Consider the following 57671-nt stretch of genomic DNA (forward strand, 5'->3'; position numbering starts at 1 on the left):
GGGAACATATCAACCGTTTTTTATAGTTTACAAGGTTTTAGGGAACATATCCACTAATTAAAATGATGATACGTATTATGATAGAAATTAATCTGCTCAGGAGAAGGAACAAGATACCCATCCTCAACTCCCAGCATATCACCGGCAATTAGTGTTTTTGCTCTGCTTATGATAAATAGCACCAAAATGAGAAATTAAACTCGTGATTGTCATATTAAATTCTTATATTTTGGGGTGAAAATACATAGAAAAAGGATTAGATTTCTCTAATCCTTTGAAATGATTTTTATAAGGAATATATTACTTAACTAAGCACAGACTCCTTCCAATCGATCTTCGCTGTCACTCGCCTTCTCGGGAAGTCCTTGCATAAGTGGAACATATGCTTCTTTGGTCGCTTTGTTTCCTCACGAGCTTCACAACATTTTCGATCTTTATTTATAGCTCGCAAGCACAAGCAATTTTTATATATTATTTTTCATCTAACCATGTCTCAAAATTTGAGGCTAATTCCTGTACCTCATTAAAAAATCTGCTTGTATGGTAACCATCGCAAACCGCATGATGCACCTGTACAGACATGGGTAATATAATTTTATTGTCCTGCTGAAAATACTTACCAAAAGTAAAAATAGGGATTAGATATGTTGCATCATTGTATATATTCAAGTTGAATCCGGTAAAATTCACCCAAGGAATGCTGGACACATTAATTGTATTAGCAGGTTCACCTGCCTTAGGCATGAAATTCAAAACGTCGCTATAGTTTCTGATATCCTCAAGGTAATTATAGTAGAAACGTGGGAAGTTCTCGTCATACTCTGTCCAAATACTTGAAAAAGTTTCGTTATCCTTATGAAAGATAGTATAACTTGGGTTCATACTATCCCAGTATCCTAACTTACCGTTTTGATCAAAACAGGTGCGGAACTCCTTGTGACGATTAACCACAGTTGTGATGATATAAATAAGCGTAGGGTACAGTTTCAGGCCCTTAAGTTTAATTTCACGTAGTAAACTTGTTATCTCTAAATTTGCAGTCATACTGTAAGTGCACCTTACCGCATTTAAATAATGCTCAAAGTATGGCTTTCTATTCCAATCCTCTATATCTATCAAATTAAATTTCATAAATTAGCCTCCTAAAATTTTATTATTTAATTTTAGAAGGCTAATTTAACTGCCATCATCATCTTGCAACCTCCTGCTATCCAAGCATCTATATATATAAGCAAGTCCATTATACCATTTAGAATCATGTAAATCAAATAGGGTCATAGAATATAAAACAAATACACTTGCTACTACAAATATATCCTTTGTTAATTCGTGTTATTCTACCAATACGAATCGTCATGATATGTAATAGTTAGTTATACGGATTATCCTCAACTGCTTCTTGCAATCCTTTGAGAATAACCTCCTAACAGACAGTTTGCCACCATCGCAAAGCATCCTTTTCTAGGTGCTTTACAAATGCATCCTTACCAGCGCAATAGCCTTCAATATCCTCCGGGAATCGATTAGCCAGCTCCAACTTTAATTCACCATACTCTAAAGCGATGTCAGGATGTGTACGCAGAAAATCCCTTACTGCTATATGCCTATTAATATCTTTGTGATTGCTTTGCTCAAAAATATGAATCTGGTGTGTTCTATTATCGCCACCCTTGCGGAAATATCTCCGTCCTTCAATACCAAACTCACCCATACACTCATATCCAATGGCTACAAATTCCTCATTATACTTATCAACCAAACTAATATTTGTCACTACGGGCATTATATCAATGATTGATTTAGCATGTAACCCTTTAACTGCTGTACTGCCAATATGGTAAATATCCACCAATACGTCCTTCAAAATACCACTTATCTTCTGTGATTCATTTTCATACTCTACTTCCCAAAAGGGGTCATACGGAACTACTCGTATAAACAATATTAAACCTCCAATCTCGTTCTCAACGAATAATATTTACGACATTTTTACGAGGGGCAGCCTGTTTCGGCTCCTCTGCAGCATAACCCATAACGACAGTTCCGTAAACAATATGATTTACGGGAACATCAAGATCTGATAAAAGCTCACGGATTAAGGGCATGTGTGTGAGTCCTGGCAGCTGATTTAGCCAGCAGGAACCAATACCGAGTGAGTGTGCTGCCAGCATCATATTCTCGATGGCTAATGCTGAATCCGGCATAGAGTTTCCGTTGTCCTTTAAGTTAGAAACAATAATAAAGGTGGGGGCATGATACAGGAAATTTGAACTCTCGTCTTTCGCTTTTTTAACAAGGCTCACAACATAAGGATGCGTTTCTGCTACAACAGGTATAGATATAAGGGTTAGGCGAATAGCCTCATTCACTTTTGCAAGTACACTGGTTTTTTGAATGGCTGTAAACTTCCAGCTCTGTGTTCCCATCCCGTTAGGCGCATAGCTTCCCGCTGTTAGAATGGTATTTAAATCCTCCTCCGATATCTGAGTCTCTCTAAAAGTTCGTATGCTTCTTCTTGTTAATATGTTTTCTATTATACTATTCATTGGTAGTCTCCTTCTTTAAAAAAATTATTCTCGTATTTATCGCTATCTCTATTTTTTACAAGCTGCATATAGAAATCGTCCATAACCTATTTCGGCTACATTTTTCATCAATTCTCCATTTAACCATAATGCAGTATCAGCAAAGCTTCTACCCTCAAGTGGCCATTTTGCATACTGCTGTGATTGATATTCTGCATCCGACATATTGATTAATTTTTCAACCCATTTATCATGAAGAGTTTTTATTTCTTCTTTTGCTTTTTCAACACTTCCAGGCCAAGTAATGTCTTCCTTTTTCAAGGTACCATCTCCAAAATTGTAATCTAACGTAGTGCGCCACCAATATATAATATGCCACATAATCCATGCAATACTGGACGGTCCAATCTCGTAACTTTCGATTTCAGGCCAATCTATACTCCATCCATCGTCTTGCCTTCGTATCTGCAGACCCATGGGACTGAATGTCCAAAGTGCCTCTGTCTCCTTTAGATTCTCTGTGTGATAAAGATAAAGTTGCCAGCACATGTCTATCTGAAATAGTATATTCTCTTTTATTTCGATATCTCTCATTGATTTTAATACTCCTTATTAAAATTATTTTAGTATACATTAATTCTTGTCAAAGAAAAAAAGTCTTTATACTTTTTAACAATGGAGCCGCCAGCCAGTATAGACTACATTGACCGGCGACTACCTTAAATTTAATGTTTCAGATTTATTTTCTTATCACTAATTTCATAAACCACATCAGCCACATTGTCGAGTAGCCGTTTGTCATGGGTGATAAACACTATAGTTCCAGTATACTCCTTCATTAATATTTCCAAAGCCTCTAAGCTTGGTATGTCAAGGAAGTTACTCGGTTCATCCATTAGCAGGATGTTATATCTACCCATAAGCATTTTAGCCAGCAACAATTTAATAATTTCTCCGCCGCTTAAAGCAGATAAGCTTTTTCCAATATCGTTTTGTTTAAGCCCCATTGATGCTAGAACCGAACGAATTTCTGAAACATTGTATTCACAATCCTCCTGCATAAACTCCATGACTTTCTGATTACCGTTGTACTTGTAACTATTTTGTGCAAAGTAACCTATTTTTGCCTTAGGTGAAATAGAAATTCCATCTTCATGGTTTATGATCATTTGGATTAAAGTTGTTTTTCCTGTTCCATTGCCACCAGTTAGCGCCACTTTTGCTCCTAGCGGAATTTGAAAAGATGCTTTTTCAAATAGTACCTTATCCCCAAATATTTTAGAAATTTCCGTACCGACGATTGGATATGGATAGTAGAGTGCCAATGCATCACTTTGCCTAAAACGAATCCTGCTAATATTTTCTGGAGCTTCTATATTTCCTAAGGCCGCAATCCTATGGTCTAGGGATTTAGCGGCATTATGCAACTTTTTTTCCTTACTTCCTATTGATTTTTGATGAGCTAAACGCCCTCCGCCTTCAGTACTTTTTTTCTTTGAAGCACCTTTTGCCTTCTGTTCTATTTTACGAGCCTGTTTTCGCTTTTCCTCCGCAGCCCTTTCCAAACGGCTACGTTCCGCAACAAATTGTTCGTATTCTGCAGCCTGGCTCTTGCGTTCTTCCTCTTTCTGGCGAAGAAAATCAGAATAGTTTCCCCAATACTCAGTGATTTTTCCATCTTTCAGTTCCCATATTTTATCTACTACCTCATCAAGAAAATATCGGTCATGGCTAATAACTAACAGTGCACCTGTAAAATATTTTAGTTGTCCAATTAGAAAATCAATTCCTTCACGGTCTAAATGACTGGTAGGTTCATCGGCTAAAATACCATGCACTTGTGCTGATAAAGCCTGTGCTATTTTAAGTCTTGTTTCTTCACCACCGCTCATGGTCTGTATATCTAATTGCTCAACACCCAGCTTGCCTACAAGTGCAAAATCTTTTTCCTCCTGCAAACTTACTTCGTCCAACTGAGGGATATAAGCAAGTTCACCCAGACGATTCATTTTACATCCTGCTGGAGTTAATTCCCCTAAAAGCACCCTGAGTAAAGTGCTTTTCCCTGCACCATTTGCTCCTACTAAACCAATACGGTCATAATTATATACTTCTAATTCATCTATATCTAAAACATCTCGCCCTGTGAATTCCACACGAATATCTTTAGCTTTTAATATCAATTCCATCTTATTTCCTCCTGTCTATAATCGCATGCTTTCATTTGCTTGGACGCAGGGAAAACCCTACGATTTTAGCAGGAAGATTACATGAAAATAAGATACATAAATACCCCTCCAATATTATTTTAAATCTAATTTTCTAACCTCTGTTATCATGGGGCAAACTATAGCAATGCCAATAATTAAAACACCTGATAGTAAAAACCAATGATTTACACCGATTCTATCAGCAAAGAACCCAGAAAGAATTAATCCAATTGGCATAGCAAATGACATAATACTTCCGGTCAAAGAAAATACACGTCCTAAATATTCAGGCTTAATTTTCTCCTGAAAAAGAGCTGTTTGCACACCGCTATAAAATGGCACCGAAAGCCCCATTACTGCACAGCAAGCTATAAATATAACAAATCCACTTGGAGGAAGTAATCCTGAAACGACTAAACTGGCCCCCATTATAAAGAATGAACCAGTTATTAGTAATACACGCTTTTCAAAATTACCCAACCTTCCTAATATTAGACCGCCTACTAGCATTCCAGATGCAAAAGCGATTTCGGTAATTGAAATATGCACAGGTTTTCCATTAAAGTATTCCATGCTAATTAAAGGAAACAGTGCATTAATTGGCATATACACAAACGTATATAGCGTTCCTAAGAGTAATAAGGCAAATAATCCTTTATTTTGTCTCAGTGCGACGATTCCTTCTTTCATTTCTCTTAAGAAATTTGGTTTCAAACTTTGCACTTGTTCTCCCAGCTTAGGAATACTTACAATGGCTACCGTAATAGATGCAATCACAGCGCCTAATACATCGATAGCAATAATTGCATTTAATTCCCAAACGGAGTATAACAATGCTGCAGCCGCCGGACTAATAATATAGCTTATTGACTGCACAGACTGACTATAACCTGCACATTTCGTAAGCTGTTCTTCTGGTACTAAAAGTGGCGTAACCGCATTGAGAGCCGGAGAATGAAAAGCCGTTCCAATGCTACGGATAAACAATACTACCATAACCATCCATACGGGTAATTCCATATACAATGCAACAATAGCTAGCATTGCCCCAGCTGCTGCAATAATTAAATCAGCACCTATCATTATCTTTTTCCTGTCATGACGATCCACTAATACACCAATGGCAGGTCCAAAGACTGCATAGGGCAAAAAACCTACTAGTGAAGCCATAGACAAGACCATAGCAGATCCTGTTTTTTCTGTAAGGTAAAAAATAATCGCCATTTGCAGGATGGCACTAGTGATTAAAGATACTGCCTGTCCTGCCCATATTGTAAAAAACTTAAGTTTCCAGTTGTTGTATTTTTCCATTTATATTTTCTCCTGCATATTATTTTGCTTGAATTTCTACTTTGGATATCATTCTAGGCAATAAAAATGCAGGCCTAAATCCACAATGTGGCTTTTGGTCTGCTTACATACAATTAGAAGCATTCATATTTAGACATAGTTAAATTAAGGTATAGTTAAATAATCTATATCCTCACCGTAACTAACGAATGCTCAATATCGTATAAATAAGTACAACAAAAAAGCCTATCATCGGGGATAGATTCTGCCTTTTTTATTGCCAGCTTATCTTAAACGCATTGAGGCTGTCATAGTTTCGGTTCCTCCTAAATCCTTATTTGTATCAATTATTATAACACAACGAAATGATATAATCAACGTTTAAAAATGGAAAAACCGCCAAAGGGTGTTGTGATATGGTTCCCTCTATTGGCGGTCAGCTCAATATTCTATACCTCTTTGTCTATTTGTATTTCAATGCCTGATTTAAATTCAACAATGATGTGATCATCGTAAACTGTAATCCTTTCCAAGAGTGTCCTCACATATTCTTCTTCGTAATCAGTAAGCTCGCAAGGCAGGTCATTAAGGAAACGCATCATCTCATCAATTCTAGTTTTCAGATCCTGTCTTAATGCCTGCTCATTTTGAAGGGCCTGCTTCTCATCACGCAGCCTTCTAATCTCCATACCTAGCTCATCACCGGTATTCTTTGAATTGACCGTTGCCAGTAGCTCCTGCTGCATTGATTTCATCTGATCATCAATTGTTGCAATCTGACTAAGGTTGATCTCCTCTAAGCTACTCTCGATATTCTCTCGCAAAAGCGGAAGGATTGTCTCCTTTTCGCGGAACGCTTCGTTTATGGCCTTGATAACCACCTCATGGATCAATTCTTCGTGAACTGTTCTTGCCGGGCAATCAGGACCATCTTTTTCAACCCTGCTAACGCAGCGCCAAACGGTGGACTTACACCCTCGATTGTTCCATTTAATCCTGCGGAAGATATCGCCGCAGTGTGCGCAGAATACCATACCGGATAAGGCGTATCGCCCGCTATAGATACGTTTGCGTTTTGTTGTCCCGTTAGTAAGATTTGCCCTTCTAGCAATTTCCTCCTGTACCTTTAAGAAGATATCTTTTGGAATAATAGCTTCATGACTGTCCTCTACATAATATTTAGGAACCTGACCCTTATTGACTTCTCGCTTCTTATCGAGTATATCCACCGTATAAGTCTTCTGAAGCAAGGCATCCCCGATGTACTTCTCGTTCGTAAGTATCTGCTTTATATTGCTTTCATGCCATTTTTTATTCCCTGCACCATTTCGTATTTCATCGGCCTCAAGTGATCTTTTTATCTGTAAGAAGCTCTTGCCTTCGAGATACTCTCTGTAAATGCGCTTTACTACTTTGGCTTGCTCCGGATCAATGATAAGGTGACCGTCTGCATCTTTGGTATATCCCAAGAACCAGTTGTGATTGACCTGAACTTTTCCTTGTTGGTATCGGAACTGCAAGCCCAGACGAACGTTGGCCGACAATGACTCACTTTCTTGCTGTGCAAGAGAAGCCATAATTGTCATAAGAACTTCACCCTTGGCATCGAGCGTATTGATGTTTTCTTTCTCGAAATAAACACCGATATTCTTGTTCTTAAGGGCTCTGGTATAATTTAAGCAATCAACCGTATTTCTTGCAAATCGGCTTATGGATTTGGTGATGATCATATCTATCTTGCCGTCGTTGCAATCGTTAATCATTCTCTGGAATTCATCACGCTTCTTCGTATTCATTCCGGAGATACCGTCATCGGCATAAATCCCCGCTAACGTCCACTCCGGGTGACTTTTAATATAGGTGGTATAATGCTCAATCTGTGTATCGTAGCTGCTTTCCTGTTCATCACTGTCAGTAGAAACTCGGCAATAAGCAGCTACTCGTGTCTTCTGAACTTTTTCGGTTGGTTTCTGAGTACCAATTATTTTCTTCGCTGGAATAACCGTAACATTTTTAGCTAAGGAAATCATTCATTCACCTCACTTTCTATCAGGCTGTATACGTATTCTGCCTGCATAAAAGGGTCCTCATATTTGACTTGTACCTTTGGCATTTTAAAGCCTGTAGCAACCTGACTCACTTTGTCTGGTTTCTTATCAAATATCCTTCCAAGCTTAGTCTGTCTTTTAACACGTTCGGCTTCTGCTGCATCAAAGGTCTCCTTATCTATTATCGCCGGATAATAATCGTCTCCAAGGTAATATTTGTTTTGCATCATTTTCTTAGCACTTGTGTGGTAAAGCTTAAGTCCAGCAGCTTCTGCGGCAGGCATGTAGGCAAGACCAGAAAGATATCCTTTGTAGAGTTTCCTTACTTGCTCTGATTTTTCTTTATCAATGACGGCTTTACCGTTTTCAATTCTGTATCCATATGGAATATGGCTCATTCTCTCACAACCTTTCCTTAAGATTTAATCCGCACTTGAGCATGAAGCCAATTTCACTTCTGCTGTAAACTACAATGTGGTCGACGTGTGCTTCAAATGCCTCTGCATCAAATTCTGCAAATCCTATACTATCGTTTATATGCTTTAGTAACCTGTTCACAGCTTCGGCATTCTCAAGCTCTCCATTTACTGAACGGTACAAGGTTTCCTTTTCTTTTCTCAACTCCTCAGCTTCAGCTAAAAGCTCGCTATTCTGCTTGGCATAAAGTGCGGGCTCAATGTATTGCTTTGAAAGAAGATTTGTAAGAGCCTGCCTTTGATCAAAGTTCTGTTCCAATGCTGCCTCAAGCTCGTTAATTCGAGCAAATGCACTTACCTGATTAATACTTTTCAGGCTATTAAGCAAGGGTTGTAAAAGAACCTTTTTACTAAAGATCAGCTTGTTCATCATATTAATAAAGGCAACCTCGAAATCCGTTTCTCTGATAAAAAGCTGACCGCATTTACTCTTGTCCTTCAGATGAGTTTTGCAGGTGTAAGTATAGTATTTATCCTTACTAGAGGTATGTGTTCTTCTTTTCCACGTGGCACCGCATTCAGCACATATTACTTTCCCTGAGAACGGGTAGCGGCTTAGGTACTTATCATCTTCCGTAACAATATTCTTTTCTTTTGATCGTTGATCAATAATTAACTGTGCTGCTTCATAATCCCCATCACTGATAATTGCCTCATGATGATCTTTGACATAGTACTGTGGCTTTTCGCCACGGTTGTAATGTCTGTTAAACTGCGAATCCGTGAATGTTTTTTGTAAGAGTACATCCCCTTTGTACTTCTCATTTTTCAGGATTTCTTTAACTCCGCTAGAGCTCCATTTCCCACCTTTCTTTGTAGGTACCTTTTTCTCTCTAAGTGCTTTTGCTATCATATAGCAGCCTTTTCCCGAAAGGCACTCCGCAAAAACAAATCTTACAATCTCTGCTTCCGCTTCATCGATAACCATCTTGCCATTCACATTCTTATATCCGTATGGCGGATATCCAATTTTAAAGGTACCGTTTTGGAACCTTTTCTGAATAGCCCATGTCTCATTCTCAGAAATAGAAACTGATTCACTTTCCGCAAGGCTACTGAAAATGGTAAGTAGTAACTCGCTTTCCATTTCACCAGTATTGATGCCTTCCTTCTCGAAATAAATAAAGACCTTAAGCTTAATTAACTTTCTGACTGCTTCAAGGCATTCTGTCGTATTTCTAGCAAAGCGGCTAATGGATTTAATAATGATAAAATCTATCAAGCCTTTCTCACAATCAGAAATCATCCTAAGAAGACCATCTCGTTTTGCCATGTTCGTACCGGATAAACCTTCATCATAATATAGGCCAATATACTCCCAGTCTGGGTTGTTTTTGATATAGACTTCATAGTGATTTTTTTGGGCTTCTAAGCTGGCGAGCTGTTCACGGCTATCTGTTGAAACACGAGCATAAGCAGCAACACGAAGTTTCTTATTTGTCATCTGCAACTTCTCATTTGCTTCAATCTTTGTTATCCGTTTCATTGTCTCAACCTCCTTTTCACAGTACTATTAATCACTCTAAAGGCCTTATTTATCAAGTCTTTTAGGCCATTATCTCCGCTAAAAACGGAGAGAAAGTTTCACGGTTTTTGGCCATAATCTTGTCAAATTCACTTTGATTAATAAAGCCCTTTTCTAAAAGTTTCTTTGTGAGATTTTTTGCAATTAAAAATTCGTACTCATTTTTAAGTGCATCCTCTGTAGGCTTTGCTACTTTAAATTTTACCGTTTCAACTGCTTCTAATTTTGTAACTTGCATTTTCTCGGCCTCTTTCCGAGGGAACATATCAATCTAACCCCTCTAACTACCTAAGGACAGAAAACATTGATTTGGACGGATATTTTAGAAAAAGAAACTTTCATAATACAGCAAAGGAAAGAAACAAGAAAAGTAAACCCACAAATAAAAATACTAACGAGTTCATTATAGAGGTGTATAAAGTAAAATCACTGTAGCTAGCGCAATGGTATTCACAGCAATTTTATGAGAAGTTATTAGTAAGTATTTGTTGCATATGATATTGTGTTAAACAAAACAATGTAGTTCCGTTATGAACATTATAAAAGGAGTAAATTAAGACTTAGTTAATGAATAAAATGTTATTGAATATCGATAGTATTAAAATTTACCAATCATTATTTAACGTTTTATTAATATAATCTATTATAGGACTTTTTGGAGAGGTAGAGTTGATGGAATTATATGTCGTACAAGAAGGAGACACTATTAATGATATAGCGAATTTATATGGGGTCCCTGTCGATAGAATTCTACTTGATAATGGGTATGAAGCTGAAGGTATATTACTCCCAGGACAGGTATTAGTAATAACTTTTCCCCAAAAAATTTATACCGTTCAGGATGGTGATACATTACAGGAAATTGCGAATAAAAATGATATAACTGTATTAGAATTACTTAGGAACAATCCATATCTTTCAGAAAGAGAGTATATCTATCCAGGTGAAACATTAATTATCAGTTATGGTGAAAAAATCAGGAGAATAACGACTAGTGGTTATGCAAGAGAATTCGTCGATAGAAATAACCTTAGAAAAACTTTGCCTTATTTAACGTACCTTAGTATATTTGGTTACAGAGTGATGGAAGGAGGTACTATTGAAGAAACTGATGATGAAGATATATTGCTAATGGCAAAGACTTATGGAGTAGCACCTATTCTTATTATTACTACATTATCAACTCTTGGACAGATCGATGTACAATCAGCGTATAACATATTAAATAACGAAGATCAAATGGATAAGCTTATTGATAATTTGATAGTCATATTAAAAAAGAAGGGTTATTACGGGATAAATATAGCTTATGAATTATTGTCAAATGTATCATTATCTGCATATGAGACCTTCAATACTAAAGCATATACTCGTTTTAAAGAAGAAGGGTTTATATTTTTCGTTACAATATCTCCTAGTATCATTTTTACAGCGACAGAGATTTCTTTTGAAAAAATTGATTATACAAAGATCGCACAACTATCGGATGGAGTAATTATCTTAACCTATCTCTGGGGCTCCTATCTGGGACCACCGGCGCCAATCGCATCAGTATCAAGAACAAATGAATTTCTGGATTTCATAGAGTCTCAGATAAGTCCCGAAAAAATAGTAACTGGTTTGCTTCTTATCGCCTATGATTGGGAACTTCCGTATATCATTGGTCTTTCAAATGCAAAATCACTTTCATTGGAAGCAGCTCTTGAGCAAGCCAGGCAATACCATGTTGTCATTCAATTTGATGAAGAATCCCAAACTCCTTTCTACAAATATAATACGGCACCATCTGGCATCCCGGTAAATCATGTCGTATGGTTTATTAATGGCATAAGCATAAATTCAATACTCAAGATTATTGTTGACAGAGGACTAAACGGAAGTGGTTTATGGAATGTTATGAGTTACGTTCCTCAACTTTGGTCAATAATAAATACGCAATTTGAAGTAGAAAAAATTCCGTTAGGTAGAGAAATGTAATTCATACATTAATATTGTAAATATAACTCTAAACGATATTTTATAAATAGATTACTTGCTGAAGTACCATCTAACGATATTTGGTTAGTAGACCTCATAAGGACAGAAATTATCAATTTGAACGAATATTTTCAAAAAAAATTCGCCGCCAAGTGAAATTAATCACCTAGCGGCCATAATAATTAATTATTCTTTTTTGATGTAAGCATCAGTAAATCCAGCGTTTTTGACCTTATCTAGAAAGTCTTCAGCATTAGATTTAGAAGTAAATGCACCGATTTGTACCCGATAATATTTCTTATCTTCTTTCTCTTCTTCTGCCTGCAGTCTTTCTTTCACAGCATTTCTAAAGGAGTCCATGGTCTCACCATGCCTTGGAAACCAGTGCATTACATCTGCATGATTACTGGCTATACCAAGTTTATATCCTTCACTGTGGCAGATGATATTGTTCTCATTTAGACCATATAACTTGCAAAGATATACGCAAAGGTCTATTGCTTCACTAAACACCTTGTGGAAGTATGATCTATCGGATAAATTATCCTCACAAATCTCAAAACTGATATGTGTGTCATTACCAGACCCTTTCCATCCGCTACTACAATGCCACCCACGATGATTCCAAGGTAATGTTTGGTAGGTGGCTATCGAGCCATCTGCTAATTTACCAATGAAGGCATGAACGCAAACTTGCTTTCCACCTGGTTTATCTTGATTCCAGTGGTTTTTGTATTGGTTCTTACCAAGGAGTCCATCATCAGGACCAACATAACGTTTAAGCCATGGGTTACTTGCTCCAGTGGAGTGAACCATAATCCCTTTTGGTGTTATGGTTTTACCTGCTTTATAACAGGCGTTTTTCGTAAGTATCAATTTATACAAATTCAATATTATCACCTCATAATTTTTAATTGGCTGGTAAAGTTACTGGGTACAGATGATAAGTAAATTTCAGATCACAGTACGCACTAGCCGATGTGCCATCACTTCCCATACTGATATACAACCCATAACCAGAAGGCACTCGACTTTGACGCAGTTGAATATCAATATGCAACCCAGCGTTTGAACTATCAGCACCAATAGGAGTGCTGCGTGATATTCTGGTAAAGTTCACTTCATCGTTTGATATATATAAGTCTAGTTCTTTTTCACTTGTATCCGATTGACGACAAAGAGTAACCAAATGACAATCATAAGCAGTCGGATAAAGCAATCCGTCCTGTCCTCCTATAACCACGCTTCCAATGGGCAATAATGTTTGCAAAGGTCCTCTGACACTATTTATACCGCCTGTTCCAGTAGCATTACCGCTAAGGACATATCTTAAATAGCTTGCTCTGGTGAATGCATTGATCGTGGCCGTTGCAGTAGAGGTAAGCGTCAATGGTGACGTCGCATTTTCTGCTCTTTCCAATAAGAATAGACTCTCACCAGAAGGAATGGTAATATCACCAATGGAAAAAATCCGACTCGTCCAATAAGCTGTGCAAGCCGGATTTGGTGATGCTCCTGATCCATAAACAATATTAGCTATATCTTGGATGCCCCTTATGGCTTCTGCAAGCTTCTTGACAGTATTTCGAATGTTCCCTTGTATAAGCACCTGCACATTGTTTGCAGCAGGGCTACCCAAAGCTGTAACAAAGGTATATGTTACCGTACCTATTACTAGATTGTTTCCGCTATTTATGCTCGTAAAAGTGATGGCACCTCTTCGGCTAACCATATCTGGTGCAGTAGCAGTTTCTATCGGATGCAAATGGTTGAGAATAATACCTGTTCGCATGTATAATGTATCACGCATATCCTCGATTAGATCGTGCGTTGTGTTTAGTAAATCATAGTTGTTAGTCAGCAGACCATAGATGAGGTTGAGTAGACTATTTATTTCTTTAACATCTAATTCGGCTAATACTGATAGTACATGATTTAGCCATTCTTGTGCCGGAGGTTCCGGTGGCTGGACAATCCCATCATCCAAGGCATCCTCTACTATGGTTAGAATACGAACGCTTTTTCCTACCACATCACAGTCTGTGACTCTTATTTCCAACCGCCCCACACCGACTTGTACTGTATCTGTTGCACTTGGTGACCACGTTAGGACACCATCAACGTAATTTGTAACCACCGGATACGCAATTCCATCTGGCCTTCTATAAATTGCATTTAAGGATGCGCCAGGGTATTTATCTTCTAATAAGCTAGAAACATCAAACTCAATATTACGGTAATGGTGCTCACCGCGTCGACCAATGAATACCGTTGCCACTTTAGTTAAATCTATCATGACTTACCCTCCTGTGACCCACCATCTTCCCTTCGGTGCAGTTGTTTTAGTATATCTTTAAGTTTTTCAGGGATAGGTAATCCGATGTGAGATGCATTTTCGAGGATAGATATTCCTTCATTACTTAGGTAAAAGAAAATCACTGCAGTACGAAGAACATTTGCATCTGTATTGCCTACAGCTCCTAGTACATTTGTATCTAGCACATGCGCCACACCTACCAATATAAAAATAAGCACCTTTTTAGAGATGCCCCTCGCTCCAATCTCACTGCACAAATCCTTATCAATAATTGCACATAACACGCCCGTTATATAATCAATTACAACTAAGGTTATTAGCGCATAGAGAAAACCATCAAAGCCACCGAGAAACCACCCAACAAACCCTCCAACGACTGTCAATGCGGCTTGTATCTTGTTCCACATCTTTTTCATTCTCAAATCCTCCACTCATATTTTTGAATAAGCGCCCTGGTTAACAAGAGCGCTATAACATTATAGTATCTGTATCAATTCCTGCAGTTGTATCATTACATCGGCCTTTGGTCTACCTACTCCAAAAGGTATCCATTCCACTGGTGGTATGTCAAAAGTGGATGTACCATCAAATTCATTAATCCTAGTAATAATTGGTTCAAGTGCTGCTCGTAGCTCTTGTATGTGTTGTGGCCACCTTTCTATTGTGGTTTTTAAAGAAATGATTTCTTCTCCCCATACAATCGGAGGCATACAGTGGAATTCACGAATGGTATTAACAGTAGTACGAAGAGTATTAATATGCGTTGCCTTAACCGTAGTTACATTTGCCGTAATTAACTGAAAAGGTGATGACTGTACATTGAATGTTTTTACAATCTCAGCACTTGAAGTCATTAAGTCACTATCCAAGCACCGAATGCTCACTTTATGACTTCCGTATGATAATGCCGGTGCTTTAAATACCGTTTTTGTGTTATCTCCGAGATAGCCATTTGTAGAGAACAACTCGGGATTATCAACACTGTTGAACCACTGACCCGCATTAAGCCTTACCTCAACAATCTGTGTCTGACCATCCGGCTCTATACCCGTTGTAATCATAAATCGTGGTGTTAAATTGTATGTTGATCTACCAGACATTGGACATTCGATTTTAGGTGCTGTGGGAGGACTATTTTTCGTAACTATATTACTAGTCACATAAGCAGAAACTGCATCGAGTGTATCTGTAACACTGATACGATATCTTGTTGATGTCCCAGGCAAATTTGATGCTTCCGCTACGTAAGTACCAGATGTTTCACTAGATACAATCGTTGCCAATGTTTCGTATGATGTCCATGGTGGATTACCCATAAATGACGTACTACGCTGAATTACATAATGTTTGATTGGACTGGTACCAGGTAGTGTTCCACTCCAAGCTATTGTTACAGTTGGAGTCTCGTACAAGGTTGGTGAAGCTATTAAAATGGAAGGTGGCGTTGGTAGAATATTTTTTCTGACACTACTTACAGACACCTTCCAATCAGAATAATAGCTACTTCCTGCTGTTCCAATCGTACGAATTCTAAATCTGCGGTAGTGCCCACGTATAGGTGTTGGAGATGCGCTAGTTGAGCCACTGGTTCCAGAAGTAATAACCGTTTTAAGTGGACTCCACATACCCCAGTTGCTATCATCATTAGAATCGCTGTATTCTATCTCATAACCTATAATTGCATTACCAGCTCCCGCAGTAGCCCCACTCCATGAAAGAGTAAGACTTCCCTCCGCTATTGTAGTACTTAAGGCAAATATGGTCGGTTCACCACAAGCTGTAATGTTGCATAAAATACTATTGCTAATTTTCTCTGATGAAATAGCACCAAGAACATCAATAGTCCTTATACTAAACTGTGTGTAGGTTCCTGATACATTAGTTACTACGGGATTATAACTACCACTATTGGCATTAAGATTAAGTGTAATGAGTTCATTCCATTCGCCCCAAGTATTATTATCCATAGATGTGCGGCTTGAAATTCGGTATCCTCTAATTGCACTTGTTCCTCCTGCCGCTCCTGACCAAGTTAATGTTATAGTTTCATTACTATAGATTTCCGGTGAAGCTATTGCTGTTGTAGGAGCAGCTGGTAGTGTATTTTTTCTTACAGTATTTGATGAGACCTTCCATCCTGAGTAATAGGCACTACCTGCCATACCACGTGTACGGATACGAAATCTTCGAAAATCTCCTCTTATGTTTGGTGGAGAGACTGACAAACTACCACTAGTAGCAGTAGAATTTATAACAGTAAGTGCTGTCCAACTTCCCCAGGTAGAGTTATTTGTAGAATCGCTGTACTGAATTTCATAGGCTGATATATCATTATTTGCTCCGGACTTTGCACCGCTCCAGGATAGGGTTACATTACCCTCGGCAAGTGTACTACTAAGTGAACATGACGTTGGTGCACTAGCTGCAGTCGTACGGCTTTCCCAGTTAACTGTTAGTACAATCTTTGTAAGGTCGTTTCTCCCCATAAAAGACATGTAATGAGTTGTGCTCGACCCTGCATCTATAAAAAGGCAATTACTAGCTCCACTTCCTATGGAATCAATCAATGCCGTTGAAATATTTATTATTTTATCACCCTGCCCTGCAGAGATATCATAATTGTAGGCAGAACTTACTTTGGTTGGACGAGGAGCATTTATATTCGTTGAAGAGCTCAAAGACGGGATACCAGTTTGGTTTCCAGCATAAAGCGTCATCGTTCGCTCGCTACCCCAGGCACCAGCTCCTGTTCGTGTAAGTGCAAGGGACGCACTTGTCGGGTAATAGTCCTGGTATTGATTTCGTATAGATGTCAGATTAAATATCATAACACCGACGCATTGACCTAAATCTTCAAATACCCCTTGCCTTATATCTTGCGTAGTGCCTGGAATATATCTCCCATCACGCCAAGTACATGCATTTGTAGCTTGGTAATTTGCCATGCTTACTCACCTCATTCATACACTGCTGTAACTAGAGAATTCACTGTTCCGCATAGAGTAGAATTCAACCTCGTATCTGTGATATTTCCTATAGTTATAGACGTAGCTGCCTGTGGAACCAATACCTCTGCAAGGCACAATTCATAGATATCCGAGTTTCTTGTTAAGGCCGGAGCACTTGGTGAGGCAGTTGCTGTACCCGTTAGAACTGTAATAATGATATTCCTTTCAAGAAAGCTCCATCGCATAACAATCCGATCAATCCTTGGAAATGAACCATTTGCAGTTTCTAGTGTCTTGCTAAGCACTGCAGTATTCTCATAATGATAACCGTTAATCCAACCACTTCCAACTGCTATATTTACTGCCATTCCTAAACCTGGAGTCACTTGCAGATTTGTAGTATCCTTATAAAATATGCCATTCGAAACTAAGCTGCCAAAATAGGTAGCAAAATCAGTGGCATCGTAAATCCGGTCACCGTTCGAAGAGTTAAAAAATCCACTCTTTTCCATAATAAAACCCTCCTTCATTAATATATGTTAGCTCGGATCAGCTAAAAAACATACGCTAAACGGAAGCCACTCATTACCTGTGATGTTCGAAGCATACTCGTTAGTGCCATAACGTGCTGCAGTACATTGTCCGTTTTCACCTACTACAAACAGCCACTTATTCGTACTTGACCCTTGACATAAGGTACGAAAATCATAATTTGGCCTGAACCCTACTGGCAATGTGAACATACTCGTCGCTGAAGCCGAGTTTATGGTAGCACCAGTAGGCGGAGAACATGCACCAAATAAATGCACCATCCGTCCAACTCTTCGGTATCTAGGCCGCTGTGCTGTTCCTCCTGTATAAGCTGTAAAACCATTCTGAAATTCTGCATCCTGTACAAACTGCCACCCAGTATCTCCACCATAAACAATACCTGTGTTAGCGTCTCCATTAACACAAACGGGACCTCCCTCTAGATTTAAATACATGGGCGATGACAATCCGTTATTTCGTGTCATAATCTCATTACCGTCAAAGACCATATTTACTCCACCAGATACACCGATCTGTAACGGATTATCGGACGACGTAAGACTTATATCTCGATTCGGTAACTGTATCGAATTAAACTCACCTTTCTCGCTATAAGTAGATGTTCTTACAACTCCATTATCAATAGCTGTTACCGTAAAATTCTCACCTTCATAAGTGAATGTACTTGATACAATAGGCAGGTTAGCCACAAGAAGTAGGTCTCCATTTCTGGGGTCAGCTAAAAGATTTCCTGATTCAGTAAGTGCATATAATCCATTTACATATGCCGTGCCATAGTCTGATAACCAAACATAGATATCCCATATTGTTTTAGTAGAACTTGCGGACTTAACTACTTTGATATCAGTCGGTAAAAATGGACTTTTATCTCTTGTATAAGCTTGCACATAAGATTGAATGGATATGGTCGAGAAAGATGATGTAGAATAAACATATCCTTCAATGGTACCCATTTTGGGAGTTGTTCCAGTACCAATATAATCGAACTTAAAGGCAATACGATTAAATGAACCATTAATGACAACCCTTGCAACATGGTAGTATTTTGCCAGTGTTGGGTCATTGCCTCCTGCTGTTGATGTATTTGCAGCAAGTCTAGCAGAACTAATCATGACACCACCTGAGAATTTTTGAAGATCAGTCCACTCATTTGATTCACCGAGCATTTCAGTAAGGCCTGTCGGAGCTCCAAGAGATGTTCGTACTTGGCTAAATTCAGATTTAAGTTTTTGTGCAATTGTAAGCTCAGCCTTTCCAAAGGTTACATTAATACTCTGTCCTTCCGCATCATAGCTTTCTTCCACTTCTTCGATACGGGCTGTCATCGTAACACCCCACTTTTTTGAAATAACCTGAACCACCTGACCGAGATCATAATCCGTCTTATAGGTTAAGTTACTGTGGTTATTGACAATCACATCAAAGGAATGAGACATGGAAAGCTCTGAGAGTCTTGTCAAACCACGAAGGATTAATGCCTCATCATAGTCCGTTGGAAAATCTGCAACACGAAGATCCTTCGCATCTACAAATACTTCTCTTCGTTCTTCCCCAGCGCCGTTATAGATATGCTCAAAAATACGACCATTCTCACCTTCTCCCTCCCCTCCAATCTTAGCTGTATTGGCATAAGATGCTGTGTTTTTTGTTAATGTTTGATCCAGTAAGTTATCATACTCCTTTGAAAACACAGCTTGAGATGATGTTCCCATATACAATGTGACCGTTAAGTGACCAGACTCTGGTGAAAAGATAGTTTTGATTCCAACGGATGCTGCTGTGCATAGTTCCTGTATTTTATCTAAAAGGTTGGTATACGACACTTGCTGTTTCACTGGGATATCTAGATTAGGTGACGAAAAACTAATATCTGTTATTTGCCTATCAGGATCAGATGGCGATATGACATTGTTGTTTATTAATTGTCCTATACAAGCTGATAAGTCACCATTCAGCCTCTCCGTATTCCAGATAATTCTTCGTCCTAACAGTATTGTCGCAAACCTTCCACTAACTATAATGATCTCGCTATCTGTTTGAGATAGCTGTTGAAACTCGATTAATCCAATTTCTTCATCATCGTTCTTCCAGATATAATTTCCCACCTGAAGTAATGCTGCATTTTCAGTGGATGCATTGGCCTTTAATTCAAATGACCCGCACTGGGAGTAACGTCTAGTCCATCGTAGGTATTCAAATGATTCTACAATTCCGATTAAGGCTCGATGTTGATTAAATACATATAGCTCCATATGCTACACCCCCAAAAACTGTGGACGGAAATTTATGATAACATCCAATAATTCCAAGTTCGCCGATGCATCATAGCGAAGATTATTCATGCCGGGTTCTAACTGAAAGAAATTAGAGGATGTATCTAATAGATAAAAGGCGTTACTTTCTGTACCATTTATGAAGCTTATTACTCTTTTTTCAGCAAAGTGAGTGTATATGTGATATTCATCCCCATTATTCATTGTTGTAAGAATTCTTATATACTCACCAGTATCCATAAGTAGAAGCTCTGGATTAGTAACTGGCCCTAATGCTCTAAATATAACTTCACAACCACAAGGTACATCTCCGAAATTATCCACTGCAATGATCTGACTTGGCTGTCTTATCCCAAACTCGATGCCATCCTCCGGTATCTCTAATTCAAACTCTAGCAAAGGCTCCCAAGAAGCAAGGTCATGCCATACATCATCCAAGGTTTCAAAGAAAGGGTTTGGACATAGTAGGCTTATAAAGAACTTTGGTATCCTCTCTCTTGAGGAGACTGATAATACAGCCTCCTCAACAACACAGGAAATTTGTCTCTCACGATATCTAATAACTCCCGACTTCTTAGGGCTGAATAATCTTAGGAAGCTTTTACGCAGCTCATATGCTTCATCTGGTGTATTTGCTATAATCGTACCCTCTAATATAATGTTTCGCATATCCATCGTAGATGACACATAAAAAGCACCGTCCTGTTCCGGTGCCTTGAAAGTGTTTACAGTCTGGCGTATGTTTCCTGTACCGTCTATCTTGGTAATGAAAAATGGGCGGCTTTGATTGAGCGTGATGCTTTCACCACTCGAATTGATATAGGTAACTTCCATAGCCATCCCCTCCTTATATTTCTAGTAACAGTTTACGTGACAGGTTTGTAAACTCCCTCGACAATTCCTTTTCAGACAAAGCCTTAGGTGTAACAACCGAAATGTTTTGTGTGATGCCTGTACCAACGTTATTTACACCACCCTGTCCTGCCATATTTCTGTAATTCATATCAAAACTTGTTGGTATCACATTTTGCATATCTCTTGATACGGTCTCCATCGCATCTTCAAATCCGACACCAATACCTTCACCCATATTGCGTCCAAGCCCTGCAAATAATGTTGATGGAGATGAAATGCCAAAAAAGCTTTTAATTTTTGAAACTACATTCCCAAAAAATCCAGATATCTTATCCCATAGCCATGCTCCCGCATCTGATATCCCCTGCCATAGTCCTTTGATTAGATCACCACCCATATCGGTCATATCACTTATATAATCAGAGAATGCATTAATGAGTCCTTCGATGATCTGCGGTACTGCTTTTATTATTTCCAAAATAATCTGTGGCAGATTTTCAATAAGAGCAACAAACAACTGAACACCTGCTAGAATGATCTGATCAATGTTATCTACAATAGCACCTACCAATGAGGTTATAATCTTAGGAATCGCGGCTACGACTGTCGTAATAATCTGTGGTAATGCTTGAATTAACGATATTAAAAGGCGGATGCCTGCGTCTATAATCATCGGAATAGACTTAATAACCGCATTAATAATATTATCGATGATTTCTGGAATTGCTTCCAAAATTGCATCAATGATCGTAGGTAGTGCAGTTACTAATGAAGTCAATAATTGAATACCGGCATCAATAATCTGGGGTATAGCATCAATTAGAAATTCTACTACAGCTGATATAATAGCTGGTAAAGCTAATATCAGCTGTGGTATGGCTTCCACCAATCCTTGTGCTAACCCAAGTATTAACTGTAAAGCCGCATCTAGGATTAGAGGTAAGTTTTCTATAAGTCCTTGAACAATCTGAATTATAGCAGAAACTGCTGCGGGTATTAGCTGCGGTAAAGCTAAGCCAATACCCTCTACAAGTGTGGTTACAAGTTCAATTGCCGCATTTATGAGCAACGGAAGATTATCAATTAGCGCACCAACGATAGTCATTATTGCACCAACCGCTGCTGGAATTAGTTCAGGTAAGAGATTCAAAATTGTTTCTAATACCTGCGTGAATATACTTGTGACAGTTTCAAGAAGCGAAGGAAGCAAATCTGCAACCGCTTCTAGAATTGCTCCTGTAGCTGACGGTAAAGCGGTTACGATATTTTCTAAAACGGGTACAATGTTAGCAACAACTGCTTCAAAAGCATCCACGAGATTTTCCGTTAGGTTTGTCATGTCGGCATCAGCATTGCCGAGTCCTGCGGTAAAAGAACCAAGCGCAGCTTCTAACAATCCAATAGAACCGGAGATAGTCTGAGTTGACTCTTTAGCAAAGTTACCCGCATACTGCTCTGTGTTCTCAAAGAACATCTGCATTGCAACTTCGGCTTTCTCTGCTTGCGTTGCAGTTTTCCATGTGAAATCCAATCCCTTTGAGAGAGCATAGGCTTCAATGTTTGTAGCGTTCATTGCAACACCTAAGTTATCCATCATGGTAAAGTTGCCTTTAGCCGCACCAGTGACGGCTTCCATTGCAGAGGACATATCGATACCCATAACGGATGCCATGTCAGCAGCACGTTGCATTGCTTTTTCAGTTAACTCAAGGCTTTTTTGTTGTTCGATACCAGAACCTTGGAATAATGCACCTATTTTGTTGGCAGTTGCAAGATAATCGCTTTGGGAAACGCCAAGGTTTTTATAGGCTTCCTCGCCTGTTTTCTGAATCGACGAAGCATATTTGCCGAAAACTGCCTCAGAGCCACCTAAGTTCTGTTCCAACTCTCCGAACTGTGTAACTACCTCTTTGCCTAACTTAATTGCTGCAGCTCCGGCAGCAACTGCAACTGTCCCCATTGCTACACCGATACCACTCAATATGCCACCGAGCTTATCAAACTTGCCACCAGCATCTTCTGCACTTTTGCCCGAATCTTCAAGTTCATCTCCAAGATTATCTGCTTCAACTGTAGACTGCTCTAACTCAAGCTCCATGCCATTTAGTTCTGCTTGAGCCTTGTTTAGTTGTATCTGCCAGTTTTGGGTACGACGATCATTTTCACCAAACGAGGTGGTGGCATTATCAAGGGCAGCCTTAAGGGTAGAAATTTTATCTTTCTGTGCATCAATTTCTTTATTTAAAACTGCATTGCGAGCAGTAACCGACTGTATAGATTTATCGTTTTTATCAAACTGACTGGTCACTAGGGCCATTTCACTACCCAGTACCTTAAAGGATTGATTAATATCCCGCAAGGCATTCTTGAATTCACGCTCTCCCTCAACGCCTATCTTTAATCCAAAATTGTCTGCCATGCCATCACCTCCTCCTTAAAAAAGGGCATGAAAAAGGAGCAATCTTTTGATTGCTCCTAAATTAATCCTCATATATTTTTATTACTTCATCGTGACATATAAACTGGCATTTGTCAGTTACTTGTATTCACTCGGAACAGGAATATCAAATCTCTCACACAATAGTTTTACATCGCGCACATCATTTTCATCATGCTCATAGCCCAAGTGAAATAATACTTGATTTTCAGCATCAATACATCTTACCATTTTATCACCTATTTTCCCAATGCCGCTAAACACTTCTGGAGGATATGCTTCTCCTTCAAAAACAATGAATCCGTGTTCATTGAATTTAAATATATGAAGATCAATTATTCTGCCTTTACTATCCTTCCAAACCGTGTGAGATGTGGTGGTATATGCTTCGGTAACTTCAGCAAAGCCTTTTTCTTTTAATATTTCAATAAACTTTTTACTATTATTTTCTTCCACAAATAAATCAATATCATTGTGTACTCTTGTTTCTTCTTCTAATAGCGCATCTACTCCCCAACCGCCATCTATCCAAATGTTAATTTCATTTTCTTCAGCATATGATATTATCTCAATGGCATCTGTTTTACTTACCATGTAATCCCTCCGTTCAAATTCCTATTTGTTTGTAACTCTTTTAGCATTAAATAAAGAGTATCATAGTTATCCATATATTTCAAATACCATATGGAATAATATCATCAATCGTTTGAGTTCTCTTTGGTTTCTCAATTCCATGCCATTGCTTATGGCAGGTCCACAAATCAAAAAACAGTCCAATTGGCATCAGCCAGAACTCCTCTGCATCCATGCCCATCTGAACTGTTCCATAGTAAAAAAGCCGGGTAAAGACCTCAGCGTCTGTTACCCGACTTCCACGTTTTTTGGTGTTTCTTCTTCACTTTCCACATTACGTTTCGTACCTTTAAACATAGCTTCTGTAATAGCGTTTTTATATTCTGCCAGATTAAACGGTGTGGTTAGGATTTCTACCTCTTCCTCAGTTAGCAACTCTTCTGGTGAATTTTTGTTTCTAAGATTCCGAATTAATATAGACTGGTTTGCAAGTAATGTAATTAACCATATAATCTCATCCAGTGCCATCTCGAAGTTTTCAGATTTCATCAACTTTTCACCAAGATTTTCAAGTCCACCATATCGACCAGCAATCGCCTTTGTTGCTCGTGTAGTTAAAATAAGTTCATACTCTTTTCCACCAATATTGATAGCCGCACTTCTCTCATTCTCCATCATTTTCCCTCCTAAGGTTCAGGTGTATATACTGGTTCATAAACTTCCGTAAACCAACCTGTTATAATTGCAGAAGAAACACCTGCATCACCTTCTGTGACCTCTGCTTTCCATGGATGTTTTCCCATACCATCCAGCTTGTTTCTTCGCATTACCGTCCCTTCAATCGTGGGTGTAGAGAAGGTGATGGTATCTGCTTTTGTTTGTAAGTTGGTTGCTGGTAATCCAAACATCACTTTGTATAGCCAAAAATATCGGTATGTGCCATTGGCCTTTTGAGCACGAAATCCTACCGCGACAGGGGTTCCTACGTTCTCACTTGCTGAGATTAATACTCCGTTGTCGTCTGTAGTCGCACCAGTTAAATCTGCTGCTACAGTTGGGCCAATGTCATCTACACCAAGAGTGAGTGTGCCACTGTTAAAGTCCTTCACGACCTCGGCCGCACCATCATCCGCATACAGGATTGCTTCAACCAACTCCACCGAGAGTTCGGCAGTAATGGCTTTTGCAAGAACTGAAGGTACAGCATAGGTTTCTTCACCATTGATATCTTCAGTTATTTTTGAATAGTACAATCTATCAAGACCGATTGTTGCCATAAGTTACTCCTCCAATCTATAGTTTTTTGCCACATCGATGGCATAATGGTGATATCCGGTATCGTCCTCGTGGCCAATATACCGACGTTCCGTCACAGTGAAGTCTGCATCTAGTAAAGCTTGTGTGAGCTGCCTTTTCCGTTCTAAGTAATTATTTTTTGAGAACAGAGATATCCTAGCTTCCTGCACATCAAATCCTGGGCGATTATCCGCATGGACTTCGAAGATTTCTGAAAGAGGAAGTATCACAGCATACTCATCCGGCGCTAAACCTGAAAAGACCCCAGTTTCAACGGGGAGTGGTATAGCAGTAACGAGGGTATTGAGTTCTTCTAAAATATTCATATCTTACTGATCTCCTCCTCTAGCTTGGCTATCATAGCATTCATACAAGCCTTTCTAGACGCAGTTCTCGCTGGTTTAAGGAAGGGTTTTGCAGGCTGACCATGCTTTCCGTATTCAATGATACTAGCAATTTTAGCATTACTTTCTCCATCTGATCGTGGCTCTGCAAAACCAACTTTCACATTGAAGTTGCCGCCTCTATCCTGTTTTGCACCAGAAAGACCCAATGAGGATAGCAGTTCACCAGTGCTTCTTGATGAATATTTAGTATCCCTGCCGATTGCTTTACTAAGATTACCTTTGACTTTATCCAGAACCACTTCACCACCAACTTCTAAAACCTTTGGTAGAATAACATCAGTCTGGTCAGATAACCTGAATACCTTTAAAAGAAATTCCTCCGGCATCTTGATATTTACTCTTGCCATATCCATCACCTCACAGTTGGTTCTATCTTTTCAGCTAAAACCTCAACATACATCCCGCGGCTTCTTACATCCTCTACACTTAAAATTTGATATCTACTGTCATCACAGACTATGGCCATTTCTGTATTAACCTCAAGTCCAGGGATTTTCCTAAACCGAAATAGGCAAGAGGCAGTAGAAAAAGAAGCCATATTCATCCACCTCTCACTGCCGTGACGATCTTCCTTATAAGCACGTACACTAGCGAGTATGTTATCTCCCTTTATAGAAAAGCCTTCCTTATCTTTAATTGGCACGGTGCTAATAATATCAATAAAGGTATTCATCTTTCCAAAGCTCATGCTATACACCCCACTCTCGGTCAAGGCGTAAAAGTAAATTCACTGTGTTCCATACTTGTTGACCCGCCTGTACACTATCAGCGAAGAAACCAGCCGTCGAACCATCCCTACTTTCATAGAAATGGCTCGACAGCATTATCACTGCTTGTTCTGTTGTAGGTGGCATGGTATTGGTTTCATAATAGCCTTCAGAGACATGCTGATAACTCTGGGCATACGACAATGCTGCAGTGATAAAACCAATAAGGAGATCATCATCTTGGTCATGCTTTAGGATTAAGTTCGCCTTGACCTTAGGCAAGAGATTGTCTGCAACTGCCATATCACCAACCTCCTTTAGTCAGCCTCCATTAGTCCTGCAGCTTTTAATTTGACTAGCATGGCATTGAAATCCGTAACCACCCCAGCGACATCAGTGGCTGTGCTGTCCGCTTGATTTTCAGCAATTGGGAGCCCCGTTACTGAAGCTCCCTCTAAGATTTCTAAAGTTCCACCAATTACTAATTTCTCGCCGCCTTGCTCCATGTAGTTCTTCGTGTTATAACTCATATCGCACCTCCATTACGCTTTCTGCTGGAGCACCTTAACAGCCTCTGGTAAGATAAGCTTGCCATCAACACGTTGAGTAGCAATAAATCCTACTTGACCTGTAACGGCAAAGAGTTCATTTAATCTTTTGAATACTCTTCCTTGACGATCAGCCACCCAGTAATAGCTGAAGTCACCAAATATTACGGTCTTTGCTTCTGCTTCAATAGTAGGCACATATGCAGAGGTGTAAAGAGGACGGTTTAGAATGGTATCTGGTGTTCCTGCTTGGATGGAAGGTTGCCATAGATACTGTCCGTTTCCGTCTTTCAATTTACGGATGGCTTTAATCGTAGCATCGTTCATTACAAAAACAGCCTTATTACGATATGGTGCTTTCAGACTGTAGAACAGATCTAGCATTTCGTCCAGATTGATAGCTGTCGCTCCAGCTGTAGTAACACCAACTTGACCACCACCAGTGGCATTCAGAATACCTGTTGGCTTACCTGTTCCATCACCAACGAAGAAGGCTTCCTCCTCCTTGTTACCAATACGACGTGCGAACTCTCTTGTAATATAGCTTTCAAGATTAAACACAGAGTCGTTTAGCAATTCCTCAGAAACTTTAATCATGGTTGCCAGTTTATAAGCACCAATGGATACCTGACCAAAGCTATCATCACTCTCAGGAATTGCTCCTTCTTCATCTACCCAGCTTGCAGTTCCTTTGCTTGCAACAACTGGGATTTTTCGATCACCGGAAGATGTCGTGATAACATTAGCAAGTCTACGGAAGATATTCTCTTCTTCTAGTGCTTCCACTAAGGTTCGCTCGAATTCATCAGGTACAAGGTATCCACCCTCAGAATCGGTACCAATCGTCAATGAATTTTTTACATCATAACTAACCTTGTCACGCATAGCGTTCCAGAATGCCTTTTTGTATTCAGCACTTGCACGGCCGGTCTTTTCCTCTCCCGTTCTTGTTGGCTGATTCATAATAGGGTTACTGGTTGCTTTTGACAGTTCTAGGTCGATAGATGCTTGACGTTCCAAACGCTCGATTTCCTTACCAAGAGCCACAACGTCTGCTTCCATCTTTTCATAAGTTGCAGTGTCTTCAGCGGATAACAATCCATCACCGCCACGTTTCGTATCAAGGAATGCTTTTGCTGCATCCCATGCCTTAGCGCGCTTTTCGCGCAATTCAAGAATTTTACTCATTGTATTTCCTCCTTTAAATTAGTGAGAAATTAAAGAAAGCCGCTTATCCAGCGACTCGATTGGGGTTCCTATTTTCGGTTTTTGTTTTTTGGGAATTTTCCCAAGAAGCGAGTTATATACAGCTGCACGGGAGAATATAAGTCCTTGCCCTGTATCGAGTGGACTTCGCTCTTCATCCTCCGTAAACATAATTTTGTCAGCAAAGCCAAGCTCAATTGCTTTGTTTGCGTTCATCCATGTTTCTGCATCCATAAGGTGGGAGATTTTAGTTCGGGATAGCCCGGATTTTAGTTCATATGCATTGATGATACTTTCCTTTACCTCATCAAGCAGAGCCTTTGCACGGAGCATTTCCTCGCTGTCTCCGATGGCTATGGTCGAAGGATTATGGATCATAAGCATAGATACCGGAGACATATATACATCACCACCAGCCATAGCAATGACCGATGCCGCACTTGCTGCCAGTCCATCAATCTTTACGGTTACACTTCCTACATAATCCATTAGCATGTTATAGATCTGAGCGGCAGCAAAGACATCCCCACCGGGCGAATTGATCCACACTGTTACATTTCCAGAGCCAGCCATTAATTCATCCTTAAATATCTTAGGTGTTACTTCGTCACCCCACCAAGTCTCGTCAGATATTTCTCCGTTAAGGTAAAGAGTACGATCTTCGGTGGCTTCATCTCGCACCCAGTTCCAAAATTTTCTCATTGGCTATTTGCCTCCTTTTCATAAAAATTACCCGCCTGAGAAAGCGGGAGCATATTGCCATTCACAAGATACAAATCACCGCCTTCTTCAGAAGGAATGCGATTCATATCCTCCAGCTCACGAATATCGTTTGCAGACATCCACCCATTTTGTCTTCCAACTGAATATCCATTCATTCGACTCTGATAGTCACCACGGAGCAAGCCATCCAGATTAAACTTAATAAATAGTTCTATTTTCTCAGATGGTAATAATAAAGCTTGCTGAAGGCTTTGTTCCCAGCGGACCACCCATGGATCAAGTGTGTATTTCACAAACTCCAGAGATTGTTGCTCGATGTTTGAGAAGCTGGATTTCTCAAGGTCACCCACCATATGTGGAGGTACACGAAAGATACGAGCAATCTCATTAATCTGGAACTTCCGTGTCTCAAGAAATTGTGCCTGCTCAGGTGGGATACCTATGGCTTGAAACTTCATGCCTTCTTCCAATACAGCAACCTTATGAGCATTTCCACTTCCTTGGTATGCACTGTTCCAGCTATCTTTGACTCGTTGTATATCCTTGATTACACCTGGGTGTTCCAATACTCCGCCGGGATTTGCACCATTAGCGAAGAATGCTGCACCATATTCCTCTGTTGCAAGTGACATTCCAATAGCGTTCTTGGCCATTGCTATTGGGCTATAGCCAATAAGTCCATCAAAACCAAGACCCGGGATGTGTAGAACTTCATCTTTGCGAAGTGTGACATAGCCACCTTTTGGGTTTAAACCACTTTCATCAACATCACGGTAATATGTGTATACTAACTCTCCATTTGATGCTCGGCTAACATCCATTTTGCTTGGTAACAGTGGGTAAAGTGCAATAGTCTGACCACGCCCGTTGCGAACAACCTGTGCGTAGGCATTACCCCAAAGTAAAAGATGACTCATAAGTGTTTCTCGAAACACAAATGAAGTCATCTCTGGATTTGGTTCATCATGAAGAAGGTGATACAATGGATGGAAAGGTATTCTTTCTTTTCCTCCGTCTGAACGGTATATATATACATGTAATGGAAGTCCTGCTATAGCTTCAGCTAATATTCTTACACAAGCATATACCGCCGTTGTCTGCATAGCAGTACGCTCATTAACCGTTTTACCAGCTGTTGTTCCGCCAAACAAAAATGAAAATGAACTTCCTATACGATTTTGGGGTTTATCTCTTGACCGAAACATTCCTTTTAATAAACTCATAAGCATCACCTCCGAATAGTTAGAATACAATTAATCCTCGATTATCATAAACAGAATTGCTTGCTCCACCAAGCCGTATAGCTCTATCAAGTGCCATAATTGTTGCAACCGCACCATCTATCTTCTCTGTACTCTTCTCTTTGTCTGGCTTGATATTCCCAGCAGAATCAGTTCGAATAAATATATTGTCCATCATCCATCGAAGTACCGGGTGCCCTCCGTGAGCAAATTTCCCTTCCAAAGTTAACTTCATCAATTCTTTAGTTGGTGGTGACATATCTTTAAATCCTTGACCAAATGGCACCACTGTTAAACCCATTCCTTCAAGGTTTTGTACCATTTGCACTGCTCCCCATCGGTCGAAAGCGATTTCTCGAATGTTATACTTCAAACTCAACTCTTCGATAAAGTTTTCAATGTAACCATAATGCACTACATTTCCTTCTGTTGTCTTTAAGAAACCTTGTTTTTCCCATATATCATAGGGAACATGATCCCTTCTCACTCTTAGGTCGAGATTATCTTCTGGTATCCAAAAATAAGGAAGAATAATATACTTATCATCTTCATACTCTGGTGGAAATACAAGAACAAATGCTGTTATATCCGTTGTTGATGATAAGTCCAATCCACCGTAGCATTGTCTACCTACAAGACTGTCAGGGTCTACTGCAAATGAACACTTATCCCATTTTTCCATAGGCATCCAACGTACTGATTGCTTCACCCATTGGTTTAACCGAAGTTGTCTGAATAAATTTTCTTCTGCAGGGTTTTGCTTTGCATTTTCACAAGCAATTTGTATCTTTTCAATATCTACAGTAATACCCATTGAGGGGTTGGCTTTCGCCCATACCTTCGGATCTGTCCAGTCTTCATCTTCATTGGCACCATAAATGACTGGGTAGAATGTAGGATCAACCTTTCGCCTTTCTAGAATATCCTTTGCTTTTTGGTGTACTTCATAACATATTGAGTGCGGATCATTGCCCGCAGTAGTAATCAGAAAATATAGTGGTTGCTTTCTTGCATCTCCAGAACCGTGAGTCATAACATCGAAAAGCTGCCGGTTTGGCTGAGCGTGTAGCTCATCAAATACTACTCCATGAACATTTAAACCATGCTTTGTATAAGCTTCAGCAGAAAGAACCTGATAGGAACTCCCAAGTGGTTTATACACTAATCTCTTTTGAGAAAGTACAGGTTTTATTCTAGCTTTTAACGCCGGACATTGCTCTACCATCTCAACAGCCACATCAAAAACAATGGATGCTTGCTGACGGTCAGAAGCACAGCCATAAACCTCTCCACCATGTTCAAAATCACCGCAAGTAAGCAGTAGTGCTACTGCTGCCGCAAGTTCTGACTTTCCTTGCTTTTTAGCAATTTCGATATAAGTAGTATTAAATTGACGGTATCCATTCGGCTTTGTTATACCAAATACATCTCGTATAATCTGCTCCTGCCAGTCAATCAATTCAAATGGCTGACCATACCACTCTCCTTTAGTGTGTTTTAAACAATTTATAAATGCTACAGCTGTATCAGCTGAATCCTGATTATAAACCGAACCATCTGCTTTGAAGATGGTCGGCTTGTATGTCTTTAGTTTTCGTATCGCCGCCACCTCCCCGTGAACACTGAAAAAGGAACCCTTATACAGAGTTCCTTCTCATAAAAGCTGTCTATTTTATTCCATGGTTTCACCCGTAAGAATGAAACGTACATAATCGTCTCTATGATCAGATAGGTAATCAATCAGTTCATAGTACCCATCACGCTCTGCAATGTCGATAACAACAGGAATGTTAAACATATTGGTTTCACCTGTATCTCGAATTGCTAGAATTTGATCCCTAATTTCTTCGGTCATTCACCATCCTCCTCTGCTGAAACGCTAATAGTAATCATTTAATATTAAGTCAATACTTTAGTCGTCGATTTTCCTACATGAGTCCTCGCCAAAAACCACTCCTAGAGAACCTCCCCTATCCCATTTCACATGAATGGTACCAATATCATCTACACCGGTAACGGTTCCTTTATCTCCAGTCATTAGTTTTGTATAAGGGTCATTCATTTCTATAAGAACTACTCTCGTTCCGGGAATGTAAGAATCCTTCAACCGTTTTAATGTATCTGCTGATATTCCTCTCACTATTGTTCCACCTCCTCAAGCTTAGATGGTGTACTTTTAAATGCAGAACTTCCTATTAGCTTTGAAAGTAGAATTTTTCGCAATTTCTTATATTCCGAACCGATAAAACCAAGGCGAAGAAGGAAGCAACGGAAGGCATATTTTTCATTCTCTACTTCCTTTGCTGTTGCAGTTATTCTCACCTGTGTCTTAGCCATCTCACAGATAGCTGTAATAAAATGTGTGTAGGCATTCACTTCATCGGCTTTTGAATCAAAGGGAAACCAAGGAAAGCGAAATCTTTCTTCAGTCTGCTCAATCGGAAGGGCTTCAACACCGAGTGCTTTCTTTATAAGAGCTCCTTTGCTTTGAATGAGCTTATCAAGATTTGCTAAAGCAGTGTCAGTAAAGCCTTCCTTCGGTATCTCAATTGCAAGCATGTCAGAGGCGTTTGTGTTGCCCTGTGTTGCGTTTTCAGACTCTTCAAAGGCAAACCCTCGACCAACAAGTTTATCGAGCAGTATTTCCACCGTTTCGCTGTCTGTGCGGTCATCAAATATAAGTGTTCCTTCTTTATCCACCGCAAAGCCATCAATATCATAAATGAATGTCGGTGCTCCTCTATAAACTGGCTTTACTTCAAGGATCTCACCGATTGTAGTAACGAATGCTTTTCGCTCACTCCCTGAACGATTAAATCGTATTTTCATATTCCTTATACCACCTTTCTTTTTGGTAGTGTTATATATCACTCTAAACCAAGTAAATAGCAAGTGGTATGTAGCTTATATTTTACATTCTACTATTTACACAAAGCTGTAGTTATTTCATGAATTAAGTTCTACAATGCCTGCAAGTACAAAGCAAACGCATGGCAAGGCAACACCATTTCCCCACATTTTATATTCTGCTGAATCCGAGTGAGGATGTTGTAACCATTTGATAATTTGCTTTATACTTTTTGGCTTCTTAGCTTTCCCTATTATCCTTCGGTGTGTTTCAAATACATCCATCCAGAAAGCAATATCTTCTTCCATAGGATCTTTTGTTCCAAGGTCACTACACCACCAATCCGGGAATCCTTGAAGTCTTGCGCACTCTGTTGGTGTCAGCCTTCTTACAATATACTCTGCACCATCAATATCATTAATTAACGGAGGGTCTTTATAATCTGTTGCCACAAGTGTATTTGCCAGCTCTGTTTCTGCACTGGTAAAGAAGGATGCCTTACTGGATGAATAGGTTGGAGTCGCTACTGCACTCGGCCCCTGCGCATTTAGTGTTGAAGAGATGCCTTCATCGTTTATACCTAGGTTTCTTGCAAAGTTCTGACCACAATTAAAGCTTTCTCTATCAATGGCATAGACTACAGCGTGTTTATCTACGGTATTTAATGTGAAAGAAACATCCTCGCTTACACCATCACCTTGTGGCCCATTGCAATCTCTTCTTCCAATCATTGAGCCTTGCAGAGCAACCACAGCAATACCTCCTTGATTACAGGATGGGTTTCCTCCGTTACAATCCACGGTTCGAGAGGTATTTGCCTCATAGAACCCGCTGTGTGGGTTATCGGATTTCATCGAGTTGCTATCTTTAGCACAAATTCCAAAAGCAGCAGGTACAAATAAAGTCTGATCATTATTACAGGAAATCGTGGCTGATTTATTATCCTGAATTAATGCTCCCTTACCACCACCTTCACAGCCGCACCGGATTTTTAAAGTCTTAGGTGTTTCCATAACAAAAGGTTGATTATTGCCACCCGTACCAAAAGTAGCAAGAACTGTCTGTGATGTTTTAAGCGGTCCCACATAGCGACTGTCCTGGGAGTGATTTTCAAATACCAGTGGAGGGTGGTTTGATTTAGCTCGAAGGGTACTAGTCATATCCTCTGTGACATCCATACGATTCCCGCCCTCGTCATTTAAGCAGATTGTGCCTGTTTCTCCAGTGCCATCTTTAACATAGGTGGTAATTCCTTTCCACGGCTTGATGCTCTGCGAAGAATACCTTGACAAGCCTTCGGACTCAAATAATATTTTTCCGGCACTCCTACCTGTAAAATCCGCGACAAGGTAGATACGCTTTCTTCGTTGGGGTACTCCCCAGTATTGCGCATCAATTGTTCTCCAGGCGATGGAGTAATCTTCTCCCACGATTTCTCCTGCACTAAGCCATTTGTTAGGCTTAGGAATAGATATGGTTTCATCTTTAATCCCTGTGATACTTTTGAGGACTGCCCTAAAGTCCTCTCCTTTGTTTGAAGAGAATGCTCCGAGGACATTTTCCCACACGATAAATCTTGGATGTTGTCCATTCGTTTTGCACCTCATTTCCTTGACAATTCGAATTGCTTCATAAAAAAGGACGGATTGTTCTCCGTCCAGACCAGTTCTTTTCCCTGCTACACTCATATCCGTGCAAGGAGAACCGAAGGTAATTATATCTACAGGCGGAAGCTCCCCGCCGTTTAGTTTGTTGATATCTCCATAATGTTTCATCTGTGGGATACGTTTGGTTGTAACCTTTATTGGAAATGGTTCGATTTCAGATGCCCATAAAGGTTTAATGCCACAGAGAATGCCTCCCAAGGCAAATCCCCCACTACCATCAAAGAGTGAGCCGAGGGTTAGTTTATTCATTCTGCATTCACCTCCGGCAAATCACTATACTTATATTTGGTACCATCTCTTAGAAGAAGTACACCATCTGAATTACCGACTTGCTCAATATATCGATTGACAATAACATCACAATACTTTTCATCTAACTCAACCATATAGCAGATACGATCAATCTGCTCACAAGCAATAAGTGTGCTTCCAGAGCCTCCGAAGGGGTCAAGAACGATTGAGTTAGTTAAACTGGAATTTCCAATTGGATAAGCTATAAGTGCTACTGGTTTCATCGTTGGATGATCCGCATTTTTACTCGGCCTGTCAAATTCCCAGATAGTCGTTTGCTTTCGATCGGAGTACCATTGATGTTTCCCTTTTTTCTTCCATCCAAAGAGAATTGGTTCATGCTGCCATTGGTATGGACTTCTTCCTAAAACAAGACTTTGTTTTTTCCATATGCAAGTACCACTTAAATAAAACCCTGCATCAGAAAAAGCTTTTCTAAAGTTAAGTCCTTCCGTATCGGCATGGAAAACATAAATGGAACCATCATCAGCAATAACCTTTGCCATATTGCTAAAACTATCAAAAAGGAAATTAAAAAAGGCATCTGACGAAAGATTATCATTTTGTATCTTTCCTGCAGTGCCTTCATATTTCACGTTATAGGGAGGGTCGGTTACAATTAAGTTTGCCTTTTTACCATCCATCAATATTTCATATGTTTCTGATTTTGTACTGTCTCCACATAAAAGACGATGCCTACCTAAAATCCACAAATCACCTTGCTGTGAGAATGTAGGTTTTTTCAGCTCTTCGTCCACATCAAAATTATCTTCTTTTACATCTTCAGCAGAGTTTAAAAGGGTATTTAATTCAGCTGTATCAAAACCTAAAAGGTCGATATCAAAGTCCAGTTCCTGTAAACTTTCCAATTCAATGGCCAATAAATCTTTATCCCATCCTGCATCTTCAGCTAGTCTGTTATCTGCAATAATGTAGGCTTTCTTTTGTGCCTCAGTTAGATGGTCAACAAACACGCAAGGTACTGTTTCTAAGCCATCCTCTTTTGCAGCTAACAATCTGCCATGCCCTGCAATAATATTATATTTTCTATCAATTAAAATCGGATTTACAAAACCGAACTCTCTAAGGCTTGATTGGATTTTTTTTATTTGCTCTTTGCTATGGGTTCTTGAATTATTTGCATATGGTACAAGTTTTGAGATTTCAACTTGTTGCAATTCATGAGTATATTTCTTATCATTATCCAATTTTCTCACCCCGTTCTAGCAATTTTATAAGACCTTTATTTGCACCAACAACATCGCCAGCTAATGCTTGCCCGCGTATTGTTTTATACTGTTGCGTAGTTAATCTTTCTCTTTGCTTTTTTAAATGCTTTAAAAATATATTTAGAGTCATGCGCTACCTACCTCTTTCTTCCTGATAAAAGAGCCTCCATAATTTCGTCTTGAGGATTTCCAATAAATGACGTCGTGCAATTTTGTTTTACGATATCAAAAATCTCATACCAAATAAGATTTGCTTGCTTTTGAAACGATTGGCTCATCTGTACAAATGGACTTGTTATAGCACCACCTGTTGTTGGATGTTTTCCTAAAAGCCCGTATGTACTAATCGCTTCCTCACACTGGATATAACGGGTAAATGCTTGTGCATAAGCTTCAATCAATCGAGGGTTAACGAACTTCTCGCACCCACGTTCTTTCAGCCATTTCCAAGTTTCAGTGTATAATAAATCTGCACCTAACGGTTTACCATCCCTTTGTTTTGCACTGAGATAATCACTCGGAGCGGGCATATCTTCTCCGTACAATTCTACGACTCCCTCCGGTTCATCAATCTTAAATACTGTTTCAGGCTGTAGGTCTGGTACCTCTAATATCTTTGCTGCTTTGCCGCTTGCTATTTTATCAGAAAGTGGTAGTGGCTTATCACCTGCACGAACTCGTCTTCCTCCTCTATTCGTTCCGTCTTTCGCCACATTTTGCTCCTTTCTTGACTTGCAGGGGTTAATCCCCCGTTTGAACTGGATTTTTTTTGCGTGATGCCCCACGCCCGTTGCACAAATGGAAAGCTGTGGAGATTTGACCCCCCTACCGGGTTCCCCAACGGTCTCCATCTCTTGCAGTGATGGCCGAATGACAAGGTGTACAAAGAGCCATCAGGTTTCTTTTATCGTGAGTTCCACCTTTTGAAAGTGGTAAGATATGATGCACCTCTGTTGCTGGTGTCAGCCTTCCATTCTTCTTACACTCTTCACAGAGAGTGTGGGCAGCAATATAGCTATCACGAATGCGTTTCCAAGCTCGACCATAACGCTTTCTTGTTTCAGGGTCACGGTCATACTTTTCATACCGTGATGCTTCCTTCTTCGCATGCTCCTCACAAAAACGACCGTCTGTTAACTCAGGGCAGCTAGGATATGAACAAGGTCGCTTAGGCTTCATTGGCATCTGCTTCACCTCACTTTTGGGCATAACAAAAGCCACCAAGGATCTCTCCTGCGGTGGCTTGTGTCTATACTTTCTACAATACCATTATACTATATTCTGTAATAACATCAACTCTCCTTTACTCTCCACTTGCATTAACAACAACTTTCTTCAGTGCTCTATCACGCATTCGATAAGTATGCTGAATGCTATAGCCCATCTTGATAGCAACTTCCTCCCATGTACAGCCACAAAGAAAACGAAGCTCAAGCAAGGTCTGGTATTCCTTATTTTCTACTGCTTTGATACTAGCAGCAATCTGCCGCTTAATGTCCATTAACTGATGTATGTCACGATCAATTTCTCTTTGAAGATCCACAATCTTTGTAACGACATTTGCCATAGAAGAAATGCTATGGTTGGGATTGCGAGGCATACCACTGATGGTAGAGGTGCATTTTGTTGCTAGTTCATTTAAGGAAGCAAGCTGTTCAAGCTTACTGTCAATGCGAAGGTCAAGTCGGTAGGCTTGGCTAAGAAAATCTAATGTAGTCATATCAGCCCACCTCCATTTCACGAATCTGCTTTAATAGCACATCACCATCCAGAGCAGTGAGCTCCCCAAACCAACCGGAACGGAAAAAGCGTTCTACATCATCCCGCTCTCCTTCATTTTTAATGATATTATTTAGCAGAGTAATCTTTCGAATATCCTTTTTCGCTTCCTCAGTATCTAGATCAGGAGTATGTGGATGGTGTTTTAGGAAATGGATTGCTTCTCGGTAGTCCTTAACTGCCTGTATGATAATGGCATTTGCTAGATTGGAAAATCCATCTTCAACTATAAAAGGTTTAACTAGCATACCTTTTTTGTACATAAACAGCACCTCCGATTTTAGAATTTTATTCCACTCGGATTTACTCAGATTGTCTCAGATTTGCAGATTAGCCTTTACAGCATCGATTAATGCGAATTGTGTATTGTTCTTTTCTGACAATGCTTTTAAAATCGTCTCATCAATCGTTCCTTTGGCTACTATGTGCTGCACCACTACGGTATTTTCAGTCTGCCCCTGTCTCCATAACCTTGCTATTGTCTGCTGATACAATTCCAAGGACCATGTCATTCCAAACCAGACAATGGTGGATCCACCAGATTGGAGGTTAAGGCCATGACCGGCACTCGCAGGATGTATTAATGCTACAGGAAGCTTACCAGCATTCCATTTTTGGATACTTTTGTCTGTATTCAGCTGTGTGAATTCCACTTTCAATTTGTTAAGCCTCTCTGTGATTCGCTCCAAATCATGTCGAAACCAATAAGCCACTAAGATTGGCTTGCCATTTGCTGCTTCAATAATATCCTCCAAAGCATCCAGTTTTTTGTCGTGGATATACACGATTTTATCTTTGTCGGAATACACCGCCCCGTTTGCCATCTGACACAGCTTCCCTGAAAGTGCTGCTGCATTTGCTGCAGTAATATCATCATCGTTATTAAAAGGAAGCATTAAATCCCTTTTCATGTCATCGTATAAATCCTGTTCTTCTGGGTCCAGATAAACTAAATAGTTAGAATTAATTAGTTCTGGCATCTGCAGATAGTCGGTGGATTTCATAGAAATCGTAATATCCGATATTTTGTCATAGATCCGTTGCTCAGCTCCCGGCAATAATTTGTAGCTATAAACAATCTGACCATTCATTCTATCGGGCTTGAAGTAGTTATTACGAAACTGGGTAATGAATCTTCCAAGACGCAAACCCATATCAAGCACACGGAACTCAGCAAACAAATCCATCAAACCGTTACTACTTGGTGTTCCTGTGAGTCCTACTACTCTTTTTATCTTTGGTCTTACCTTCATAAAAGCTCTAAATCTCTTTGACTGCCAGTTCTTAAATGAAGATAGCTCATCGATTACAACCATGTCGTAATCAAATGGAAGATTGCTTTTCTCAATGAGCCATTGAAGATTCTCACGATTGATAATGTAAATATCTGCTTTGGCTTTTAGTGCTATAAGCCTGTCGGCTTCTGTTCCAACTGCTATGGAGTACTTCAAATCCTGTAGATGCTCCCACTTGGCTATTTCTGCTGACCAGGTATTTCTTGCCACTCTTAACGGTGCTACCACTAAAACCTTGTGTATCTCGAAGTAATCAAATAACAAGTCAACTATTGCAGTCAGAGTAATACTTGTTTTTCCCAGACCCATATCTAAAAGGACTGCTGCAATGGGATGTGTTTTGATATATTCGATAGCATATTGCTGGTAGCTATGTGGATTGTATTGCATCAATAATCCCTCCGATCTTTTCTACCGAATCTAACACATATACTTTAAATCCCAATTGATAAAGTAACTTATGTCTAGTAAGCTGCAACGGTCTTTGTTTCTCACCAGGTGCTTTCACTTCCACAAATCCAAACTTTCCTCCCGGAAGTAATATCAATCTATCCGGCATACCCGAAAAGCTAGGTGATGTAAACTTCGGGCAAATACCACCTTTGGCTTTAACTGCTACAACAAGTTTTTGTTCTATAATCTTCTCACGCATTTTCTCGCATACCTTTCCATCAAGATTATTGGGGTGTGGAGGTCTTTGGAGGCTGATTCTATAACTTTATATATAGGCTATTTTTTTACCCCTATAAGAAAGTTTATATATCAAGTTCCATAGACCTCCACACATAGTTAAAAAGCCTTATACTTCAAGGAATTCCGGCTTCAGCTTTAGTCCCAGAATTAGATTATTATCACGGGTTCTTTTACGGTCAAATCCGGCTGTTTCCAGCGCTGCATAGAAATCTGCTGTACCGCGAATAAACTCACCCACCTGCATGCAATAAGTGCGGTATGAGCTATAAACTTCACTAGACTTTGCACTATAAGAATTATCCACTTCGCAGCAGTCAGTTAGATAATGTGAAAGCCAATCATTATTTTCCTTATATGACTGAATTGCAGCCTTTACCTTCTCTGGTGCTTCAATCTTGAATTTATGTCCGATTGCCTTCGTAGCACCTTCAATCACCCAAGAAAGAATTGCGCCTCCTGCATTTTCAAGTAAATAATCTGCATAGTTCTTCACATCTGCGTTGCCTTCTATCTTTGCATTAAAAGGAATTACAATCAGACGACGCCAGGTGCCTCTATCGATAGCTCCGACCTTCGGAAGATGGTTGGTATAAAGCACCAGTGTATGGCTTGGAATATAACTGAATGGATCCTTGTACTTCTTCTCTGCGTAAATCTCATCGGTAGAACACAGCTGTTTGACATTTGATGTATTTAGGCGCATTCCTTCCTCCATCTCAGCAGCAATTATCAATCTCTTTCCCTTTGCTTCAGCTAATTCCGGCTTTACATTTCTACGGCATCCAACTGTCAACATATCAGCAGAAATATTACCGCTGTAAGAACCAAGTACTCTAGCAATTACATTCCAGAAGGTTGACTTACCATTACGACCTTCCCCATAGGCAATAATCAGTGCTTCCACATATACTTTTCCTATGGCAGCAAGGCCTACAATCTCCTGAACATAATGGATGAGATCTAAATCGCCACAGAAGAATGTATTTAGAGCAGCTTCCCATAGATCAGCTCCTTCCGTACCAGGATCCACCGTTGTCTGTTTTGTAATAAAATCAAGTGGATCATGCTTCATAACAGAACCTAATCCTTTACGTAGGTCATATGTTCCGGATGGTGTATTTAATAGAAACTCATCTGCATCCAAATTACACTGCTCTATCTCCAACATTGGGCGAGCTTCTTTTAAGGCAGATGAGATGTATTTGGAATCGCGACGCTTAATGGCATAATTGCGATAAAGCTGTGCGGTCTGGTATTTCTCAAAGGAATGCCTTTGCTGTTCATTAAAAGCTGATGCTGCTTTCTTAGGTCCCATTGCAACAAGCATCTCCCAAGCACCATTTTGCAGCATTTCATTCGTAGCCTTCTGCATCTTTGCTTCCGCTTCCTCCAACTGCCTTGCTGTTAGTTCCTGTGCCACTGCCTGAGACTTTGGCTTTGACTCCTCCCAGTAGCTTCCGTTGTAGACGATGTAATCTGTGGATGGCGAATAACGTAAACTCTCCAAATATTCTCTTGATAAAACAATCGCCTGACCTACATCGGAAAAATCGTCCGGCTTTAACTTCATATCTGTGTTGTACTGTTCTGGTGGAATGTAGCTCTCCTGAGAAGATACATATTTCCCAAACTTTACAGCACTGTTCCAGATAGTCTTTAATTCTGTTTCTTCCAGAGGTGGATTGCACTTCTCTGCCTTCTTTAGAAAAATATCATATGCCTCATCGGTATTCCCATAACGAACAACGAGTTTACCTGCTATACCCGACATCGTATTATTTCGATTTCCTTCTAGAATTTCATCCTGCGAATTATCCCATTCTTCAAATTTATTATCTTGCAGAAAGTCTACAATACTTTTATCTCCTCTGTAGAGTTCTACCTCAGCATTGGCTGTTCCAAATAAAAATCTGGCGCTATCAAGAGCATTGTTATCAAAATAAGGGAAACACGATGTGATCTCCTTTTTTAACGCTGAGTATACTTTTGCATCTGTTACTGGAGGTATTGGAAAGAACACATGAAATCTTGGACGTGGTGACCTACTGTCCTTCTGTAGCATATTGCTTCTACTGTAAACAACAGCAAAAGCAACATCTGGGAAAGCAAACGCAACTTCTAATGGTGTTACCCAGTCATCCGGATTATCTGAATGATCATTATCACAATCTAGAGGTACATTATCCGCCCTGATGAAATTCAGGCTACTACGATAATTTCCCTTATACTCTGCCGAAACATGGTCATGTGCAGCCGCTTGCTTCAAAGAGGCTTCATCTGTAATAACTGTCTTATGAGGATAAACGCAATTTGATTGACTCCCCACACTGTCTGATGTATACAAAGTAAATTGCTTCATCTGGTCACCTCCTTAAAGTCCTCCGTAAAATAACGGATTCTCATGCGTTTTCGTTTGGCCCTTAGAATTTCAGCTGCCATACCTTCCGATATCCTTCCTCCAAACACCCACAATTCTGCACATCTTCCCAGCAGTACCATGTTCATGAACATTGCCAATTCCCTCTCGGTGGCTTCATCCATAAATTGCGGAAACAACAGATGTGGGGCAATTGGTATTACTCCCATGTTTACTGCAAATCTGCTATACTCTCTGGCCTTCATGGTATTCCATTCCTCATTACCAGCGTAAGGAGAGCAGATATAAACAAGTGGTCTGTAATTACTCTTTCTTTCTTCACGCTCTATGCCATTGATCGCTTCAAAGGGTACAGGGTCTTTGTAGCCTTCTGAGTTATATAAGCCAATTCCCAAGGTCTCACCTCCTTCAAAAATATTCGAGGACAAAATATCCCCCTAACTTCCTAAGGACAGAACCCTTGCTTTTGGACGGATAATTTGCAAACTTTTTATTTCAGAATCGCTTCCTTTATATAAGCGAAAAACCAAGTAGAAAAAGTTTCAAAACTATCCGTCCATTTATTTGTTTTCTGTCCTTAGGAAGTTAGAGGGACATGAGTCCGAAAAGATTTTAAATAAGTTACAAGATTATCCGTCCAAGACTCAGACTTCTGTCCTTAAGAAATTAGAGAGGTAATTAACCCTCGGAAAGGCGGTGCTACTTATGCAGTCTGAAACAACTGCAGGTGCTGAGAGCAAAAAGGACATCGGCTTAGATGAAGAACTTGCAGATGTACTAATCGCAATCAGTGTCATATCAAAACGACTTGCAAGGAAATTAACCGAGCAAGAACAACTAAATAAGGAAGGAGAAAACAAGCATGAGTAAGATGAGCGAACTATCCGCAGAACTTGATGAGTTAAGGAGATGTGGTGAAATCTTAATTGGAATTTCAGATACTCTGAAAGAATTATTTTCTACGGATGTAGAAGAAAAAGCTACAAGTAAGCCTAAGAATCAGAAAGCTACGACAAAAGTACCACCAGAACCTGCAAAGAGGTCAATCTCTCTTACCGATGTCCGAGCAATACTTGCGGAGAAGTCACGCAATGGATACACAGCAGATGTTAAAGCTCTTCTATTAAAGTTTGGAGCAAACAAACTATCAGACATCAACCCTGATGACTATGAAGCTTTACTCGCAGATGCGGAGGTGTTAGGAAATGCCTAAACATGCATTACTCTCCGCTTCATCCAGCCACAGATGGCTGCAATGCCCACCTTCAGCAAAGTTATGTGCTGAAGAGGATAACAAATCCAGTCCTTACGCACAAGAAGGTACGGATGCACATAGCCTCTGTCAGTTTAAATTAGAACAGGCACTCGGTATAAACACAAAAGACCCTACGGAGAATTTGGATTACTACAATGGGGAGATGGAAAACTGTGCTGAAGAATATGCTTCATTCGTCATACAGCAATTGGCGGAAGCAAAGCGCTATTGTTCTGATCCTGTAATCTTAATCGAACAGCATCTCGACTTCTCTAAATATGTAGAGAATGGATTTGGAACAGGTGACTGTGTAATCGTTGCTGATGGTATTCTTCAAGTCATCGATTACAAACACGGACTTGGAATACTGGTGTCAGCTGAAGAGAACCCACAGATGCTGTGTTATGCTCTTGGAGCTATAGAACTCTTCGATGGTATCTACGATATCGATACCGTTAAGATGACAATCTTCCAACCACGGAGGGACAATATCAGCACCTACACCTTGTCAAAGGAAGAACTAATAACTTGGGGTAATGAGGTACTCTCTCCTATCGCAAAACTGGCCTATGCGGGTGAGGGTGAATTTAAGGCCGGTGACCACTGCCAGTTCTGTAAGATTAAGGCTACCTGTCGTAAGCGTGCCGAATACAACCTTGAACTAGCAAAGTATGACTTTGAGATGCCTCCCAATTTAGATGACACAGAAATAAGTGTTATTCTCACCAAGGTAGATAACCTTGTCACCTGGGTCAATGACATAAAGGAATATGCATTACAACAAGCACTTAGTGGCACAAAGTACGATGGCTTTAAAGTTGTTGAGGGACGCTCAACCAGAAAATACACCGATGAACAGGCGGTTGCAGATGCCGTAAAATCAGCAGGTTTTGACCCATATGAAAATAAGCTCTTAGGTATTACAGCCATGACTTCAGTTCTTGGCAAAAAGAAATTCGAAGAAATTCTAGGAAGCCTTGTAAACAAGGCTCCAGGTAAACCAACTCTTGTTCCGGAGAATGATAAACGACCGGAATTTAACACAGCACAAATTGATTTCAATTAAAAATAAGGAGGACAATAATATGTCAAAAGTAGCAAATCCAACGAAAGTAATTACAGGTTCACAAACAAGATGGTCCTATGCAAATGTTTGGGATCCAAAGTCAATCAATGGAGGTACACCTAAGTATAGTGTAAGCCTTATCATTCCAAAGTCCGATACCAAAACGGTAACACAGATTAAGACAGCCATTGAAGCAGCATATAAGGAAGGCGAGTCAAAATTAAAAGGTAACGGTAAGACAGTCCCTGCTCTTTCAGTACTTAAAACTCCTCTTCGTGATGGCGATCAAGAAAGACCAGATGATCCTACTTACGCAAATGCTTATTTCATTAATGCAAATAGTGCTACTGCACCGGGTATTGTTGATGTAAATTGCAATCCAATCCTTGATCGTTCGGAAGTTTATTCCGGCGTCTATGGTAGAGCCTCCATCAATCTGTATGCTTTTAATTCAAACGGAAATAGAGGAATTGCGTGCGGATTGAATAATCTTCAGAAGATTTCAGACGGAGAACCTTTAGGTGGCAAGTCTCGTGCAGAGGATGATTTTGAAACCGAGGATAATGACGATTTCCTGTCTTAATCACAATGCAACAATGTCAATCAAGTGGCTGTAGAGAATGGATCAGATTTGAGCCATTCTCTGAGCTTAAGATAATCTAAGAAAAACGAGGTAAATGATATGAATACAATATTAACTATTATTTTCGTGGTATTTTTGAGTATCAACATGGGAGGCAGTGCTTATATGTTCTTCACACTGATTCGTGATGATATTCGCTCCGAGCGTAAAAAGAGAAAAGAACAACAGTAAATCATGGATGGGCGGCAGGAGCAATCTTAGCCGCCTTGTTTATTATGAAAGGAGTGAAATTCTTGAGTGAAATAAAAACGCTCTCAATTGATATTGAAACATATAGTGATATAGATTTGAGCAAATGCGGTGTATATAAATATGTTGAGTCAGATAACTTTGAAATTCTGTTATTTGGCTATGCTGTCAATGGCGGTGAGGTACAGGTAGTAGACCTTTCCAATGGTGAGAAACTTTCAATAGAGATTGTTGCAGCTCTGACAAATAATACTGTGATCAAGTGGGCATTTAATGCTGCTTTTGAACGTATCTGTCTATCTGAATGGCTAAGAAGAAATTATCCAGAACATTTCAGTAGCTATAGCACCAGTGATGACACGGTTGGTAACTACTTGGATCCGTCCTCCTGGAGATGCTCTATGATATGGTCGGCTTATCTTGGATTACCATTATCCCTTGAAGGTGTGGGTGCAGTGCTCGGCTTACAAGAACAAAAAATGAAAGAGGGTAAAGACCTCATCCGCTACTTTTGTGTTCCATGCAAACCTACAAAATCAAACAGTGGCCGCACTAGAAATCTTTCTATACATGACGAAACTAAATGGGCCACCTTCATCTCTTATAACCGCAGAGATGTTGAAGTTGAAATGTCCATTCAGAATAAGTTAGCCAATTTCCCTGTGCCGGAGTTTGTTTGGAAAGAATATCACTTAGACCAAATTATCAATGACCGTGGAATTGCTATTGATATGGATGTCGTAGAACAGGCTATTAATATGGATAAGCGTTCCAAGGATGAACTCTCGAAAGAAATAAAGAAACTCACAAATTTGGATAATCCAAATTCAGTAGTACAGATGAAACAATGGTTATCTGACAATGGACTTGAAACCGACACCCTTGGTAAAAAGGCTGTGGCGGAAATGCTGAAGGATGCTCCGGAAGAACTAGCTGATGTTCTTACTCTCCGTCAGCAACTTGCCAAATCGAGCATAAAGAAATATCAAGCAATGAAAAATGCCGTATGTACTGACAGCCGGGCAAGAGGAATGTTTCAATTCTATGGAGCAAATCGTAGCGGTAGGTGGGCTGGTCGTATCATTCAACTACAAAACCTTCCTCAGAACCATATGCCAGATTTAGAACAGGCGCGCGGACTTGTAAAGAATGGTGATTATGATGCATTAGAAATGCTATATAATTCTGTCCCAGAAGTACTGTCGGAACTTATCCGCACTGCTTTCGTCCCAAAGGTTGGTTTTAAGTTTGTTGTCGTAGATTTTAGTGCAATCGAAGCAAGGGTGCTCTCACATCTAGCACAGGAGTCGTGGAGAAATAAAGTCTTCGCAAATAACGAAGATATTTATTGTGCGAGTGCTTCCGCAATGTTTGGTGTTCCAGTCGAAAAGCATGGCCAAAACAGTCATCTTCGCCAGAAAGGTAAGATAGCGGAACTCGCCCTTGGATACGGCGGTTCATGTGGTGCTCTTAAATCTATGGGAGCCTTAGATATGGGGATTTCCGAAGAAGAACTACAACCTCTAGTTGATGCATGGAGAACATCAAATCCCAACATTGTACAGCTGTGGTGGGATGTTGATACAGCAGTCAAAAATGCCATTATGCAAAAAACCACCACCGAAACTCACGGTATCAGCTTTATTTATCAAAGCGGTATGCTTTTCATCAAACTTCCATCTGGTAGAAAACTGACTTATGTAAAGCCTAAGATTGGTATAAACAGATTTGGTGGAGAAGCCGTAACCTACGAAGGTATCGGGGCAACAAAGAAGTGGGAGCGAATAGAATCATATGGTGCCAAATTTGTCGAAAATATTGTTCAAGCAATCTCTAGAGATATTCTTAGCTATGCGATTCAGACACTCTCTCGCTTTTTCATCTGTGGCCACATTCATGATGAATTAATCATAGAATGCCATATGTACGAATCCCTAGATAGCATTTGTGAGCAGATGGGAAAAACACCTCCATGGATAAAAGGTCTATTATTAAGAGCCGATGGCTATGAGACATTATTTTATAGAAAAGATTAATCTAAAAAGGTAGCAACACTGATCGTATACAGCGCTGCTACCATTTTTCTATTAAATCATATCATTCAGTAAATCCATTACTATTGCTTTAATCTTTCCGACTTTATCTGTGACTGTACTCTTCCCTATTCCAATCTCATCCGCAATTTCCTTATGGCTGAACCCATCAGATAATAGTTGAAGTATTTTACTATAGTTAGGGTCGATTTCCTGTACTCGACTAATCAGTTCATTCAGCATACCTAAATAGATATCTGCTGCACCGTACGTTGCTGGTGCAACTGCTTCGAATTCTGTCTCCTCATTATCTACATTTTCTGCTGCTAGACAACTGAAGGTTAATATTCCAAAGTTCTTCTTATCCAATGAAGTGGCATATGGGCACTGACTGCATTTATTAGTTTCTGGGCAGCGAATCAGTTTTCCACTTCCATTACTCACCTCACAGCGTTTGTCACGATCTGCTGCTTTAAACTCAGCTGAATAGGAACTCATTACAGCATCGTACTGTGCCTTAGTTCCTGGAATTAAAACCACATCTACTTTCCTGTTACCTACTCTCCATTTTCTAATCTGTGATTTTTTTACACCTGCAATCATCCCATGCTCTTCGATAGAATCCCTATCGATAATCATTGGTATTAGTACCTGTTCCTCCGCCTCATTTACTCTGATTTCCTGTGTTTCTTTTTTCATAGATTGTCCTTTCCGCCTGCTGCGGTAAAGGGCAAAGGATACAAATGAAGGCCAGTGCTGAAGTACACAGACCCCCCAGTTCAAAAAAAGAGTGCAACAAGGGAAGGGTACTTCTATTGCAACGCAACAGACCTTACGGACTAGAGCGAAACAATATGTATCCTTTGCCCTTATTGCAAATCAGGCATTTGATAGTTTTTTAGATTACTGACTTTGACTGCAAAAAAGCCGCTAAACGTGCTATTGCAGCGTCTACCAACGGGATTATCCGTTTGTAGAGCACTGCAATATAGCACGTCCTAGCGGCTTATTTGCAAGCTACTCTTGTTATTCAGTTATAACGTATTGATATCAGTTCATATTATTATGCAATTTTTCTTATGTTTACAAGGATGTCTTTCTTTGTAATAGGACATTTATGAAGTAACATTACATCGGTATTTACCATTGAAGCTGTTTTGCATACAAAGCAGTTCTTATTCCACTTACATTCCAATGGACACCGGATAGTACATTCTTCTCCCATAGGCGCTCTCTCTCCTTTCTTATTTATTTAACATTATGTTTTACCTATGATATCAACATATTTTACCTACATGTAACGTATATGGCAAAAAAAGGATAATAATATAATCCCCTTAAGCTTATGGCTTCTAAGAGAATTTTTCTGTATTTATCTTTCTTAATTATATGAAATACTTTCCAGCTTGTCAATACTCTATTTACATAATTTTAAAATAATTTTACATGTCTTGTAATAATTCTTTATTTTTATGTCAATAATAATTGACATGAAAGATAATGTATACTATAATATAATATATCCTATAAAATGAGGTGGAAAAAATGGATGATAAAGTTAATAACTTTAACAAAAAAGAATTTGCAAATTTGATTAACAAAGCCAAAGGTAGTCGTACAATGACTAAATTTGCAGAAGATGCTGGCTTAAGCGTTGCTCATATCTCCCGAATGATTAATATGAAACTTGAAGTTCCTCCTACGCCAGATACAATACGAAAATTAGTTGATAGAGAAATGAATGGTGTAACCTATGAAGATCTTATGATTGCATCAGGCTATATTTCTGCACCCGCTTTTGAACAACTATCTATTGAAGCTCACGAAATTGAAACTGATGGTAGACAACTTACATATGTTTTGCCTAGATCTGCAAGTGACGAACCTTATTCAATAGCAGCCGAAAGAAGATCTACAGAAAATTGGGAAATTGAAAGAGTACAAATGAGAGAAGAAAGAGACAAATTTTACTCTATGTGTGTTTCGTTAATTATGTCCAGAATGAACTTCTGTCCTTTTGATTGGAGAATAGATAGACAATCATCTAACCGTAGAGATTATCTAAGAGATTTTAATATCTCTTTACTAAATGCTCCTGTAGAAACTTGGGATTTTGAATTTAAGTATTTTCGTTCAAGATTTGATGATAACGATGAATTGGATTATCGAAGATTCTCACCAATGTATGCTTTTAGCACATGGGGTAGATTAGCTACAATGGATATACCAAACGATTATAAATACACAATAGTTACCTCCTCAAAGGGCTTTTTCTATTCACTTACAAAAAGATCTCCAAAAAATCTTGATATTAATATATCTGTTATTTTGATTGATATTGATAATTTTAAAATTCTGAGTGAAGAATATGTTTGCTATAATCATACAGCGGATATAGAAGAATTAGAAAAATTAAGATTAGCCGGTAATGATGATATCTAACCGTCATAAAGTTCTTTGCAATCATGAAAAAAATGTAAAAAGCATTTATAACACTAAGCTATAAATGCTTTTTGCTTATACAATTCTTTTTCGTTTCCATTTCCATAGTCTTCATACGTAGTTACTGATATCAAATCGATATTCAGTATCTATTGTTAGATAGCCACTGTCAAATAGTGTATGTAATTCAGAACTTAGCAATCTCGGAAGAAACATCCAAGAAGCATCCTTCTAATTATATTCCATTTAAATTGTTATCCCATACTGTTTGAATAAATCTTCAAAAAAATTTAATATTTTTTCTTTAGGACGCTGTTCTTTTAAAAACTCATATCCTCCAAATCTAAAAACATTATATCCATATAATTTAAGTTTTCTATCATCCTCAACCATATCTGCATACAATTTTGGTGATGCTATATTCTCTTCAGAATAATGTTGCTTACCATCTATTTCTATAACTACTCTTTCTCTATCAGAAAAGAGCATTAAAAAATCCATTCTTTGATGAACGTATGCTGCACCGTTTCTCATATTCGCAGATTTTGGATCATAATGGCAATAGACTTGTGGTATTAATGCCGGTAACTCAGGTTTCTTTTTAATAATAAAAGTGTAGTACACCCACATAAAATTCTTTTCAGGATTTGAATCCATTGATTCTATTAATCGCTTGAATAATGTATTCCCTATTTCTTCACTATAATTTTTCGAACTCCACCACTCTACTAATTCTCTCCAACATAACCCGTGTGCCAAGATAGGCTGATTATAAATAAGACAATTTGCGCCATTATCAACTAACTTAATCGTATTACTCAAAGAGTCATCGATTACAATATCAGGTTTTCCACCAATTCCCGCAAAAATAATATTCTTAATTTCATTACTGACTCCCCGTAAACTTTTCTGTAAATTGTAAATTGGTTTACCCGACACATGATTCGTATTTATGAGATTATAACCATCATTTTTTAAATATGAATTTAATGCATCTACATACTCTTTCTGTCTTTTTTCTTCATGTATATCAGGATATACTAATTCTTCCAAAAACCTTATAAATGTACTATCACTTACATAAATAACCTTTAATACATCTTCAAATAAATCTTTATAAGATAAATCGTCGTTATTTACCATGTGACGAAGAATATCTTCCTCTCTATTTGCTTCACCATAAATGGAGACCATATTTTTCAAGTCCCATATCCTATTTAAAAACTTATCAATCCGGATTTCACCTTCCAGATCATTTTGTTCAGAAAGCCAATTTATAATTTTCCTACGTGTTACAGTAGTAATATCAAATAGTTCAACTTCTAAATAACGATCAATCATCTCTAATAGCTCAGGACAATCACTGTCTTCAATTATTTTCTTAATCAATTCAAGAATTTCACTATCTAACATTTTGTTGATTCCACTTTTAAGATAAATGGCTTTACTATGCATTGGATCTAACTCATTATTACATGGAATTTTCAACCTTTCACAAATTGAAGGTAAATCCAATGCACTATTTCTTTTTAAGTACTCAACTACTTTATTTCTTATGATATTACTATTTTTCAAACCAATGCCCCCATCTGTACATTTTCTTACAGTATATCATAAAATAAGAAAAACTAATATTCCCCTATCATCATATACACCGTCGTAATTTCTCATATTCATATGTATGCATTCAGCAGAGCTAACCGGTCATTAATACTTTTACCATCTGTCATTGTGCAATTGGGAAGTGCCTAAATGACAAGTGAATACTCCTGTGTGGCGGGACCACTGGAATTCAATTTAATCTGGAACACTCAGCAAGGACTAAATCCGGCAAAACCACCCCAACGGCGCTAAAATTACTTTGAAGTCAAGTGTATATAAGCAGACCTATGAGGTGGTCTCATTCATCATCAATCATAAGAACGACCGTACATAAACGCATTACAGCTATTCAATTTTACAAATCCGACCGCCGGGGCTCGCCATATGACATGTTGTACTCACTTTATAAAAATAAATATATACTCGTGTGCCAACAACAAAAAGGAGATATGTTGTTTCTTCCAAAACTTTGTTGATTTACAATTATGTTGCTCTTTTATAACGATTTCCTTAGTCTTAAATTTTGCATTTAGAAAACAATTCATGACTTGGAAACCTAATGGAACAACACAACCTTTATTGCGGATGTCACCCATCATAACCGCACAAACTCTTCCCTTTTTTAATATTCGATATGCCTCTCTCGCAACATTATTCATTTGATGTATAAATTCGTCTACTCCTAATAACGACAGATCTCCATCTAGACTTTGGCTATAATTAATGATATCTGCATATGGTGGATGCGTGCAAATAAGATCCATACTCTCATTTGTAATAAATGACAAATTGCGTGCATCGCCTTTTTTAATAATTTGCTGGGTTTTTGTATTGCATTGGAAATTAAGATTTTGGTTAGATAATAAAATAGATTGCTCATTGATATCGACACCAATGGCATTACGATCAAGTAGTTTTGCTTCGACTAATGTAGTACCACTTCCTAAGAATTGATCTAGAATCCATTCATTTGGTTGACTATAACGAAGAATAATATTTCTTGGTATATATGGGGACCAATTTCCTCTGTATACCCCACAATGAGTAGCCCAATCACCTCTTTCAGGAAATGACCAAACAGTTGTTGACTCCAACTCAAATTTATTTGGTTCTAATTTAATATCAATACCTCCTTATACTATATTTTATCTGCATTATACTACATAATTCTTAATAATACTAGTAATTTTTTCCACTTCCCCTATAAAAAATAAGACAAGCCATCATTCACCTACTTGATGACTTATCTCATTTTTGATTTCTTTTTCTTCCTTTTCATAATTGGCAGTAATTTTGACACTAATAAACAAATTTATATTTTCGGATAATCTAACAATCAATCCAAATCATTTAAGCTTGTATCATTTAATTCTTTATCATTTCAGAAACTATAAAATCAATATCTCGTTTCCACTCTGGTGCTTCTCTTCCGTATTTTAAATCAAAACACACAGTGAATAAACTTAATAATTTGTCTGGATGCGCAGTATTATTCTCAAATAAACTTTTAAAAAATGATGCAAATTGACTTAATGTAAATGGCACAATCCTCAATGCCATTTTTTCGTCATCTTGAGTATACCATACTCCAATTCGAAAAGTTTCTGCTGTATTTGAATCTATTTTATTAGCAATAAATATTCCATAAACAGGCTTATCATTATTTAATACAAGATCTGCTACATGTCGACGAACTGGTTCACCCTCCATGGCCTCCTGCCTTGAATTTGTTGACATAGTAACTTCAACTACAATAATATACTTTTCAAATTCAAAAACCATGTCTGGTCCGCCGCCTGGTGCTGTTCCTACAGGCAAATAATCTTGATCTATACTAAATCCCCTGGCTTCATATGGCTTATTAGATATATGATTTATTGCTAAAAAAGCTCGCCATAAAATCCATTCTAAGTATGCTGCGGCCTCAGACTTAGGAACTTTAATTGTATAATCTTCATTCAATTCTTTCTCCTGTCCATTATTAACAACTAATAAATTCATATACTCATAAATTTCTTTCCACTCTTTATATTGATGTTTAGCGTATTCCTCCTCTTTGAACTTATCAATGTCCCTCTTTAAGCTGTTTCGTACCATATTTATATTAGCTGCTGAATCAAGAGGTACTTCTGGAATATTATACGGAATATTATATGTTGTCAATTCTGAGACCAGATCTTGTAAAACTTTATTTGCTGTTTCAATATTGTCTGTTGGTAATGGCGCGCCATTACATAACTGCTTATATCGCTCTTTTAATGGCTCTGAACTTGTAACTTTCTTACTAAGTTCATAAGCTAAAGTGCGATACTCTGGTACAATACATATACCTCTTCCTGCCCTCTTAACAATTCCTGAAGATACAATATATCGTAGATTCATATCAGCATAATCTCTAAAGTTTACTTTTAATTTTAAGTAACTTTCCCATGCTAAATCAATTAAATTTCGATCATACTTTTTTTTATTATCTGATGTCATCCTACTTTTTCTTATATTTAAAATCTTCTCAACAACCTTGTCAATATCGTAATTGGGATTTGTTGTTTGAACACATACTGCAAACTCAATAAAATTAATTTTCGTATCACCAGTAATTTCCTCTAATTTAAACATCACAGTAAGTACCCAAAGAAGCGGAGAATAACAAAGTTCGTCGCTTAACTTTTCCATTGGTACTACTAACCCTCTCAAAAAACATTCTTGTTGAGCAGAAATAGTATCTGCATTATAAAATGTTTTTCCAATAGGTGTTAGGTCATCCACTGGGCCCAGTTCAGTTTGAGAAAACCCATCTTTTAATGTTACCTCAGGATATGTAAATCCATATTTATTAAACATAAGTCTATATTTACGGGTTATACTTGCATCTTTATCTTTATTTATATCTCCGCCTATTTCACCTGTATGAAATAGTAATTTTTTAAATGCAACCTGATCTTTTGGTTCACGTAATTTTCCTACTAAGTTTGACTCGGCATAAACTTTGAACCCACTTGGTATGCGCCACGGATTTCTCATTCCTGTATTCCCAATTAGCCAAATATCTATTGGTTCTTTTACTATCCTAGTCTCTTCTACAATTTTTTCCTTAGTCTTTTCACCATCATTATATTTAATTTTTTTTGTTTCTGTTACCTGATAAACATCTTGCCCAATTTTAATTATTTTTGCCTTCGCCATTATTATACCCCACAAAGATATATTCTTGTACGTTATTACGCGCCGTGTTTGCTCGTGTTCCAAAACTATAAGTATAATCAACAGGCACAACATCTACATTTTCTTTATAACGTTTTAATAATTTTATCATATCTTCCATGGTAGGTAAACTATTTGATGAATATGAAACAATTAGTATACTCTTTTTATGCATTTTAAAAATACTATCAAAGGCTTCTTCAGCTCCATTTTTTGTCGAAAAAGGTGTTGGATATGACTTGAATTTCTTGGTTATTGTATGCTCTTGAATTTCTACCCCTTCCCAATCTCTCGCCAATCCCTCAACAAAATGATATCGACGAACATACTCATTATCAGATTTTGGGGTATAATATGGTGGATCTATATATACCAAATCAGCTTTCTTTTTTAATTCCATTGAATCCATATTGTATGACTTATTTCGTTTTTTATTATCAAAAACCGCATTGTTTATTACTTCAACTGCTTCTAAAAACTGTTCTTCAAATGTTTTTTGTAGGTCTTTCCTACCATCATTGTATCGTTCTCCTACATAAGTAAAAATTCCTCTTGGACGCTTTTTTGTGCAAGCTCTAATTAATGCCTCCATAGCAATTGCTTTTTTATATTCATTTTCAATATTTTTAATATTTGATCTTACTACATCAATAAATTTATTATCTTCATCGCAAAAGTAAATTCCTTTAAATGTATCTTGAACAAATGAATCAATCATACTATCAACTTGTATTAATTTTTTTGCCTCTTCTATCGGAAGAACGACTTTATTATTCTCAATTAAGGCTTTAGTCATTACCGCAGACATTGTCATATAGTCATTACTAATAACTCTCTTTCCTTGAGCCTTATACATATAGCTAACTATTCCCGAGCCTGAAAAAAGATCAATAACTGAACTAAATTCAAATTTAGAAGACTCTTTCCATATTTGCGCTATTAACTTACTTTTTGAACCCATAAATCTGGTAGATGGAAATTTTTCTATCTGTTCCGATAGTTCTACCTTTATTTTTTCATTTTGGATATGCTGTAACAATGATATCTTCTCCTATTCTGCCGGTACCTTTACTATTAATATTTCTTCTTGTTTGGATAATATCTATCTTAAAATCTTTATATAATTCATGTACTAAAGGATGGTTTGAATTTGTTAATAATACATAACAACCTTTTTCGTATAATCGATGTACTTCCTTTGCAAGATCAATTTGGTCTTGCTCATAAAATTGCTCTTTTGTATATCTTTTAAAGTCTGAAAACTCTGATATCGGAATATATGGTGGATCTAAGAAAACCAAATCTCCCTCCATCGCATTCTTTTCTAAAACTTCTAAATAATCTCCACATATAATTGTTGTATTTTTAAGCAATTTCGCTGCTGCAAGAAGTTTATCCGGGTTACAGATAGTCGGATTCTTATACTTTCCAAAAGGTGTGTTAAATTTCCCTTTTTTATTCAATCGATATAAACCATTAAAACAAGTCCTATTTAGATAAAGCATTCTTGCAGCTGCTTCAACCGGCTCACACTCTAACCAATCCTTTGATCTAACAGCGTAATACATCTCTTCAGTATTTTTATACCCCTGCAAGACATCTATAACTTCATCACAGTTAGTTGCCAATTGCTTATATAAATTAATAAGCTCAGGATTTGAATCAGCAATTATAGACTTAGAATGGCCCAAGTTAAAATACATAGCTCCTCCACCAATAAAAGGTTCAATATACCTTCCATAATTTTTCGGAAGCCTAGGAATTAATTCATTAAGCATTTGTGTTTTTCCTCCGGCCCATTTCAAGACAGGAGTTGTACAATCTACTCCATTGTTATTACTATTTGATCTTTTCCAATTCACATATTTTCCGCTTTTTAATCTATTATCTAGTGGTTGCTCAGTCTCTTCTGGAATCGCCCACATATTACCAAACTTTATAACCCCTTCTATTTTTCTTTCATTACATAATGTTTGAATTCTCCTAACTGATAACTGCCATTTTTTAGAAGCTTCTCTTATTGTCATATACTCCACGTTATTTCACCTACTCCAAATCTTTATTTAAATTTATTGTAACTATTCAGAACCCCTAATCAAAGATGAACTCTGAATTACCTGTAACTGCATTTTTAATTGCTTCATATGAATTAAATCCCTGCTTTTTTGCAGTTCCGACATAAGACATAATTTTAAGAAAATCATCGGCTCCGTCCTTAGTTCTAAAGCAGCCTGATACCTTGGTTTTTACTTTTATCATCCTGATATCCCTCTCAGCTTGATTATTGTCAAATGGTACTGCGAAGTTTTTTGTAAATAGGCAGACGGATGCCTTGTGTTCACGAAGCCGTTCTACGAGGGCAAGGATTTTACCTTTTTTCTTGCGACCACGTTTTTTCTCAGTAGCAACAGGAATAGGATTTGTATCTATTGCTTCCTGCAGGATTTCATTATAGTTTATATCAAATCGATGAAGATGATAATAGCTTAACTCTGATTTACCAGCTAGTAAGGATTTATCCTTAACCTTTTTCATCTTCAGGAGAAGTTCTTTAAACTTCGTTGCCCATTTCTGATTGGGATCATTTTCTTCTATCCCTGTCAGTTCTCTTAACAAATGGGCACAACATACTGCATGCATAACACCATATTTCCAGTAAGATTTCTAACAGTCATGCATTGCAATACCTTGAAAGGCTGGAAGAACACCATTATCATCCATACCTTCAGTGCCACGCTTCTGATGAACACTTAAGTAGGTATAATCTTCTGTAGAAGAATTGTGAACCCACATGGTTTTCCCATCTACCCGAGTACCGGTTTCATCAAAATGTCCGATTGTAGAATTAATTACTTTCTGACGGATAATGTTTACCGTATTATTAACACTTTCAGCACATTTCCTTACCATAGAGCTGATTGTTCCTG

Annotated in this window: 59 protein-coding genes and 1 pseudogene (1 of these 60 only partly in view); 8 read left to right on the forward strand and 52 right to left on the reverse strand. The window is 38.6% G+C overall.

Going from position 1 to position 57671, the window contains the following annotated elements; all coding sequences use genetic code 11:
* Positions 1-471 precede the first annotated feature (471 nt).
* The 10 genes from catA to Ana3638_RS23795 all read right to left on the reverse strand — a co-directional run bounded on the left by catA (position 472) and on the right by Ana3638_RS23795 (position 10312).
* Positions 472-1131, reverse strand: a complete 660-nt coding sequence (catA, locus tag Ana3638_RS23750; protein WP_161840241.1) for a type A chloramphenicol O-acetyltransferase — start codon at positions 1129-1131, stop codon at positions 472-474.
* 292 nt (positions 1132-1423) lie between these two features.
* Positions 1424-1942 carry a GrpB family protein gene (locus Ana3638_RS23755; RefSeq protein ID WP_161840242.1) on the reverse strand — a complete coding sequence of 173 codons (519 nt, stop codon included), beginning with the start codon at positions 1940-1942 and terminating at the stop codon, positions 1424-1426.
* A 22-nt stretch (positions 1943-1964) separates the two neighbouring features.
* Entirely contained in the window at positions 1965-2546 is a 582-nt protein-coding gene (locus Ana3638_RS23760) for a nitroreductase family protein (protein WP_161840243.1), read from the reverse strand.
* 48 nt (positions 2547-2594) lie between these two features.
* A complete protein-coding gene (locus tag Ana3638_RS23765; RefSeq protein ID WP_031577803.1) occupies positions 2595-3119 on the reverse strand; it encodes a DinB family protein in 525 nt (174 codons plus the stop codon).
* A gap of 131 nt (positions 3120-3250) precedes the next feature.
* Entirely contained in the window at positions 3251-4714 is a 1464-nt protein-coding gene (gene msr(D), locus Ana3638_RS23770) for an ABC-F type ribosomal protection protein Msr(D) (protein WP_161840244.1), read from the reverse strand.
* Positions 4715-4828: 114 nt separating this feature from the next.
* Entirely contained in the window at positions 4829-6046 is a 1218-nt protein-coding gene (mef(A), locus tag Ana3638_RS23775; RefSeq protein WP_161840245.1) for a macrolide efflux MFS transporter Mef(A), read from the reverse strand.
* 428 nt (positions 6047-6474) lie between these two features.
* Entirely contained in the window at positions 6475-8055 is a 1581-nt protein-coding gene (locus tag Ana3638_RS23780; RefSeq protein ID WP_202621536.1) for a recombinase family protein, read from the reverse strand.
* Positions 8052-8471: a serine integrase family protein gene (locus tag Ana3638_RS23785; RefSeq protein WP_161840246.1), complete on the reverse strand. Its 420-nt coding sequence runs from the start codon at positions 8469-8471 to the stop codon at positions 8052-8054. The genes Ana3638_RS23780 and Ana3638_RS23785 overlap by 4 nt, the downstream gene beginning before the upstream one ends.
* A 4-nt stretch (positions 8472-8475) precedes the next feature.
* Complete coding sequence (locus Ana3638_RS23790; RefSeq protein ID WP_161840247.1) at positions 8476-10035, reverse strand: recombinase family protein; 1560 nt, start codon at positions 10033-10035, stop codon at positions 8476-8478.
* Positions 10036-10096: 61 nt separating this feature from the next.
* The gene (locus tag Ana3638_RS23795) at positions 10097-10312 is read right to left on the reverse strand and encodes an SHOCT domain-containing protein (protein ID WP_161840248.1); all 216 of its coding nucleotides are present in this window, start codon (positions 10310-10312) and stop codon (positions 10097-10099) included.
* A 434-nt stretch (positions 10313-10746) separates the two neighbouring features.
* Between Ana3638_RS23795 and Ana3638_RS23800 the strand changes: the two genes are divergently transcribed.
* Complete coding sequence (locus tag Ana3638_RS23800; protein WP_161840249.1) at positions 10747-12051, forward strand: LysM peptidoglycan-binding domain-containing protein; 1305 nt, start codon at positions 10747-10749, stop codon at positions 12049-12051.
* A gap of 186 nt (positions 12052-12237) precedes the next feature.
* On the opposite strand, the gene Ana3638_RS23805 is transcribed toward Ana3638_RS23800, so the two are convergent.
* The 35 genes from Ana3638_RS23805 to Ana3638_RS23965 form a co-directional block, all read right to left on the reverse strand.
* Positions 12238-12942, reverse strand: a complete 705-nt coding sequence (locus tag Ana3638_RS23805) for an N-acetylmuramoyl-L-alanine amidase (RefSeq protein WP_161840250.1) — start codon at positions 12940-12942, stop codon at positions 12238-12240.
* 19 nt (positions 12943-12961) lie between these two features.
* Complete coding sequence (locus tag Ana3638_RS23810) at positions 12962-14347, reverse strand: hypothetical protein (RefSeq protein ID WP_161840251.1); 1386 nt, start codon at positions 14345-14347, stop codon at positions 12962-12964.
* Positions 14344-14784 (reverse strand): phage holin family protein, encoded by a 441-nt coding sequence (locus tag Ana3638_RS23815; RefSeq protein WP_161840252.1) that lies wholly within the window; start codon positions 14782-14784, stop codon positions 14344-14346. Before Ana3638_RS23815 ends, Ana3638_RS23810 begins: the two co-directional genes overlap by 4 nt.
* 60 nt (positions 14785-14844) lie before the next feature.
* Positions 14845-17313 carry a fibronectin type III domain-containing protein gene (locus Ana3638_RS23820; protein WP_161840253.1) on the reverse strand — a complete coding sequence of 823 codons (2469 nt, stop codon included), beginning with the start codon at positions 17311-17313 and terminating at the stop codon, positions 14845-14847.
* An 11-nt stretch (positions 17314-17324) separates the two neighbouring features.
* Positions 17325-17828: a hypothetical protein gene (locus Ana3638_RS23825; protein WP_161840254.1), complete on the reverse strand. Its 504-nt coding sequence runs from the start codon at positions 17826-17828 to the stop codon at positions 17325-17327.
* Positions 17829-17855: 27 nt separating this feature from the next.
* Complete coding sequence (locus tag Ana3638_RS23830; protein ID WP_161840255.1) at positions 17856-20120, reverse strand: siphovirus ReqiPepy6 Gp37-like family protein; 2265 nt, start codon at positions 20118-20120, stop codon at positions 17856-17858.
* Positions 20121-20123: 3 nt separating this feature from the next.
* Complete coding sequence (locus Ana3638_RS23835) at positions 20124-20975, reverse strand: phage tail family protein (RefSeq protein WP_161840256.1); 852 nt, start codon at positions 20973-20975, stop codon at positions 20124-20126.
* Between the two features lie 13 nt (positions 20976-20988).
* Positions 20989-23415: a phage tail protein gene (locus Ana3638_RS23840; RefSeq protein ID WP_161840257.1), complete on the reverse strand. Its 2427-nt coding sequence runs from the start codon at positions 23413-23415 to the stop codon at positions 20989-20991.
* Positions 23416-23532: 117 nt separating this feature from the next.
* Positions 23533-24027 carry a nucleotidyltransferase domain-containing protein gene (locus Ana3638_RS23845; protein ID WP_097015238.1) on the reverse strand — a complete coding sequence of 165 codons (495 nt, stop codon included), beginning with the start codon at positions 24025-24027 and terminating at the stop codon, positions 23533-23535.
* Between the two features lie 79 nt (positions 24028-24106).
* The gene (locus Ana3638_RS24760; RefSeq protein ID WP_202621537.1) at positions 24107-24247 is read right to left on the reverse strand and encodes a hypothetical protein; all 141 of its coding nucleotides are present in this window, start codon (positions 24245-24247) and stop codon (positions 24107-24109) included.
* A 47-nt stretch (positions 24248-24294) separates the two neighbouring features.
* A complete protein-coding gene (locus tag Ana3638_RS23850; RefSeq protein WP_456298141.1) occupies positions 24295-24684 on the reverse strand; it encodes a hypothetical protein in 390 nt (129 codons plus the stop codon).
* 8 nt (positions 24685-24692) lie between these two features.
* Positions 24693-25283: a major tail protein gene (locus Ana3638_RS23855; protein ID WP_097015240.1), complete on the reverse strand. Its 591-nt coding sequence runs from the start codon at positions 25281-25283 to the stop codon at positions 24693-24695.
* Between the two features lie 3 nt (positions 25284-25286).
* Positions 25287-25628 carry a hypothetical protein gene (locus Ana3638_RS23860; RefSeq protein ID WP_097015241.1) on the reverse strand — a complete coding sequence of 114 codons (342 nt, stop codon included), beginning with the start codon at positions 25626-25628 and terminating at the stop codon, positions 25287-25289.
* A complete protein-coding gene (locus Ana3638_RS23865) occupies positions 25625-26056 on the reverse strand; it encodes an HK97 gp10 family phage protein (protein WP_161840258.1) in 432 nt (143 codons plus the stop codon). The genes Ana3638_RS23860 and Ana3638_RS23865 overlap by 4 nt, the downstream gene beginning before the upstream one ends.
* A gap of 5 nt (positions 26057-26061) precedes the next feature.
* Positions 26062-26397, reverse strand: a complete 336-nt coding sequence (locus tag Ana3638_RS23870; RefSeq protein ID WP_097015243.1) for a head-tail adaptor protein — start codon at positions 26395-26397, stop codon at positions 26062-26064.
* A 1-nt stretch (position 26398) separates the two neighbouring features.
* Entirely contained in the window at positions 26399-26719 is a 321-nt protein-coding gene (locus Ana3638_RS23875; RefSeq protein ID WP_097015244.1) for a head-tail connector protein, read from the reverse strand.
* A gap of 14 nt (positions 26720-26733) precedes the next feature.
* Complete coding sequence (locus tag Ana3638_RS23880) at positions 26734-26946, reverse strand: head fiber protein (protein ID WP_161840259.1); 213 nt, start codon at positions 26944-26946, stop codon at positions 26734-26736.
* 12 nt (positions 26947-26958) lie between these two features.
* A complete protein-coding gene (locus tag Ana3638_RS23885) occupies positions 26959-28152 on the reverse strand; it encodes a phage major capsid protein (RefSeq protein WP_161840260.1) in 1194 nt (397 codons plus the stop codon).
* A gap of 18 nt (positions 28153-28170) precedes the next feature.
* Positions 28171-28872, reverse strand: a complete 702-nt coding sequence (locus tag Ana3638_RS23890) for a head maturation protease, ClpP-related (protein ID WP_161840261.1) — start codon at positions 28870-28872, stop codon at positions 28171-28173.
* Positions 28869-30116, reverse strand: a complete 1248-nt coding sequence (locus Ana3638_RS23895; RefSeq protein WP_161840262.1) for a phage portal protein — start codon at positions 30114-30116, stop codon at positions 28869-28871. Before Ana3638_RS23895 ends, Ana3638_RS23890 begins: the two co-directional genes overlap by 4 nt.
* Before the next feature lie 19 nt (positions 30117-30135).
* Positions 30136-31734, reverse strand: coding sequence for a terminase large subunit (locus tag Ana3638_RS23900; RefSeq protein WP_161840691.1), 1599 nt, complete (start codon positions 31732-31734; stop codon positions 30136-30138).
* 72 nt (positions 31735-31806) lie between these two features.
* Positions 31807-31989, reverse strand: coding sequence for a DUF5049 domain-containing protein (locus Ana3638_RS23905; RefSeq protein WP_097015249.1), 183 nt, complete (start codon positions 31987-31989; stop codon positions 31807-31809).
* Between the two features lie 57 nt (positions 31990-32046).
* Complete coding sequence (locus tag Ana3638_RS23910) at positions 32047-32274, reverse strand: DUF4314 domain-containing protein (protein WP_097015250.1); 228 nt, start codon at positions 32272-32274, stop codon at positions 32047-32049.
* Complete coding sequence (locus tag Ana3638_RS23915; protein WP_161840263.1) at positions 32274-32963, reverse strand: virulence protein; 690 nt, start codon at positions 32961-32963, stop codon at positions 32274-32276. The genes Ana3638_RS23910 and Ana3638_RS23915 overlap by 1 nt, the downstream gene beginning before the upstream one ends.
* Before the next feature lie 117 nt (positions 32964-33080).
* A complete protein-coding gene (locus tag Ana3638_RS23920) occupies positions 33081-34898 on the reverse strand; it encodes a DNA cytosine methyltransferase (RefSeq protein WP_161840264.1) in 1818 nt (605 codons plus the stop codon).
* Entirely contained in the window at positions 34895-36148 is a 1254-nt protein-coding gene (locus Ana3638_RS23925; RefSeq protein WP_161840265.1) for a site-specific DNA-methyltransferase, read from the reverse strand. The genes Ana3638_RS23920 and Ana3638_RS23925 overlap by 4 nt, the downstream gene beginning before the upstream one ends.
* Positions 36141-36299, reverse strand: a complete 159-nt coding sequence (locus Ana3638_RS24765; RefSeq protein ID WP_202621538.1) for a hypothetical protein — start codon at positions 36297-36299, stop codon at positions 36141-36143. The genes Ana3638_RS23925 and Ana3638_RS24765 overlap by 8 nt, the downstream gene beginning before the upstream one ends.
* A gap of 7 nt (positions 36300-36306) precedes the next feature.
* Positions 36307-36882, reverse strand: a complete 576-nt coding sequence (locus Ana3638_RS23930) for a P27 family phage terminase small subunit (protein ID WP_097015254.1) — start codon at positions 36880-36882, stop codon at positions 36307-36309.
* A gap of 112 nt (positions 36883-36994) precedes the next feature.
* A complete protein-coding gene (locus Ana3638_RS23935; protein WP_161840692.1) occupies positions 36995-37354 on the reverse strand; it encodes an HNH endonuclease in 360 nt (119 codons plus the stop codon).
* A gap of 118 nt (positions 37355-37472) precedes the next feature.
* The gene (locus Ana3638_RS23940) at positions 37473-37889 is read right to left on the reverse strand and encodes a DUF1492 domain-containing protein (RefSeq protein ID WP_161840266.1); all 417 of its coding nucleotides are present in this window, start codon (positions 37887-37889) and stop codon (positions 37473-37475) included.
* A gap of 1 nt (position 37890) precedes the next feature.
* Complete coding sequence (locus Ana3638_RS23945; RefSeq protein WP_246240584.1) at positions 37891-38211, reverse strand: hypothetical protein; 321 nt, start codon at positions 38209-38211, stop codon at positions 37891-37893.
* 54 nt (positions 38212-38265) lie between these two features.
* Positions 38266-39633 (reverse strand): DEAD/DEAH box helicase, encoded by a 1368-nt coding sequence (locus Ana3638_RS23950; protein WP_161840267.1) that lies wholly within the window; start codon positions 39631-39633, stop codon positions 38266-38268.
* Positions 39614-39895: a VRR-NUC domain-containing protein gene (locus Ana3638_RS23955; protein ID WP_161840268.1), complete on the reverse strand. Its 282-nt coding sequence runs from the start codon at positions 39893-39895 to the stop codon at positions 39614-39616. Before Ana3638_RS23955 ends, Ana3638_RS23950 begins: the two co-directional genes overlap by 20 nt.
* A 147-nt stretch (positions 39896-40042) precedes the next feature.
* Positions 40043-42295: a phage/plasmid primase, P4 family gene (locus tag Ana3638_RS23960; protein WP_161840269.1), complete on the reverse strand. Its 2253-nt coding sequence runs from the start codon at positions 42293-42295 to the stop codon at positions 40043-40045.
* Complete coding sequence (locus tag Ana3638_RS23965) at positions 42292-42708, reverse strand: DUF7768 domain-containing protein (protein WP_097015284.1); 417 nt, start codon at positions 42706-42708, stop codon at positions 42292-42294. The genes Ana3638_RS23960 and Ana3638_RS23965 overlap by 4 nt, the downstream gene beginning before the upstream one ends.
* 310 nt (positions 42709-43018) lie before the next feature.
* Here Ana3638_RS23965 and Ana3638_RS24770 point away from each other — a divergent pair, with 310 nt between their 5' ends.
* The 6 genes from Ana3638_RS24770 to Ana3638_RS23985 all read left to right on the forward strand — a co-directional run bounded on the left by Ana3638_RS24770 (position 43019) and on the right by Ana3638_RS23985 (position 47502).
* Entirely contained in the window at positions 43019-43183 is a 165-nt protein-coding gene (locus Ana3638_RS24770; protein WP_202621539.1) for a hypothetical protein, read from the forward strand.
* Positions 43176-43526 carry a DNA ligase gene (locus Ana3638_RS23970; protein ID WP_161840270.1) on the forward strand — a complete coding sequence of 117 codons (351 nt, stop codon included), beginning with the start codon at positions 43176-43178 and terminating at the stop codon, positions 43524-43526. Before Ana3638_RS24770 ends, Ana3638_RS23970 begins: the two co-directional genes overlap by 8 nt.
* Entirely contained in the window at positions 43519-44634 is a 1116-nt protein-coding gene (locus Ana3638_RS23975) for a DUF2800 domain-containing protein (protein ID WP_161840271.1), read from the forward strand. The genes Ana3638_RS23970 and Ana3638_RS23975 overlap by 8 nt, the downstream gene beginning before the upstream one ends.
* A 19-nt stretch (positions 44635-44653) precedes the next feature.
* Complete coding sequence (locus Ana3638_RS23980; protein ID WP_161840272.1) at positions 44654-45217, forward strand: DUF2815 family protein; 564 nt, start codon at positions 44654-44656, stop codon at positions 45215-45217.
* A 99-nt stretch (positions 45218-45316) separates the two neighbouring features.
* On the forward strand, positions 45317-45448 hold the full coding sequence (locus tag Ana3638_RS25880) for a hypothetical protein (protein WP_281352857.1): 132 nt from the start codon (positions 45317-45319) through the stop codon (positions 45446-45448).
* Between the two features lie 71 nt (positions 45449-45519).
* Complete coding sequence (locus Ana3638_RS23985) at positions 45520-47502, forward strand: DNA polymerase (RefSeq protein WP_334297146.1); 1983 nt, start codon at positions 45520-45522, stop codon at positions 47500-47502.
* Between the two features lie 51 nt (positions 47503-47553).
* On the opposite strand, the gene Ana3638_RS23990 is transcribed toward Ana3638_RS23985, so the two are convergent.
* Positions 47554-48198: a helix-turn-helix domain-containing protein gene (locus Ana3638_RS23990; RefSeq protein WP_161840274.1), complete on the reverse strand. Its 645-nt coding sequence runs from the start codon at positions 48196-48198 to the stop codon at positions 47554-47556.
* Positions 48199-49044: 846 nt separating this feature from the next.
* Here Ana3638_RS23990 and Ana3638_RS23995 point away from each other — a divergent pair.
* Positions 49045-49941: a helix-turn-helix domain-containing protein gene (locus Ana3638_RS23995; protein ID WP_161840275.1), complete on the forward strand. Its 897-nt coding sequence runs from the start codon at positions 49045-49047 to the stop codon at positions 49939-49941.
* Between the two features lie 246 nt (positions 49942-50187).
* Here the strand turns inward: Ana3638_RS23995 and Ana3638_RS24000 are convergent, their stop codons facing one another.
* The 6 genes and pseudogenes from Ana3638_RS24000 to tnpC form a co-directional block, all read right to left on the reverse strand.
* The gene (locus Ana3638_RS24000) at positions 50188-51516 is read right to left on the reverse strand and encodes an AbiJ-related protein (RefSeq protein ID WP_161840276.1); all 1329 of its coding nucleotides are present in this window, start codon (positions 51514-51516) and stop codon (positions 50188-50190) included.
* 425 nt (positions 51517-51941) lie between these two features.
* Positions 51942-52637 carry a TRM11 family SAM-dependent methyltransferase gene (locus tag Ana3638_RS24005; RefSeq protein ID WP_246240587.1) on the reverse strand — a complete coding sequence of 232 codons (696 nt, stop codon included), beginning with the start codon at positions 52635-52637 and terminating at the stop codon, positions 51942-51944.
* A 271-nt stretch (positions 52638-52908) separates the two neighbouring features.
* Entirely contained in the window at positions 52909-54726 is a 1818-nt protein-coding gene (locus Ana3638_RS24010) for an AlwI family type II restriction endonuclease (protein WP_161840277.1), read from the reverse strand.
* On the reverse strand, positions 54704-55783 hold the full coding sequence (locus tag Ana3638_RS25580; protein WP_246240589.1) for a DNA adenine methylase: 1080 nt from the start codon (positions 55781-55783) through the stop codon (positions 54704-54706). The genes Ana3638_RS24010 and Ana3638_RS25580 overlap by 23 nt, the downstream gene beginning before the upstream one ends.
* The gene (locus tag Ana3638_RS25585; protein WP_246240592.1) at positions 55761-56771 is read right to left on the reverse strand and encodes a DNA adenine methylase; all 1011 of its coding nucleotides are present in this window, start codon (positions 56769-56771) and stop codon (positions 55761-55763) included. The genes Ana3638_RS25580 and Ana3638_RS25585 overlap by 23 nt, the downstream gene beginning before the upstream one ends.
* A 64-nt stretch (positions 56772-56835) precedes the next feature.
* A pseudogene (tnpC, locus tag Ana3638_RS25590) lies at positions 56836-57671 on the reverse strand (IS66 family transposase) (it continues 625 nt past the right edge of the window).

Source organism: Anaerocolumna sedimenticola, from assembly GCF_009931695.1.
Taxonomy (GTDB): domain Bacteria; phylum Bacillota; class Clostridia; order Lachnospirales; family Lachnospiraceae; genus Anaerocolumna; species Anaerocolumna sedimenticola.

Excerpts from the sequence above, each read along its gene's own strand:
- Ana3638_RS23825 (WP_161840254.1), bottom strand. The coding sequence starts at position 17,828 with ATGGAAAAGAGTGGATTTTTTAACTCTTCGAACGGTGACCGGATTTAC.
- Ana3638_RS23855 (WP_097015240.1), bottom strand. The coding sequence starts at position 25,283 with ATGGCAACAATCGGTCTTGATAGATTGTACTATTCAAAAATAACTGAA.
- Ana3638_RS23795 (WP_161840248.1), bottom strand. The coding sequence starts at position 10,312 with ATGCAAGTTACAAAATTAGAAGCAGTTGAAACGGTAAAATTTAAAGTA.
- Ana3638_RS23785 (WP_161840246.1), bottom strand. The coding sequence starts at position 8,471 with ATGAGCCATATTCCATATGGATACAGAATTGAAAACGGTAAAGCCGTC.
- Ana3638_RS23830 (WP_161840255.1), bottom strand. The coding sequence starts at position 20,120 with ATGGAGCTATATGTATTTAATCAACATCGAGCCTTAATCGGAATTGTA.
- Ana3638_RS23980 (WP_161840272.1), top strand. The coding sequence starts at position 44,654 with ATGTCAAAAGTAGCAAATCCAACGAAAGTAATTACAGGTTCACAAACA.
- Ana3638_RS23940 (WP_161840266.1), bottom strand. The coding sequence starts at position 37,889 with ATGACTACATTAGATTTTCTTAGCCAAGCCTACCGACTTGACCTTCGC.
- Ana3638_RS23800 (WP_161840249.1), top strand. The coding sequence starts at position 10,747 with ATGGAATTATATGTCGTACAAGAAGGAGACACTATTAATGATATAGCG.
- Ana3638_RS23790 (WP_161840247.1), bottom strand. The coding sequence starts at position 10,035 with ATGAAACGGATAACAAAGATTGAAGCAAATGAGAAGTTGCAGATGACA.
- Ana3638_RS23840 (WP_161840257.1), bottom strand. The coding sequence starts at position 23,415 with ATGGCAGACAATTTTGGATTAAAGATAGGCGTTGAGGGAGAGCGTGAA.
- Ana3638_RS23860 (WP_097015241.1), bottom strand. The coding sequence starts at position 25,628 with ATGAATATTTTAGAAGAACTCAATACCCTCGTTACTGCTATACCACTC.
- Ana3638_RS23920 (WP_161840264.1), bottom strand. The coding sequence starts at position 34,898 with ATGAATAAACTAACCCTCGGCTCACTCTTTGATGGTAGTGGGGGATTT.
- Ana3638_RS23820 (WP_161840253.1), bottom strand. The coding sequence starts at position 17,313 with ATGGCAAATTACCAAGCTACAAATGCATGTACTTGGCGTGATGGGAGA.
- Ana3638_RS23995 (WP_161840275.1), top strand. The coding sequence starts at position 49,045 with ATGGATGATAAAGTTAATAACTTTAACAAAAAAGAATTTGCAAATTTG.
- Ana3638_RS23865 (WP_161840258.1), bottom strand. The coding sequence starts at position 26,056 with ATGGCAAGAGTAAATATCAAGATGCCGGAGGAATTTCTTTTAAAGGTA.
- catA (WP_161840241.1), bottom strand. The coding sequence starts at position 1,131 with ATGAAATTTAATTTGATAGATATAGAGGATTGGAATAGAAAGCCATAC.
- Ana3638_RS24770 (WP_202621539.1), top strand. The coding sequence starts at position 43,019 with ATGCAGTCTGAAACAACTGCAGGTGCTGAGAGCAAAAAGGACATCGGC.
- Ana3638_RS23780 (WP_202621536.1), bottom strand. The coding sequence starts at position 8,055 with ATGATTTCCTTAGCTAAAAATGTTACGGTTATTCCAGCGAAGAAAATA.
- Ana3638_RS23955 (WP_161840268.1), bottom strand. The coding sequence starts at position 39,895 with ATGCGTGAGAAGATTATAGAACAAAAACTTGTTGTAGCAGTTAAAGCC.
- Ana3638_RS25880 (WP_281352857.1), top strand. The coding sequence starts at position 45,317 with ATGAATACAATATTAACTATTATTTTCGTGGTATTTTTGAGTATCAAC.
- Ana3638_RS23895 (WP_161840262.1), bottom strand. The coding sequence starts at position 30,116 with ATGAGTTTATTAAAAGGAATGTTTCGGTCAAGAGATAAACCCCAAAAT.
- Ana3638_RS23850 (WP_456298141.1), bottom strand. The coding sequence starts at position 24,684 with ATGATGGAGAATGAGAGAAGTGCGGCTATCAATATTGGTGGAAAAGAG.
- Ana3638_RS23760 (WP_161840243.1), bottom strand. The coding sequence starts at position 2,546 with ATGAATAGTATAATAGAAAACATATTAACAAGAAGAAGCATACGAACT.
- Ana3638_RS24760 (WP_202621537.1), bottom strand. The coding sequence starts at position 24,247 with ATGGGCATGGATGCAGAGGAGTTCTGGCTGATGCCAATTGGACTGTTT.
- Ana3638_RS23815 (WP_161840252.1), bottom strand. The coding sequence starts at position 14,784 with ATGAAAAAGATGTGGAACAAGATACAAGCCGCATTGACAGTCGTTGGA.
- Ana3638_RS23885 (WP_161840260.1), bottom strand. The coding sequence starts at position 28,152 with ATGAGTAAAATTCTTGAATTGCGCGAAAAGCGCGCTAAGGCATGGGAT.
- Ana3638_RS23950 (WP_161840267.1), bottom strand. The coding sequence starts at position 39,633 with ATGCAATACAATCCACATAGCTACCAGCAATATGCTATCGAATATATC.
- Ana3638_RS23970 (WP_161840270.1), top strand. The coding sequence starts at position 43,176 with ATGAGTAAGATGAGCGAACTATCCGCAGAACTTGATGAGTTAAGGAGA.
- Ana3638_RS23935 (WP_161840692.1), bottom strand. The coding sequence starts at position 37,354 with ATGCCAATGAAGCCTAAGCGACCTTGTTCATATCCTAGCTGCCCTGAG.
- Ana3638_RS23975 (WP_161840271.1), top strand. The coding sequence starts at position 43,519 with ATGCCTAAACATGCATTACTCTCCGCTTCATCCAGCCACAGATGGCTG.
- Ana3638_RS24010 (WP_161840277.1), bottom strand. The coding sequence starts at position 54,726 with ATGGCGAAGGCAAAAATAATTAAAATTGGGCAAGATGTTTATCAGGTA.
- Ana3638_RS23845 (WP_097015238.1), bottom strand. The coding sequence starts at position 24,027 with ATGGTAAGTAAAACAGATGCCATTGAGATAATATCATATGCTGAAGAA.
- Ana3638_RS23870 (WP_097015243.1), bottom strand. The coding sequence starts at position 26,397 with ATGAGCTTTGGAAAGATGAATACCTTTATTGATATTATTAGCACCGTG.
- Ana3638_RS23875 (WP_097015244.1), bottom strand. The coding sequence starts at position 26,719 with ATGGCAGTTGCAGACAATCTCTTGCCTAAGGTCAAGGCGAACTTAATC.
- Ana3638_RS23810 (WP_161840251.1), bottom strand. The coding sequence starts at position 14,347 with ATGATAGATTTAACTAAAGTGGCAACGGTATTCATTGGTCGACGCGGT.
- Ana3638_RS23960 (WP_161840269.1), bottom strand. The coding sequence starts at position 42,295 with ATGAAGCAATTTACTTTGTATACATCAGACAGTGTGGGGAGTCAATCA.
- Ana3638_RS23890 (WP_161840261.1), bottom strand. The coding sequence starts at position 28,872 with ATGAGAAAATTTTGGAACTGGGTGCGAGATGAAGCCACCGAAGATCGT.
- Ana3638_RS23835 (WP_161840256.1), bottom strand. The coding sequence starts at position 20,975 with ATGGAAGTTACCTATATCAATTCGAGTGGTGAAAGCATCACGCTCAAT.
- Ana3638_RS24765 (WP_202621538.1), bottom strand. The coding sequence starts at position 36,299 with ATGACTCTAAATATATTTTTAAAGCATTTAAAAAAGCAAAGAGAAAGA.
- Ana3638_RS23945 (WP_246240584.1), bottom strand. The coding sequence starts at position 38,211 with ATGTACAAAAAAGGTATGCTAGTTAAACCTTTTATAGTTGAAGATGGA.
- Ana3638_RS23765 (WP_031577803.1), bottom strand. The coding sequence starts at position 3,119 with ATGAGAGATATCGAAATAAAAGAGAATATACTATTTCAGATAGACATG.
- Ana3638_RS23905 (WP_097015249.1), bottom strand. The coding sequence starts at position 31,989 with ATGACCGAAGAAATTAGGGATCAAATTCTAGCAATTCGAGATACAGGT.
- Ana3638_RS23990 (WP_161840274.1), bottom strand. The coding sequence starts at position 48,198 with ATGAAAAAAGAAACACAGGAAATCAGAGTAAATGAGGCGGAGGAACAG.
- Ana3638_RS25585 (WP_246240592.1), bottom strand. The coding sequence starts at position 56,771 with ATGACAATAAGAGAAGCTTCTAAAAAATGGCAGTTATCAGTTAGGAGA.
- Ana3638_RS23880 (WP_161840259.1), bottom strand. The coding sequence starts at position 26,946 with ATGAGTTATAACACGAAGAACTACATGGAGCAAGGCGGCGAGAAATTA.
- Ana3638_RS23915 (WP_161840263.1), bottom strand. The coding sequence starts at position 32,963 with ATGAAAATACGATTTAATCGTTCAGGGAGTGAGCGAAAAGCATTCGTT.